This window comes from Micromonospora cynarisoli (assembly GCF_030518815.1).
Lineage (GTDB): Bacteria > Actinomycetota > Actinomycetes > Mycobacteriales > Micromonosporaceae > Micromonospora > Micromonospora wenchangensis.
The window spans coordinates 7,380,642-7,436,720 of record NZ_CP130426.1 but is presented as its reverse complement, the minus strand read 5'-3'; the positions used below and the strand labels follow the sequence as shown (position 1 = coordinate 7,436,720).

Sequence of the window (56,079 nt, the reverse complement as noted above, 5' to 3'; positions counted from 1 at the left end):
TACGGCCTGCTGCTCTCGTTGCAAAGCCAGGACGTCGGCCCGGGACTGAGGCTGACCTCGATCGGCCGCTGCTTCCGCAACGAGGACCACTACGACGGTCTGCGCCGCCTCTGGGGCTTCCATATGCGCGAGATCGTCTACTTCGGCACCGCCGAGGGAGCCCGCGAACACCTGGCCCGCTCGAAGGAGCTGCTGGAGACTCTGGCCGGCCGACTCGGCATCGAACTGTCGTACCAGCCCGCGAGCGACCCGTTCTACGACAGGAGCGGCTCGCGGGCCAAACTGATGGCCCTCGACCCCGTCAAGTATGAGTTCGTCGCCTCCGACGGCACCGCCATCGCGTCGGTGAACAGGCACCGCAACTTCTTCGGCGAACGGCTCGGTATCACCAGCGCCGGCGCTGTCGCACACAGCAGCTGCACTGCTTTCGGTGTCGAACGCTGGATACACGCGATGTTGCAGGCGCACGGCACGCCACAGAAGGCGCTACGGCAGGTCCATGATGTTCGTGGCTGACCTTCCCGATGTTCCGGCTGCGAGGGTGACGGCGGCGGCGGAGCGGGGGGCGCGAGCCCTCGGAGTCGAATTTCCACTCATCCAGGCAGGCATGGGCGGCATCGCCGGACCGGCGCTCGCGGCAGCGGTCAGCGACAGCGGCGCGCTCGGCACCGTCGCCCTCTACAAGAGCAACCCGGAGCAGAGCGCCGCGCTCGTGGTCGACACTGCCGCGCGCACGAGACACACCTTCGCGGTGAACGTGATCCCCGAGGTCGCCGGACGGCTGCTCACCGATCAGGTGGGCGCGCTGCTCGCCAATGCGGACCGGCCACTTCTTCTGAACAGCTACGGCCTGCTCCCCGAGCCGGAGGCGGCACGGGTGCTGGCCGCCGGACACCGCCTGCTGATCCAGGTGGGCACCGCCGCCGACGCCTCGGTCGCGGCCGGACTGGGCGCACACGGCGTGGTGCTCCAGGGCATCGAGGCCGGCGGCCACCACCTCGGGACACTGGGCACACGCGAACTGCTCGCCCAGTACGACCAGGAGCCCGCGGCGTTCGTCGCCGGCGCGATAACCACCGGCACCGACCTGCTCGGTGCCCTCCGGGCCGGTGCGTCCGGCGCGCTGTGCGGCACCGCGTTCGTGGTCACTGCCGAGTCGGCCGCGCACCCCTCCTACAAGGCGGCACTCCTGCAGGCCGGCCCCGAGGACACCGTCGTTACCGACCGCTTCTCGATCGGCTGGCCGGGACGTGCGCACCGGGTGCTGCGCAGCCCCGTCACCGACGCGCCGCAGCCGCTGCCCGCGACGCTGATCGCCTGGACCAGCGTGATGGGTGAACGCCGACCAGTCCCGCGAGGTTCCGCCGCCGCACCCACGGAGGAGGCCGAGGGCCACGTCGAGCAGCTGGCCCGGTACGCGGGCCTCGGGTGCGCCGCACTCCGGACGGTACAGCCGGCCGCAGCCTACGTCGCCGGTTTCCGCGCGGAGTTCACCGCGGCCCTCGCCGCCCTACGCGGAGACGGGACGGCCGCGGCTGTCCCGGTCCCGACCGGGAGGTCGCGATGACCGGATCGCCGCTGCACGCGGCGCTGGAGCAGCCCACCGGCGCACGCCGCGAGTCCTTTCCCGGCCGTGCCGGGACGTCGACCGGGTCCCCATCCCGTGCGTGCGACAACCCGCCGCACCGCACGGCCCACGCGGGCTGGCCAACCATCGCAGCGAACCGGAACAGAGCGCACTGACCACCGTCCGCGGCGGCGCTGCGCCCCGAAGCGGCGTGCCGACGGCCAGCCCTGCGGAGAAGGTCCAGCGGCGTCGACCAGTGGCCACTGACCATCACCCCGGCCGGGGAAGTGAGCCGCCGCCGCTGGTGACCGAACTCCGGCTCCTCGGATCCGTCATCCCACCGTTCGACAAACAACATGGAGCAGTCGTGAAGCGGATCGCCGAATGGATCCAGACCAAGAACCCCGAACTCGACCGCGAGCCCAGCCCGACGGAGGACCTGATCGAGGCCCGGCTCATCGACTCCCTGGACTTCCTGGAGTTCATCTACCTGCTCGAAGACCTCTCCGGAAGGCCCATCGACCTGCAAGAGGTGAGCGTCGACGATTTCCGCACCCTGGAACGTATCGAGCACCGCTTCCTGCGTCCCGATGCCGGACCCACGTCGTGACTGTCGCCCCGGCGGACCCGGTCGTCAGGTTCGGCAGTTGCGACGCGGAGCACCGGTGGCGGCCGACCGGGTTGGCGCGGCTGCCAGCCCTCCGCGATCCACACGCCGAGCGATTGCTGCGGGGCATGGATGAGCTACAGGCCGTCCTCTGCCGCCCCGATGACGTGCTACTCACTCACTACCAGCCGCCCGCGGCCTTCGGCGAGGTGATGCGCGCCGCAGGTTTCGGTGCACGGCACCTGCCGGTTCCCGGCGATCTGGCGCTCCCCGTCGAGGAGCGCCTGGCTGTCGTCGGCCTGCCGGGATTCACCGGCGCGAGACCCGAACCGTATGCGGTGCTGCCGGGGACGGCCGCTGCGGTCAGAAGCCTCGGACTGGACGCGGCGCTGCCCGACCTGGACGCCGTCCGGCGGGTCAACTCCAAGACCTGGTCGACGCGGCTGGGGTTACCAGGCTCCGGACGGGTTGTCACCTCGCTACAGGAACTGCGCGAGGCGGCGGTCTTGCCGTGCGTGGTCAAAGACCCCTACGGAGTGTCCGGGCAGGGCAATGTCATCCTCGACTCACCCGCGAGACTCGCGTTGGTCGAACGCAGCCTGCGTCGGCGACCTGCGGACATGATCGAGTTGGTGGTCCAGCCGCTGTACGAACGGTCCGACGACTTCGCCGCGCATCTGACGATCGACCCGGAAGGGGAACTGGTGTGGCACGGCGTCCGCCAGATCCTCAACGTCGGTCACTCCTACCGGGGTTCGTCGTCTCCGACGCCGCAGTTGATGCAGCGGCTCGACCGTGCGGAGTACCGCGCATGCGTGGAGGCGGTGGCCCGGGCCGCAGCGGCGGAGGGCTACCGCGGGCCGTTGTCCGTCGACTCGATGACGACCGCGTCGGGGGAGCTGGTCCCGGTGCTGGAGGTCAACGCCCGCCTCTCGCCCGGGATGATCGCCCAGCAGTTGGGCGTGCGGTTGCGTCTGGCGTTCGTCCGGATCGGCGGCGACGACTACTTCGAGCGACTGGTCCACCTGCTGGACGATGCGGGACGGCTCGCGACCAGTGGCCGTGACGGCATCCTTCCGCTGGCGGCCAGCACACTGGTTCCTCCTCGCGGTTGGCTCTTCTACGCTGTCTTCGGCGAGGCAGACGCGGAACTCGGGAAGATCACCGAGAGACTGTCCGGGCATTGAACGACACCTGTAGGCAGCACCTCGTTGTGGAGCGCAGAGAGCAGACGGGCATGGCTGAAACACGCTACGACAGCCAGGCAGCCGCCGACTATCAGGCGGCTCGGGAGGTCCCACGGGAGGGCCTGGAGGCATGGCGTTCCGCAGTGTCCGCAGCGGCGGGTCTCGCACCTGGCATGACGGTGCTCGACGTGGGTGCGGGGACCGGAGCGTTCGCGAGCACATTCCACGCCTGGTTTGGAGTCCGGGTGCTGGCCGTCGAGCCGGCCGCAGCGATGCGGGCGCTGATTCCTGCGTCTGAGGAGATCCGGGCGCTCGACGGAAGGGCGGAGTCGCTGCCGGTCCCGGACGGCTGCGCGGACGCGGCATGGCTCGGCTCCGTGATCCACCATCTGGACGATCTGGAGGCATCGGCCCGCGAACTACGCCGGGCACTCAAACCAGGCGCTCCGGTGCTCATTCGCAACTCCTTCCCCGGCCGCTGCGACCGGGACCTGCGGGTGCGGTTCTTCCCCGAGACAGCGGAGCTGGTCGACACCTACCCCACCGTCGACCGGGTCTGCGCGGCCTTCGCCACGGCAGGCTTCGCCCAGGTCTCGCTCCGCCCGCTGCCGCAACGCAGCGCACCCACCCTGACCGCCTACGCCGACGGGCTCCGCCGCGCTGCGGACTCCAAGCTCCGCGCCCTCCCCGACGACGTCTACGCCCGCGGCCTCGCCCGACTCCGTGCCGCCGCCGAGGCTGACCCCACCGAACCTGCCACCAGTTGGATGGACCTCCTCGTCCTGGCCTGACCTCGTCGCCGGCCGGGAGACCCACGCCGCCGGCTCGGTACTGCTGCAGGACGCGGCGACCTACGGCTGTGACGGGGTGCCTCCCGCGCCGTTCCTGTCGTGGACCCCCGACCGGCGACATCGGGCGGTGGGCGGAGAGTTCTGTGCGGGTCCAGAGACGTACGACGATCCTGTTCGACGGGACCACGGCCGGGTCGGCAGCGCGCCGGTCAGGATGCGCAATCGATGGCGGTGGGGGTCGCCCCGCAGCCCGGGTGGCCTGACCGACACCATGGACGGTCATCGACTCGCCGTGTCCCGGCTCCTGCCGCCAACCGGGCTGCCCCGCGCGATCGCGTACCAGATCGTCATGGTGGCCGTCGGCAGTGGCACGTTCCTCAGCGGCGGCGTCGTGTTCTTCACCGAGGTGCCCCGGCCTCACCTGGTGCAGATCGGGACCGGCCCCTCGATCGCCGGGGTGGTCACCTCGCTGCCGCTGGACATGGTGGCCGACCGGCCCGGCGGGCAGTGGTCCTGGGCGGTCGGCTCGCTGTGCGCCACGGTGACGCCTGCCGCCAACACCCGCCTGTGACGCCCTTCGCCCCAACGCCCTGGTCGGCGCTCACACCGGTCAGCTCTGCGGGGGCGGTCCCGGGAACCAGCCGGCCCGACCAAGCGCACCCGGCAGGCTGGTCTTGCCGAGCTGAGCACCGATCCATGCCGCCGTCTCGGTGACACCGCGGGGGTCGAGACCGGTCGAGTGCCCGGAGCGGTCCAGCGCGTAGAGCAGGTCCTCGGTCGCGACGTTGCCGGTCGCAGCGGGGGCGAACGGGCAGCCGCCGATGCCTCCGACGCTCGCGTCGAGCACGGTGACACCGGCCTCGACCGCCGCGAGGGCGTTGGCGATGCCGGTGTTGCGGGTGTCGTGGAAGTGGGCGCGCAGCGGCACGCCCGGAGCCGCCGTGATCGCCGCCGCGACCAGTTCCCGAACCTGCACGGGTACCCCCACCCCGATCGTGTCGGCCAACGCGATCTCGTCGGGTCCGCTGGCGGCGAGCCGACGGACGAGGTCACCGATGGCTGCCGGGGCGACATCTCCCTCGAAGGGGCAGCCGAACGCGGCGGCCACCGTCACGCTGGCCCGTAGGCCGGCCGTGTGGGCGGCCTCGGCGATGTCGGACCAGGCCCGGACCATCGCGTCGACGGAGGTGCCCTGGTTGCGTCGGCTGAAGGTCTCCGTCGCCACGACGACGCAGTTGACCTCGTCGACCCCGGTTGCCAGCGCCCGGTCCAGCCCACGCCGGTTGAGCACCAGGCCGATGTACGACACGTCGCTGCGCCGGGGCACCCCGGCCATGACGGCTTCCGCGTCGGCCATCTGGGGTACCCGGTCCGGCCGGACGAACGACACCGCCTCGACACGTCGGGCGCCGGCGTCGACGCACCGCCGGATCAACTCGATCTTGCTCGACGTCGGCAGGATCTCGGACTCGTTCTGCAGGCCGTCCCGAGGGGACACCTCCACCACGTTCACCATCATGTGTATACAATCTCAGGCCGTCGGGGTAGGCGGCAAGGAGAACTGCCGCACACCGCTCACATCACGGAGGCACGAGTGACGAATGCCGCAGAGGATGCCTACGAGGCATTGCGGGGGGCGATTCTCAGTGGCGCGATCCGCCCTCGGGAACGGCTCGGCGAGGTGGAGTTGTCCCGGCAGTTCGGGGTGAGCAGGACCCCGATCCGTGAGGCCCTGCGCCGGCTCACCGCAGAGGGTCTCGTCGTCTTCCAGCCCAATCGGGGGGCCCGGGTCGCCGAGTGGTCGCTCAGCGACCTCCAGGAGACCTACGAGATCCGGGCCCGGCTGGAGAGCTACGGCGCCGCCCTCGCCGCCCAGCGCATCGACCCCGAGCACCTGCCACGGCTGAGCCTGCTCTGTGACCAGATGGAACAGCGGGCGCAACGGATGAGCCCGCAGGACCTGGACGAGATCGCCACCCTCAACTCCGAACTGCACGCCATCGTCATCGGCGCCGCCGCCAGCCAGCGGCTTACCTCGTTGCTGTCAGCGGTCGTGGAGGTGCCGCTGATCGTCCGGGCCTTCCGCCTCTACACCCCGGACGCGCTGGCCCGCAGCATGGCGCACCACCGCGACCTCGTCGCGGCGTTGAAGGCCCGCGACGCCGAGTGGGCGTCGAGCACGATGCGGGCCCACGTCCTGGCTGCGCGCCGGGTCCTGCTGGACGCCATGGTGAACAGTCCCGATCTCTGAGCGGGGCGACCGGCCCGCGCCGGGGAGCAACCGTCAGCTCCCCGGCGCGCCCGGCTTGATGCAGGCCACCTCGCGGCCGACGTCGATCGGGGTCAGCCTGACCTCAGTCTGTACACAACGGTCCTCACCTACCGGACACCGTCCGTACAGCACGCAGCCCTGCACGAGCTGGGTCGGGCTCAGCGGGTCACCGACCAGTCGGGCCGGCGGCAGCTCCTGGTCGGGGTCGACGGGCAGCGCCGCGGCCAGCAGCGCCCGGGTGTACGGGTGCTGGGGGTCGGCGAACACCCGCTCGGAGGGGCCGGTCTCCACGACCCGTCCCCGGTACATCACGGCGATCCGGTCGCTGACGTACCGGACCGTGTGGATGTCGTGGGAGATGAACAGGTAACCCATGCCCAGCTCCGCCTGCAGGTCGGCGAGGAGTTGCAGGATCTGGGCGCGCACCGAGAGGTCGAGCGAGGAGGTGGGCTCGTCCAGCACGATCAGGGACGGTTCGGTCACGATGGCCCGCGCGATGCCCACCCGCTGCTGCTGTCCACCGCTGAGTTCGCCGGGGTACCGCCGGGCCATGTCCGGCGAGAGGCCGACCTGTTCGATCACCCGGGCGACCCGGTCACGACGCTCCTGCACCGGGGTCCTGGGCCGGTGGATGGCGAGGGGCTCACCGACGATGTCGCCCACCCGCATGCGGGGGTTCAGCGACTCGAACGGCTCCTGGAAGATGATCTGGAGCCTCGCGCGCATCTTCCGCAGTTCGGCGGCGGGCAGCGCCAGCACGTCGGTGCCCTCGAAGTGGACCTGCCCCCGGGTCGGTTCGATCAGCCGCAGTGCCAGCCGGCCCAGCGTCGACTTGCCGGATCCGCTCTCCCCGATGATCGCGAGGGTCTCCCCGGCGTCCACCGTCAACGACACCTCGTCGAGCGCGTAGACCGTGGTGGCGCCGCCCAGATGGAACTCCTTGCTGACCTTCGCCAACTCCAGCAGGCTCACCGTACGGCCTCCTTCTCCTGCGGCAGGTGGCAGCGGTACGTGTGACCGGACGCCGTCGTGACCGGCTCGGGGACCACCCGGGTGCACGGCTCGAAGGCGTGCGGGCAGCGTGCCTGGAAGGGGCACCCGGCCGGGTAGTCGACCAGGTCCGGCAGCCGCCCGGTGAGGTGCACCAAGGGCTGGCCCGGTCGGGGAATGGCCCGGATCAGCGCCCGGGTGTACGGGTGGCCGGGCGTGCCCAGCACCTCCCGGACGGTGCCGTGCTCGATCACCTGGCCGGCGTACATCACCACCACCCGGTCGCAGTACTGGGCGACCACGCCGAGATCGTGGGTGACCAACAGCATGGAACGCTCGTGTTCCTTCACCATCGCGCGGATCAGGTCCAGGATCTGCCGCTGCACGGTCAGGTCGAGGCCGGTGGTCGGCTCGTCGGCGATGACGAAGGTCGGGTTGAGCAACATGGCCATCGCGATGACGACCCGCTGGGCCATGCCGCCGCTGAGCTGGTGGGCGTATCCGTCGAGCACCCGGTCCGGGCCGGCGATGCCGACGTCGGCCAGCGCGGCGCGGGCCCGGTCGTGGGCCTCGCCCTCGGACCTGACGCCGTGCGCCGCCATGATCTTGGCGAACTGCCGCCGGATCCGCATCACCGGGTTGAGGGCGCTGAACGGGTTCTGCGCGATGAAGCCGATCTCCTTGCCCCGCAGCCGGCGTAACTCGGCGCCGCTGAGTGCGAGCAGGTCGACGCCGTTGAAGCGGGCGGTGCCGTCGACCACCCGCCCCGGCGGGCGCACCAGTCCGAGGATCGACCGGATGGTCACCGACTTGCCGCACCCGCTCTCGCCCACCACACCGACGATCTCCGCCCGGTCGACGTGGAAGTCGACGCCGTTGACCGCGTGCACCAGGCCGGCCGGGGTGTCGAACCGGGTGGTCAGCCCGCTCACCTCCAGCAGGTGGCGACCCCCGGGGTGGTCGGGGTCCGGCGCGGCGGGCCGGGTACGCGACCGGCGCAGTGCGTGCAGGGCGCTCATCGTTGCCTCGCCCGGCCGAACGAGTCCTGCAACTCGTCGCTGATGGCGTTGAAGCACAGCACGGTCAGGAAGATGGCCAGTCCCGGGAACACCGAGACCCACCACTGGCCGGTGGTCATGTTCTGCGCTCCTGTCTGGATCATGGCACCCCAACTGGCGTCGGCGGCGTTGATGCCGATGCCCAGGAAGGAGAGCGAGGCGATCACCACGATCGAGTGCGCCACCGCCAGGGACGCCTGGGCGAGGATGATGCCGGTCATGTTCGGCAGGACGTGCCGGAACATGACCCGGGGCCCGCTCGCGCCGATGGCGTGCGCCGCCTCGATGTAGCGGCTCTCCCGGATGGTGAGGCCCTCGCTGCGGACCAGTCGGACGAACCGGGGGACGTTGATAATGGCGATGGCGACCACGACGTTCTCGATGTTGTTGCCCATCAGCGCGACCAGGGCGATGGCCAGGATCAGCAGCGGGAAGGCCTGGAACACGTCGAGCGCGCGGACGACGCGCTCACCCCAGGGGCCCCGGTGCAGGGCGGCCAGGCCGAGCAGGACGCCGATCACCAGGGAGATCAGCATGCCGGCGAGGGCCAGCGGGATGTCCACGCCCGCCGAGGCGACGAGCCGGCTGAACACGTCGAGGCCGAACTTGTCGGTGCCCATCCAGTGCTCGCCGTCGGGTGCCGCGAGGGTCTCGGGCACCGGCACGGCCGGGTCGTGGGGCAGCGGCGCGACGTAGGCGGCCGCCAGCATGGCGGTCAGGATGCCGGAGGGTATCCACAGCCGTAGTCGCCGGCCGCTCCTGCGCCGTCGCGCCGTCGCCGGTGCGACGACCGTGGTGGGGTCTGCGGTCAGGGTCTCAGTCATAACGCACCCTCGGATCGAGCGCCGCGACCAGGATGTCCAGTGCGGTGAAGGCCAGCAGGGTCCCGAGGCCGGCGGCCAGGATGAAGCCCTGCACGGCCGGCATGTCGAGCTGGAGGATGGAGTCGATCGCCCACTCCCCGAAGCCGCCCCACGAGAAGATGGTCTCGATGATGGCCGCGCCGCCGAGCAGCGCGGCGAGCAGGATGCCGCCGTAGGTCAGGATCGGGGTCCGCGCCTGGCGGAAGGCGTAGGCGAGGACGGTCCGCTCGGACAGGCCGCAGGCCCGCGCGAACTCGACCTGTTTGGACTCCAGCGCCGGCACCAGTGAGGCGTACGTGCTGCGGGCGAAGTACGCCGAGTAGTAGATCCCGAGTGTGAGCACCGGCAGCATCGAGTGCGCCAGCGCCGACCGGAAGATCGCCATGTCGCCGGCGAGCAGCGAGTCGAGCAGCAGGGCCCCGGTCACGGTCGGCGGTGGTTCGTCCATCAGGCCGAGCCGGCCCACCGGTGCCGGTGCCCACCCGGCCAGGTAGAAGCAGAGGTAGATGAGCAGCAGGGCCAGGAAGAAGTCGGGGATCGACTGGAACGTGGTGATGACGAACCGGGAGGTCCGGTCGGCCATGGTGCCCTTGTAGTAGGCGCCCAGCGTGCCGAGCCCCACGCCGAGGAGCGCGGCGACGGTCAGGGAGAGCAGGACCAGTTCGAGCGTGGCCGGGGCGAACCGCAGGATCTCCGAGAGGATCGGCCGGTCGGTGTAGTACGACGAACCGAGGTCGCCCCGGAGCAGGCCGCCGAGGTAGTCGACGAACCGCTCCCACATCGGCCGGTCCAGGCCGAGCCGCCGCTCGATCTCGGCCAGTTCCTCCGGTGAGGCGGCCGGCCCGGCGATGACCCCGACCGGATTGCCCGGCAGCGCGTTGACCAGTAGGAACGCCAGCGCGATGACGGAGAGCAGCCCCAGCGGCAGGAACAGCACCCGCCGTCGCGCGTAGCCGAGGACCCGCATCACACACCTCCGGGCGAGCCGAGCAGCAGCGTCGCCTCGTCGAGGTCGACGATGTCGGCGTACTTCGCGCCGAGGTCGAACAACGCGGCCTGGTGCGGGCGTGGGTCCCGGTCCAGGCACGCGTCGGCGACGACGAGCGGGACGAACCCGTGCTGCAACGCGTCCACCACGCTGGCCCGTACGCAGCCGCTGGTCGAGCAGCCGCCGATGAGCAGGGCGTCGACCCCGAGCACCCGCAGGGTGCTGGCCAGGCTGGTGCCGAAGAACGCGCTGGCGTACTGCTTGGTCACGACCGTCTCGCCGGTGGCCGGGGCCAGTCGGGGCGGCGCGGCGGCGAATGCGCCGCCGCGCTCGAAGACCCTCAGTGCGGGCACCTTCCGCACGAACAGGCCGCCGTCCTGACTGCCGGGGGCGAGTTCGACGCGGGTGTGGATCACGGGTACGCCGGTGCGCCGGGCGGTGTCCAGGAGGGTGGCGCAGGCCCGCAGGGCCGGCGGGTCCTGGTCGCCGGCGAACAGCGGCGACGCCGGGTCGAGGTAGGCCTGCACGAAGTCGACCAGGAGTAGTGCCCGGCGTAATCCGCGGCCGAGGTCCGCGCCGAAGCCGGCCCTGCGGTAGTCCACCTGAAGGTCATTCACCGTGTCCGCCCCTAGATCACGCCGCTGGTGCGCAGCTCGTCGATCTCCGCCGTCGTCAGGCCGACGACGGCGGCCAGGATCTCGTCGGTGTGCTCGCCGAGCTGCGGCCCGGTCCACTTGACCCGCCCCGGGGTGGTCGACAGCCGCGGTACGACGTTCTGCATGGGGAACTCGCCGAACTCGGGGTGCGCGACCCGGATGATCGCCTCGCGGGCGGCGAAGTGTTCGTCGCGTAGCATCTCCGGGGCCCGGTAGACCCGGCCCACCGGCACGTCGTGCGTCACCATCACCGCCATCAGCTGCTCGGTGTCGTGCTGCTCAGACCATTTCGCGATGATGCCGTCCAGCTCGGCCTGGTGGTGGCCCCGGGCGGCGTGGGTGGCGAAGCGCGGGTCGGTGCCCAGCTCCGTCATCTCCATGGCCGTCGCCAGCCGCCGGAACACGGTGTCCTGGTTGGCGGCGATGAGCACCAGCCCGTCGTCGCGGGTCGGATAGACGTTGGAGGGGGCGATGTTGGGCAGGATGGCACCGGTGCGCTCACGTACGTGACCGGCCAGGGCGTACTCGGGAAGCAGCGACTCCATCATCGCCAGCACCGCCTCGTAGATGGCGGAGTCGACGACCTGACCGTGGCCGGTCCGGTCACGCACCCGCAGCGCCAGCAGCGCGCCCAGCGCGGCGAAGGTGCCGGCCAGCGAGTCGCCGAGGCTGATGCCGACCCGGCTCGGTGGGGTGCGGGGGTCGCCGACGACGTACCGCAGGCCACCCATCGCCTCTCCGACCGAGCCGTAGCCGGGTCGCGCGGAGTAGGGGCCGTCCTGCCCGAAGCCGGAGACCTGGACCATGACCAGGCCGGGATTGTCCGCCGAGAGCTGCTCGTAGCCGAGTCCCCAGCGCTGCATCGTGCCGGGGCGGAAGTTCTCGACCACCACGTCGCACCGGGCGATCAACCGCCGGGCGACGGCCTGCCCCTCGGGTGTCCGCAGGTCGACGGTGACCGACTTCTTGTTGCGCGCCACGATCGGCCACCAGAGCGACTTGCCGTGCGGCTTCTCCTGACCCCAGTCGCGCATCGGGTCGCCCTGGCGCGGTGGCTCGCACTTGATCACTTCGGCACCGAAGTCGGCTAGCAGCTGGCCGCAGAAGGGGCCGGCGAGCAGGGAGCCGAACTCGACCACGCGCACGCCGTGAAGCGGTCCGTCGGGGTGCAAATCGCTGGACATGAACACCTCTCATAGCAACCGCCGAGTGGTTGTTGTATACAACAACTCAATCCCACTCGCTGTCAACAACGGTTTTTCCTAGTCGTGAACACAAGGGGGTACACAGTCGGACATTCGTGCATACAGAACAGTCGGGATCAGCCTGCGGCGATCACGACCTCCCGCCCAGTCGCCGGCCGAGCAGTCGCCCGAACGCCAGCGCCGGGGTCACCGCCATCCCGCCACAGAACGCGGCCCCGCTGGTGGCCCCCATCCCGAGGGCCTCCCCGACGGCGAACAACCCGGGCACCACACCGCCACCGGCCCGCCGGACCCGCAGGCCGGTGTCGACGTCCAACCCGCCGAAGCTGCACAGCAGCGCGGCCACCGACCGCACCGCGTAGAAGGGCGGTCGGCCGATCCGGTGGTCGAGGGCCCGCCGCCCCCACGGATCCTCGCCCCGGTCGACCGCCAGGTTGTACTCCCGCACCGTGCGCGTCAGCCCCTCCGGGCCGATCCCCGCCCGGCGGGCGAGACCCACGAGGTCGTCGGCGACCCAGGCGGTGTCCCCCGAGGCCGCCTCGGCCCGAAACCGCTCGGCGTCCCACGCGGGCACCAACGGCGCGCCCGCCACCACGCCGGCCTCGTCGCCGACGATCCAGAACTCGGCCCCGCGCTGCTCCTGCACGGCCCGCTCGTGGCGCGTGACGTCGTCGAGGTCCTCGGCGACGAACCGTTCCCCGGCCGCGTTCACCCATATCTCCCGGGGTGGACGCTCCGCCGGCGCGAGGCTCGCCAGCTCCGACCAGAAGTCCACCCGACCCGGCTGCGAGCGGCGTTCGAGCAGGCCGAGGCGGGGAGTGTGCAGGTCACCGAAGCGAACCTGGGCCCCCAGCGGCACCGCCATGTCGATCGCGGCACCCGTCGAGGTCGGGACCGCGTTGGTCACCAGGCGTGGTCCGCCCGGCGTCAGCGCGGCGAACAGGCCGGGATTGGCCCCGTAGCCGCCCGAGGCGAGGACCGTGACGCCCGCGCGCAGTTCCCGGGGCCCCTCGGGGGTGCGCACGACGGCACCGGTGACCGCCCCGCCCTCGCTGGTCAGGCATTCGGCGCGGCAACGCAGCCGCAGCCGGATCGTCCCCCGGGCGACCTGCTCGTCGAGCATGGGCCGCAGCGTCTCGCGGATCGACCGCCCGTGCCCGACCCCCCAGTACGTCCGGGGCCGGGAGTACGGCGAGTGCCCGTGGTAGACCACCGGCGTGCCGGGGGCGAACGGGAAGCCGTTGTCGTCCAACCAGTCGACGACCCCGGCGGCCTCGTCGACGGCGAGCCGGATGAGGGCAAGGTCGCCCTGCTGGTGTCCGATGCGCAGCACGTCGGCGTAGTGCCGGTCCGGGTCGTCGTCGATGCCCGCCCGCCGCTGCCGGCGGGTACCCGCAGCGCTCAGGTGCCCCGCCGACACCCGCAGCGTGCCGCCGATGTCGGCGTCCGCCTCGATCAGTTCGACCCGCAGCCCGGCCCGGGCGGCCTCGACCGCGCAGGGCAGGCCGGCGGTGCCGGCCCCGATGACCAGCACGTCGGCGTCCTCAGCCACGATGCCCCTCCGGGATCCCCGACGGCCGCCGGGGCGCTGGCCCCGGGCCGGTGACGAAGGACGACACCACCGAGGCGAACTCCTCCGGCACCCGCCACGGCAGCTGACCGGTGGTGTCGGTGAGCCGGACGGCCTTCGCGTCGGGACGGATCGTCAGCGCGAGCGCGTCGCAGTGGGCGAGCATGTCCCGTCCGGCGGTCAGCAGCAGCACCGGGCAGGGCAGGGTCCGCAACGGCTCCACCGGGTCGTACCCGAAGGCGGCCCGGTACGACCAGTTGTACCGGTCGAAGACCGACGCGATGTTCGCCACGGCGAGGTTGACCAGTTCCGGGGGACGTTCCCACAGCTGCGCGTACCGCGTCCAGAGGTGCCTCAGGTGACCACCGTCCGGATCGATCGGCCTGTCCGGTGCCCAGGAGGCACCCAGCTCCTCCCGTTCGGCCCGGTCGAGGACGAGTCCGGACAGGACCGCGTGGGTGACCCGACCGGGTGCCGCGAGGTGGGCGACCGCCAGAGCCAGGGAGGCGCCGGTGTGCTGACCGACGACGGCGAACGTCTCGATGCCCAACGAGTCGATCGCCCGCAGCAGCAGACGGGCGTAGCCGGGGATGTCCAGGGGGTGCGGGGGCGGGTCGGAGAGCCCGTAGCCGGGGGTGTCGAAGGCGTGGGCGCGCAGCGACCGACCGAGGGCGGGCATGGCCGGGGCGAAGACGTTGGAGGCCTGCGGCGACTCGTGGAACAGCACCACCGCGGGCCCCTGGACGCCGCTGGCCCGGTAGTGGATCTGCGCACCCTCAGGGCCGACGTATCCGCGCATGTCACGTCCCTCCTGGCTGGTCGGTCGGTGCGCCGGGTGACGGTCCGGGCCCGCCGGTCGACGGTGGCGCTGGCCGCTTGCGGGTGGCCCGCCGCTTCGGGACCGTGCTGCTCCCACCGGGATCGCCGGTGCCCACCGGGCCGGTCGGCTCGGGTGCAGCGGTTTCAGCCGGCGGGTCCGGCAGCTCGGCCGCGCTGGTGGCTGACGGTCGGTGCTCACCCGGGGCGGTGTGCCGGAAGAGATCCGTCGGTACGGCGGGTCGGCCGATGACGGTCGAGGTGAGCGACCCGCCGGTTGCCGTGACGGCCTGCCGGGCGCTCTCGGCCGCCGCCGTCACCGAGGCGATGTCACCGATGAACGACACCGTGACAAGACCGCCACCGATTCGACGCACGCCGATCACTGTCACTTCGGCAGCCTTCGTCATCGCGTCGACAGCGACGATCGCGACGGCCAGTCCCTGCGTCTCGACGACGCCGAGGGCACCCGCATCCCAGAGGTCCACGTCAGTCCTTTACGTAGTTGACCCATGTGTCGGTCTCCAGCCGGTCGACGATCGCGACGATGGTGGAGTCCACGGGCGCCTGGGTGGGTTGCCGATCGGCCAGCCGCGCGGCTCCACCGGTGGCGATGAGGACGACCTCTCCCCGACCGGCACCGACCGTGTCGACCGCGACGAACGGCTCCGCAGCGGGCGTCTCCCCCAGGGGCACGACGACGAGCAGCTTGGCTCCGGTCAGCGCGTCGGCCTTGACGGTGCTGACGACCGATCCGATCACCCGGGCGATGCGCACTCCGGATCACCTCGTTTCACTAGCGTCGTTTGGACCAGGGCTTGGTGTCGAAGGCCTGCCGGACGGCGTCCCGCGCCGAGTCGACCTCCGAGTGCAGGCCCGAGACCCACAGCCGGCCGAACTGACCGACCCCCCGGACATCCACGATCTTGATGTCCGCCGATTTCTCCACCTCGTTGCCGACGGCCGAGATGTAGGCCGCCGGCTCGCACTCGACGACGAGCATCGACTCACCGGCCACCAGCAGCGAACCCTTGCGGGAACGGTTCACCAGCTGCGCCTGGTAGGCGTCGATGTTGGAGATCATCTTGGCCGACACCAGTTCCGCCGGTCGCGCGTCCGCCTCGGTCATCGTGAGCAGGTCGAGGATGGTCCGGCCGGCCTGGTGGACCGCGTCCTGCGACACCGAGTGCAGTTCCGTCATCCCGTACTGCCGCTCGACGACCTGGGAACCGGGACGGACACCGGCGGCCTTGACGGCGGCGTCCACCAGCGCGTAGACGTCACTGCCCGGGGAGATCTCCAGATAGAGCTGGGACATCCCCTCGACGACGGGGTCCCCCGACATCACGCTACCGAGCAGGGCCGCCATCTGCGGTTGCAGCCGGTCCACGAACGCGTACGTCCGCAGTTCAACATTGCTGTGCGGCATGTCAGCGCCTGCCCACCAGCAGCGCCAGGGTGCCACTGCGTTGCCGCTCGCCGCTCTGCAACACCCGGCCGGTCGGGGCGGTGACCTCCTCGACGCACTCGCGCTTGCAGGACAGCTCCGAGCAGTCGCCGGTGAATCCCGCGTCCCGGGCGGCCTGGACGAGATCCATGTCCCGCATCGGGCCCCAGAAGGGCTCGTTGTTGTTCCAGGTGTCCCAGTCGATGAGGAACTGCACCAGCGGGTCCAGCCCCGCGTAGCCCGGGAAGTCGGCATGGATCATGATGCCGCCGGGGGCCAGCAGCCGGTGACACTCCTTCAGGACCGCGCGGACCGCGTCCGGTGGCATCTCGTGCAGCAGGATGTGTGAGACGACCAGGTCGAAGTGGCCCGAGGGGAACGTCGTCGCCTCGGCGTTCTGCTGCGAGAAGTGCACCTTCCTGCCGAGGGACTCCGCACGACCGTGGGCGTACCGGAGCAGGGCCGCGCCGACGTCGATGCCGTGCACCTCGGCGTCCGGGTAGGCCTCGACGTACGGCAGTGTCGAGTTGCCCACCCCGCATCCGACCTCCAGGATGCGGCGGGGACGGAAGTCCCGGTGCTCCTTCTTGAGGTAGTTGTTGACCACGGATTGGCCGTAGTCGTCGTTGAGCGCACCCATCTGGCCCATGGCGTACACGTAGACGCCCCGGTCGTAGAGGGCCCCGACGGTGAGGTCGTCCGGCGCGTACTCGCCCCGGTAGCCACCGGGCATGGCGTGGATGTCGATGCCCCAGAAGTACCAGGGCAGCGTGAAGGCGGGGTCGAGTTCGAGCGAGCCGAGCTTGCGCCCTGCGGCATCCGCCCGCGTCTTCAGGTCGTCGAGCTGGCGGGCGATGCTGTCCGACACCACGTTCCAGAGCAGATCCTGGCTCGCCCGGCGGACGGAGCTCCAGAGCTGGTAGTACGGCTCCGGTTCCATCGCCCGGCGCACCGTCTCCCGGTCCCGGGGCGCAACTCCCATCTCGCGCTGGTACCGGGGTGCCACGCGGTGCACGTACAGCTCCCGCACCCCGGGCGTCACGTCGGTGGAGATGTGCGACTTCAACGCCCGGACGAAGTTCTCCCGGGCGAGTTCGTCGTGGTTCTCCTGCGGCAACAGGCCGTGCCGCTGCTGTTGCTTCACTGTTCCTCCCCCACCTGCGTGAAGGCCCGTCGGATGACCTCCCGGTACGACTCCGGGGTCTCCTCCCGCACGATCTCCTCACGCCATTCGTAGAAGACCCGCAGCACGCGGGCGACGAAGGCCGCCGCCTCGGTGTCACGGACCTGCGCGTCCTGCGCGGAGACGGTGAAGTCGTCCACCGCGCCACGGTCCAGCACGCGCCGGTCGGCGAGCAGCTGTTCCAGCGTCATGACCCGCTCCCGGAGCACCCACACCTCGGACGAGAGGGTCACCAGCGTCGAGACGACGGCCTCCATGCCCGGCTCCGCGAAGAACTGGGGGCGTGCCCCCTTGGCCTTCTTGGGCAGCCGCTGCCCGGGCAGCGGCTGCGCCTGCTCCGGGCTGCCCACCCCGGGCCCACCGAACGCGCCGAGCGCCCGCAGGGTCTCGTTGGCGACCGTCGACGCGTCCGCGTCCGGATTCGCCGACTGGACGGCGGCGGCGATGGTACGGATGGTCCGCTCCGCCTCCTGCGCACCCTCGCAGCCGCACGAGCAGCCGTCGGCGTCGTCGCATCCGCCCGTCGTCGCGCCCGGGTCGGCCACCGCCCTGTCGTCGTCGCGGGCCGATTCGGTCGGCGTCGTCGGCGCGTCCTGCCCGACGCGACGGATGTCGATGCCCAGGCCCCGGGCGATGTCCGCCGCGTGCGGCGAGATCAGGTCACGCGGGCCCAGCAGGATCTCGCGCGGCTCCTGCGATCGGGCGACGTCCTCTATATCGACAGCAGTCCATACCCGACTCATGTGTCAACTCCTTCGGTGAGCACGCGGCGGCCCCGATCAGGCCTTCGTTCCACCCCGGGTCGCCCCGGTCGGCAGGATCGCCTCGACCTCGCCGTGCGGACGCGGGATGACGTGCACGGAGACGACCTCACCGAGCCGGGAGGCGCTGGCCGCCCCGGCGTCCGTGGCGGCCTTCACCGCACCGACGTCACCCCGGACGACCACGGTGACCAGGCCACCGCCGACGTACTCGGTACCCACCAGGACCACGGTGGCAGCCTTGACCATCGCGTCGGCGGCCTCGATCGCCGCGACCAGACCACGGGTTTCGATCATGCCGAGCGCGGACATCTGCAGGTCAGCCATGACAGTTCTCCTTCGAGAGTTCGTCGACGGGCGGGTGCCCGTCGTGTCCCCAGGGCCGTACCGGCCCCGAAGCGGTGGTGGATCACCGCCCGGTCAACTGCCGGGCGATGTGATGCACGAACACCTCCAGCGGCGAGTGCGCCGCCGGCTCCGGCCGGGCGGTCGACCCGGCGGGTCGCCCGCCGCCCGGCCCCGCCTGCGCGGCGGTCGGTCGGACACGGGTGGGCACGGCAGGCGGGCCGGCGGTCGGCTCCTGCGACCGTGGCCCCCGCGACGGATCACGCGGGGCCGCCAGCCCGGTCTCGGTCAGGCAGCTGGCGGCCAGTTCCTCCAGCGTGCCGCCCCGGTTGAAGCGGGGCAGTTCCCCCCGACCGGCCGCCAACCGTGCCCGCAGCGCGCGGGTGCCGTCGAGGTCGACGGCGCCGCCGGTGAGGACCACCCCGTACCGTCGGGCGCCCTCGGCGGTGACCAGGCCCCGCTCGACGTCGTGTCGAACCAGTTCGGGGTCCCGTTCGAGCGGATCTCCCCAGCCGCCACCACCCCAGGTCACGAAGTGCAGGAGGTCACCGGGGCGCACGGCGAGCCGATCGCACTTGGCCGGCACGACCTGCCGCGAGTCGTCAGGCCGCTCCAGGATCTTGGTCCCCCGTCCGCCCGGTTCACCGCCGAGCACCCCCCAGGGCTTGGTGAACCAACGGTCGTCGTGGATCGACACCTCGCCCGGTTCGAGGAACCGGTAGCCGACCCGGATGCCGTTGCCGCCCCGGTGCAGGCCCGCACCCCCGGAGTCCGGAACCGACTCGTAGGCTTCGATCCGCAGCGGGTAGTACGCCTCCAGGTACTCGTTCGGCACGTTGGTGAACGAGGGCCACATCGAGTGTCCGTCGAAGCCGTCGCCCACGGGCCGGGCGGGAACGCCCCCGAAGCCGATCTGGTAGAGCTGGAACCAGGTGCCGGAGCGGTCCAGCCCGGAGTACATCAGGTGCGGGCTGGAGGAGAAGCCGGCGGCGGCGAGGAACTCCGGCTGACACTGCCCGAGCAGTCCGGCCAGGACGTCGAAGAGCCGGCCCAGCGCGTGGGTACGGCACGAGATGGCCGCCGGCCGCCGGGGCTTGAGCAGGCTCCCCTCCGGGATCCGGACGTCGACCAGGGGATAGAACCCGTCGTTGAACAGGATCATCGGGTCGACTGCCATGATCGTGTAGACCCCGAAGAACATCCGCAGGACGTTCTCGTTGAGCAGGAAGTTGATCGATCCCTCGGCCTGCTCGCTGGTCCCGGTGAAGTCGAGCACCACCCGGTCGCCGTCACGCCACAGGGTGCAGCGGATCCGGAACGGCCCCTGACCGCGCCCGTCGTCGTCGACGAAGTCCTCGAAGGTGACCGGCTGCTCCGGGACGACCTGGCGGAAGAGCTTCGCCATCGCCTGCCGGTTGCGCTCCAGCAGCAGGTCGAGCGTCGACAGGTAGGTGTCCGCGCCGAACCTGTCGCACAGCTCGCGGACCCGGGTCTCGGCGGTCCGGCAGGAGGCCAGCACCGCGTTCAGGTCCGCCCGGTTCCAGCTGGGCAGGCGTACCTGGTTCAGGATCGTGTCGAGGAGTTGCTGGTCGAGCGTGCCGCCCCGCAGCAGCTTCACCGGCGGGACGATCACCCCCTCCTCGTGGATCGACACCGCGTCGGTGGGGAGGCTGCCGGGCACCTTGCCCCCGACGTCGCTCATGTGGCCGAACATCGCCGCCCAGCCGACCAGCGACCCCTCGAAGTAGATCGGCAGCAGCACCAGCCAGTCGTTGGCGTGGCTGATGGCGCCCTCGCAGGCGTAGGGGTCGGAGGTGAAGAAGACGTCGCCCTCCTCGACGGTGCCGTCGTATCCGGACAGGAAGCCGTCGATGAACGAGCCGAACTGACCGGCGACCATCCGACCGTGCCGGTCGGCGATCAGCGGGAAGGCGTCGTGCTGCTCCCGGATGCCGGGCGACATCGCGGTCCGCAGGACCACGGCGTCCATCTCGAACCGGGCGTTGCGCAGCGCATTCTCGACGATGTCGAGCACCGCGGTCTCGACCCCGACCGGACCCTGCGGACGTGGGGTCTCGACGATGACCGCGCTCATCGCGCCACTCCCTCCTCGGCGGGCAGGATGAGCAGGTTGCCCAGCCTGTCGACACGCGCGACGCAGCCCGGCAGGACCAGGCTGGTCGAATCCATCTCGACGACGATCGCCGGCCCGGGCAGTTCGTTGCCGGCCCGCAACGCCGTCCGGTCGTAGAGCGACGCCTCCTGCCAACCACCGTCGACGTACACCTGCTGCCGGCCGATCACCGCCCGGGACGCGTCACGGTCGCCCTGCTCGATCTCGACGGGCTTGATCCGTTCGGCGTCCGAGACCCCCACCGCCCGGATGTTGACGATCTCGTGCTGCTCGTCGAGGGCGAAGCCGAACAGCCGCCGGTGCGCCTCGTCGAAGCCGTGGCGCAGCTTGGGAAGCAGCGCCTCCCGTCGGGACGAGCCGACGTCGACGGAGACCTCGAAGCCCTGACCGTGGTACCGGACGTCCGCCTCGTACCGGATGGTGCGGGCCTGCGCGGGCACCTCGGCCCGGTCGAACTCCGCGCCGATCCGGTCCGCCAGCTCGGCGAACTCGCGCCCGAGGTGCTCCTCGTCAAGGTCGTCGAGCGGGCGTACCAGAGACTTGTTCGCCTCTGCCCGGACCCCGGTCGAGGCGTCTCCGTAGGCGCAGAGCACCCCCGGCGACTGGGGGATCACCACCGGCCAGGATCCGAGGAGCTTCGCCAGGGCGTTGACGTGCAGTGGGCCGGCACCGCCGAAGCCGAACAACGCGAAGCGCCGCGGATCGTAACCGCGCTGGACCGAGACCAGCCTCAGCGCACCGAGCATGTTCTCGTTGACGATGTCGACGATCGCGGCGGCGGCGGCCTCCACGGACACCCCGAGCCGGGACGCGACGGAGCCTACCGCTGCGCGGGCCTTGTCGACGTCGAGCGGCATCGCACCGCCCAGCAACGCGTGCGGGAGGTAGCCGAGCACCACGTTCGCGTCGGTGACCGTGGGCAGCACGCCGCCCCGACCGTAGGTCGCCGGGCCGGGCAGGGCACCGGCGCTGGCCGGTCCGACCCGCAGCGCGCCGGTCAGCTCGGGCACGTGCGCGATCGAACCGCCACCGGCGCCGACCGTCTGCACGTCGATGGACGGGGCCCGGACGGCCAGGTCGGCCACCGTCGTCTCGCGTCGGATGACCGGGGTGCCGTTCTCGATCAGGGCGACGTCGGTGGAGGTGCCGCCCATGTCCAGGGTGAGCAGGTCCGGGTGGCCGGCCGCCGGCCCGAGGGCCACCGCCGCCGCCACCCCACCGGCGGGACCGCTCATCAGCAGGCTGACCGGGATGTCCTCGGCCCGTTCGAAGGTCATCAGACCGCCGTCGGAGCGGAGCACCCGGCGCTCACCGACCAGCCCCTCGGCGGTCAGTTTGACGCTCAGGTTGCGCAGGTAGGAGCCGACACCGGGGCGGACGTAGGCGTTGGCCACGGTGGTCAGCGTCCGCTCGTACTCGCCCAGCTCGGGCAGGACCCCGGCGGAGGTGGAGACCGGCAGGCCGGGTGCCTCGGCCAGGGCGATCTCGGCCGCCCGCAGTTCGTGGGCGGGGTTGGCGTAGGAGTTGACGAAGCCGATGGCGAGGGCGTCCACCCCCCGCTCGACGAGGTGGCGGACCGCATCGCGCACGGCCGCTTCGTCCAACGGTTCGATCTCCTCACCCCGGGCGTCCAGGCGGCCCCCGACCTCGCGGACGTCCTCCAGCGCGACCAGTTCGGCCGGCCGGTCCCAGACGATCCAGCCGCCGAGTCCGCCCGGCACGAAGGATCTCGCGATGTGCAGGACCTGTCGGTAGCCGACGGTCACCACCAGGCCCACCCGGGCCCCACGCCGTTCCAGCACCGCGTTGGTGGCGACTGTCGTTCCGTGCAGGAACTGGCGGACGTCCGCCGCACGGGCCGCGGCGTCCGCGAGCACCCGGGTCACGCCTTCGAGCACCCCGACGGACTGGTCCTGGGGCGTCGAGGGCACCTTCGTCCGGCGGGTCCTCCCGGTCGCCTCTTCGATCAGAAGAACGTCCGTGAACGTGCCACCGACATCAACGCCTAGTCGGTACATCAGTGAACATCCTGCTTTCTCGAGTGCCGGTTTCGTCGGATATTCCAGCTTCTCGGTGGGCGTCCGGCTGGTCGCCCGGATGGGCGGGTGTCCCCGTCACCGCGGTGGCGGGGACACCCGCCCGGGCTAGCCGATGGAGATGTCGTAGTAGTTGACGTGACCCTGGGAGTAGCTCACGAACCCGGTCACGCTCTTCTTGAACACGTAGTACTTCTGGGCGTCGACCAGTGGGACGGCCGGCATGTCGCCCACCATGAAGTCGTTGACCTGCTTGACCAACGCCTCCCGCTCGGCTCCCGGCTGGGTTTCGAGGATCTTGCGGGAGAGACCGTCGAGCGTCGGTGAGCTGTAGTTCTGCAGGTTGGTCAGACCACCGGTGGAGTAGAAGACCTGCAGGTAGTAGGCGGGGTCGGGGATCAGCGGCGTGCTGGTGGCCAGCCAGGTCTGCAGCTTGCCCTCGCGTTTGGCGGTGTCGAAGTCCGCACCGGACGCCACGTTGTTCAGCTTCACGTCGATGCCGACCCTGGCCAGTTGCGACCGCAGCAGCACGGCCACCTGCTCGCTGTGCGCGCCGACGTTGGCCGCGTTGTAGGCCAGTTCCATCGGGAACCCGTTGGGCAGGCCGGCCTCGGCCAACAGCTGCTTGGCCCGGTCGACGTCGGTGGTCAGGGGCTGACCCGCCGCCGGCGCGCCGAAGTCGTCGTGCATGAAGTCGGTCGAGGCCGCCGAGAAGCCCTGGTACGCGGAGTCGACGATCGCCTTGCGGTCGATGGCGTACGACAGGGCCTGGCGGACCCGCTTGTCGTCGAAGGGCTTGGCCTTGAGGTTCGGCACCAGCACGTCGATGTTCGGGTAGAGCACCCGTTCGAGTCGTACGTCGCCGTTGCTCTTCAACGACGAGAGCTGGTCGAAGGTCATCGCCGTGGCGACGTCGACCTGGCCGCTCTGGGCCAACTGGAGCCGGTTCGACGTGTCGGCGACCGCCCGCACCACCACGTCCTTGACCTTGGGCACACCCCGGAAGTAGTTCTGGTTGGCGGTGAGCCGGACCTCCTTGCCCGGGTCGAAGGACCGCACCTGGTAGGCGCCGAAGGTGGCGGTGTTCTCCCCCAGCCATTTGTAGGCGAACGGGTCGTCGGCGGTGGCGTGCTTCTTGGCCTCCACCGAGTCGTAGATCGTCATGAAGAACGTGCTCAGGATCGTGACGCTCACCGCGTTCGGCTTGGCCACGTTGATCGTGAACGTCTTGTCGTCGGTGACGGTGATCGGGTTGGCGATGTCCCAGCCACCGACCCCCATCAGGATCTTGGCGATCGGCACACCGGTGCTCTTGACCATGCGGTCGACCGACCACTTCACGTCCTCGGCGGTCAGGGTGTTGCCGAACTGGCTCTTGGCCTCACGGAGCGTGAAGGACATCTGCTTGCCGTCCTCGCTCAGCTTCCAGGACTCGGCGAGCTCGGGTTCTATCTGGTCAGGTGTCTGGAGTGTCGTCGCGCCGGCCTCGGGCTTCTTGAAGCGCACGAGCGTTCCGGCGGTGTTCGGTAGCAGGTCGATCGAAATGAATCCCTGGTAGCGCTCGGAGTCGAGACTCGACAGGACCCCGGGTGCGGCGATGGTCAGGGTCCGGGCGTTGCCGGCGTCAGACCTCTGCGCGTCGTTGCCGCCGCAGGCCGCGGAGGCAAGGCTCGCCACGGCGAGCACTGCCACGGCCCGCACCCGCACGGAACACGTCCCCATGCCGATACCTCCAATTGTGTGCAAGCTTGCTTTGTCCACCGCAACGAACCTGGTAAAGCGGATAACACGAGGGATGCTTGTATACAACTTGGTGTGTGTCAAGACTCTTCCCAGGTAGATCCCACCGACCTACGCCGCACGACGGGACACGAACCGACCGGCGTCCTGACGACCGACGAACCGGCCGCGACGGGCGACGAGTTCACCCCGGAGGTAGACCGCGTCGATCCGTCCGGGCACGTGCCACCGCTCGAACGGCGTGTAGTCGCAGTCCTGCGTCATCGTCTGCGCGAGCACCACCGAGGCCGCCTGCGGATCGATCACGACGAGGTCGGCGTCCGCACCCGGCCGGATCACGCCCTTGGTCGGGTACAGACCGAACCGGCGGGCCGGACCGGTCGACACCACGTCGACGAACCGCTCCAGGCTCAGCCGGCCGGACCGCACCCCGTGCCCGTACAGCAGCGGCACGCGGTGCTCGATCCCGGGCGCACCGTTGGGGATCCGCCTGAAGTCGTGCACACCCAGGGTCTTCTGTCCGGCCATGCAGAACGGGCAGTGATCCGAGCTGACCACCGCGAGGGTGCCCTCCCGCAGCCCGCGCCAGAGTTCCTCACGGTGTTCGCGACCGCGCAGCGGCGGACTGACCACGTACTTCGCCGCCTCGAAGCCGGGCCCGTGGTACAGACCCTCGTCGAGCAGCAGGTAGTGCGTACAGGTCTCACCCGAGATCGGGCGCCCCGCCGACTGGGCCTCGGCGACGGCGGTGACCGCACCTGCGGTGGACAGGTGCACGAAATACAGCGGGGCGTCCGCCATGTTCGCGAGCATGATGGCACGCCGAACCGCCTCCACCTCGGTCTCGGGCGGCCGGGACAGCAGGTGACCCAACGGTCCGGTCTTTCCCGCCCGGATGAGCCGCTCGGCCAGGACATCGATGACGTGACCGTTCTCGGCGTGCACGCAGAGCGTCGCGCCCAGCCGGCTCGCCTCGGTGAGGACCGTGAAGAGCTGCCGTCGTCGAGCATGGCCAGGCCCTTGTACGCCATGAACACCTTGAAGCTGGTCACGCCGTCGGCGACCACCAGCGCCATGTCGGCCGCGAAATCCGGGTACGGCGACGTCACCGCCAGGTGGAAGCTGAAGTCGACGGCGGAGCGTCCGCCGGCGCGGCCCGCCCACCGGGCCAGCACCTCGGGCAGACGCTCCCCCGGCCGCTGGAACGCGTAGTCGACGTAGGTCGTGGTGCCACCCACCGCGGCGGCCCGACTCGCCGAGGCGTGGTCGTCCGAGGTGACGGCACCCATGAACGGCGTATCCATATGTGTATGCACATCGACGCCGCCGGGAATGATGATCTTCCCCCGCGCATCGAACGTCTCGACGTCCACCGATGGCGGAATCCTGCCGACCCTCTCGATGCGCCCCGACTCAATGAGCACGTCAGTGATGCGAGCGCCGTCCTCGACGACCACCGTCGCACCAACAAGACCGAACCTTCGCGGCATCTCTCCCCGATCTGAGCAGATGAGGAAACGCAGCTAGCAGGGCAACTCGGATGCTGGATCGTATACAAACCGTCAAGCCAGGCACAAGGAGAACATCCGCAGCGCGCAGGACCGGCGCCACCGCCCAGCCCGCCCGGCGGAACTGGTCCGACTGCGACGGCCACTGCGACGCGAGCCAGCGGCAACGCTTGCCATCGAAACCACAGTTGCATACAACAAGACACCTATGGTTGCTCAGCACGATCACCGACCCGGCACAAAACCGCATCTACCTCATGATATGCCAGGCAAGCCTGGACGCGGTCAACAAGATTACATACAATCCGACCCCAACGTGAAGGAGGCTACCGTGGCGCACACCGGCAAGCGTCGAGTCATCATCGAAGGGGTGCCCCAACGGGTGTGGCGGGAGGACGGACTGCCCTTCGGCCTCCTCACCCGGCACATCAACGGCGACCCGCAGACCGGCGCGCAGACCCTCGTCGTCGACGTGCCGCCCGGCTGGAGCATGCCGGAGCACTGGAACGCCGCCGACCTCGAACTCCTGGTCCGTGCCGGCGACCTGACCGTCGCCGGCCGGCAGTGCGGGCGCGGGCACTACCTGTTCCTGCCGTCCGGCACCGGCCTCGGTCCGATCTCGTCGGTGGGCGGCGCGAGCCTGATCTTCTGGAGCGACTCCCGGTTCGAGGTCCGCACGGGCGAGCCGCCCGCACCGACGAAACCGCTGAGCGAGATCGTCGACGTGTTCGACCCGGCGAACTGGTCGCCGGTGCAGGAGGCGTTCGCGGGCGTCACCGACACCAGCAGCCACGGCGACCTGGAGGTGCCCACCCAGTGCATCCGGCTGCGCAAGGTCGAGGACACCGGCAAGGACACCATCCTGTTCGTCCTGCCGCGCCGGTTCGCCAAGACCGCGCTGGAGTTCCACCACAGCACCGAGGAGATCTTCTTCCTCGACGGCTGGTGCGCCACCGACCCGGAGCACGTCTACCACGCCGGCGAGTACCTCTGCTGGGAGCCGGGAGTCATCCACGGCGTGGTCTCCGGCTGGGAGGCCATCTGCCTGTCCAAGCACCACGGCCCGCTCACCAGTCCCCAGATCCCGTTGGGTGCGACAAGCGTGGACGCCGAGCGGTGACGGCCCTGCCCGCCGGAGGCCGCCGGACAGCGGCCACCGACGCCGCTGCGGGCGCGCCGCGTCCGGGGTTCGTCATCCACCGCGACGACCTGGAGTACGAGTTGATCTCCAGCCTCAACCACAACGCGGAGGATGAGGGGTCGGTGCACCGCCTCGTCGACCGGCACCGGACAGGCGACCCCCGATGCGAGTTCCTCACCGGTGTCTACCGGATGGAGCCGGGCATGACGCACCCGCTGCACCTGCACGCCGCCTCGGCCGAGTTCTACTACGTCCTGTCCGGTACGGCACTGTTCACGCTCGCCGGCGAGCGGTTCGAGGCGGGGCCGGGCACCGCCATGTACATCCCCGCCGGTGTCAGCCACGCGATCAGGACCGGCGGCACGCACGGCATGGAACTGCTGTATTCCTTCAGCACCCCCGACCTACGAGGCATCGGCACCCGGTGGCTCTAGGCAGCACGCACGGCCGGCGGTCCGCCCACGTACACCCCGGTGGCAGCTGACGGTTCACCCGACCACGACACCCACCAGACAGCAGGACGAATCAGGCGACGTTGAGAGCGCCAGGCAACGAAGGAGAGTGCGGTGCGCAGCATCGAGCACTGGATCGGCGGGGCGTCCGTCGCCGGTAGCGAGTACACGACGGTGTACCAACCCGCGACCGGCGAGCCCCAGGCACAGGTCGCCGTCGGCGACCGCTCCGAGGTCGACCGCGCCGTCGCGGCGGCGGTGACGGCCCACCGGTCGTGGGGCGAGATGTCGCTGTCCCGGCGGACCAAGGTGCTGTTCCGGATGCGGGACCTGGTGGAACGGCACGAGAGCGACCTGGCCCGGCTGATCACCGCGGAGCACGGTAAGACGGTCGAGGACGCGCGCGGCGAGGTGATCCGGGGTCGCGAGGTGGTCGAGTACGCCTGCGGCATCCCGGAACTGCTCAAGGGTGCCTACTCCGACCAGGTCTCCACCGGCGTGGACTCGTACTCCCTGCGGGCGCCGCTCGGGGTGTGCGCGGGAATCACACCGTTCAACTTCCCCGTCATGGTGCCGATGTGGATGCACCCGATCTCCATCGCCTGCGGCAACACGTTCGTGCTCAAGCCGAGTGAGCGGGACCCGTCCGCGTCGAACCTCGTCGCCCAGCTGTACGCCGACGCCGGCCTGCCGGACGGGGTGTTCAACGTGGTGCACGGCGGCAAGGCCGCCGTGGACGCGCTGCTCGACCACCCGGACATCGCCGCCGTGTCCTTCGTCGGCTCCACCCCGATCGCACGGTACGTGCACGAACGCGCCGCCTCCTCCGGCAAGCGGGTCCAGGCGCTGGGCGGGGCGAAGAACCACGCCGTGGTGCTGCCCGACGCCGACCTGTCCGACGCCGCACGCCAGATCACCTCGGCGGCGTACGGCTCGGCCGGGCAACGGTGCATGGCGATCTCCGCCGTGGTAGCGGTCGGATCGGCCGGTGACGAGCTGATCGAGCTGCTCGACAAGGAGGTCGCCGCGATCGTGGTGGGTCCCGGCGACCAGGACGCCTCCCAGATGGGTCCGCTGGTCACCCGCGAGGCGCGTGAGCGGGTCATCACCGCCGTCGACGAGGCGGAACGGGCCGGGGCGACCCTGGTCGTCGACGGCCGGGGGCTGCGGGTCGACGGCCACGAAGGCGGATACTTCGTCGGACCGTGCCTGCTGGACCGGGTCACCCCCGGGATGTCCGCATATCAACAGGAGGTCTTCGGCCCGGTGCTGGTCGTGCTGCGGGCGGACACCCTGGACGAGGCCATCGAGATCATCAACTCCAACCCGTACGGCAACGGCACCGCGCTGTTCACCGCAAACGGGGCATCGGCCCGCCGGTTCGTCAGGGGCGTCACGGTGGGCATGATCGGTGTGAACGTCCCGCTGCCGGTCCCCATGGCCTACCACTCCTTCGGCGGATGGAAGGCGTCGCTCTTCGGCGACACCCACATCCACGGCCCGGAGGGGGTGGCGTTCAACACCCGGGGCAAGGTCGTCACCAGTCGGTGGCCGGCCCGGGCCGAGACGTCCCCCTCGGACCTCCGCTTCCCCACCGCCACCTGACATCCCTTCCCCTCACACCCACATCGCACAGCGCAATCGACGCCTGACCGGGAGGCCAGAGTCATCCTTCGCGGGTCGCCTGCGACACCAGCGTGCGGTCGGAGGGATCACGGTGGCGCGGTGGCAGGAGTCGGGTGGCGTCGACGGCGGCGAGCGGCTCGTTCGTGCCGGCGCTACGGGCGTGGCCAGCGGGAGCCGGTCGTCGTCGGGCTCGGTCACCGGTGGCAGTGGTGTGGGTAACCGCGGACGCCGTCAGTGGGGCACGCCGGTCGGAAACTCCTCGACGCCCAGCACGCGGAGCAGCTCAAGCCGCTCCCTGGCCTCGGCGTCGGCCGGGGTCAGCACCAGCAACTGCTGGCCGAGGTCGGGGGTGACCAGGGTTTCGCAGTCCATCGTGATGCGGCCCACGCGCGGGTGCACGAAGGTCTTGCGGTCGGCGCGGCGTACCGCCACCTCGTGCTCGGCCCACAGCCGCCGGAAGTCGTCGCTCGCCGCCCGCAACCGGTCGATCAGGCCGGTCACGATCGGGTCGCCGGCCCGCCGGCCGGCCACCGCGCGCAGGTCGGCGACCTGCTGGCGGGCGTGCCGCTGCCATTCCCCGGGGCCGTGGAGGTCACGGACGGCCGGGTCGGTGAAGTAGCGGTAGGCGACGTAGCGGCGGTCGCCGGTCAGCCCGGTGTGGTCGCCGCTGAGCAGGATCGACATGCGGTTCTGCGCCAGGACCTCGCCGAGGTCGGACAGGACCATGGCGGGGGTGTCGCCCACCAGGTCGAGTAGGCGGACCAGGCCGGCCCGGGCCAGGCGGGCGGTGCCCTCGGCGGGCGGCGGCTGGTGGCCGGCCAGGTGGAACAGGTGGTTCCGTTCGTCGTCGGTCAGACGCAGGGCCCGGGCCAGGGCGCCGAGCAGTTGCGTCGAGGGCTGGCTGCTACGGCCCTGCTCAAGGCGGACGACGTAGTCGACGGACATGCCGGCGAGCATGGCGACCTCCTCGCGGCGCAGGCCGGCGGTGCGGCGACGGGGGCCCTCGGCGATGCCGACCTCGGCGGGGCGGACGGCCTCGCGCCGACGCCGCAGGAAGTCGGCGAGTTGCTCACGCTGCATGCCTCCATGCTGCCCGGGGACCGGGCACCGAGCCAGGGAGCGGCGCTCCCACGACAAGCGCTCCGCTCCCGGCGGGCCGGAAAGCGGCGCAGGGTGGGGCCGGGGTCGACCGACGAGGGAGAGTTCGATGCGGGCACGCACGCTGGGTAACACGGGTCCCACGGTTTCCGCGGTGGGGCTGGGGGCGATGAGCATGTCGGGCGCGTACGGGCCGGCCGATCGTGGGGAGAGCGTCGCCACCGTGCGGGCCGCGCTGGACGCGGGGGTCACGCTGGTCGACACCGGCGACTTCTACGGCATGGGGCACAACGAGCTGCTGCTGTCGGAGGCGTTGCGGGGACGCGACCGGGACAGCTACCTGCTGAGTGTGAAGTTCGGGCAGCAGGTGGGGCCGGGCATGCGGTTCGCCGGTCAGGACTCCCGCCCGGACTCGGTGCGCAACTTCCTGAGCTACTCGCTGACCCGGCTCGGCGTCGACCACGTGGACATCTACCGGCCGGCCCGGCTCGACCGGTCGGTGCCGGTCGAGGACACGATCGGCGCGATCAAGGAGATGATCGACGCCGGTTACGTGCGGTACGTGGGGCTGTCCGAGGTCGACGCGGAGACCGTCCGCCGGGCGCACGCCGTACACCCGGTTGCCGATCTTCAGATCGAGTACTCGCTGCTGTCCCGGGCGGTCGAGGCCGACGTGCTGCCCACGCTGCGGGAGCTGGGCATCGGGCTGACCGCGTACGGGGTGCTGGGCCGTGGCCTGCTCTCCGGCAACTGGGTGCCGGGGCGGGCGGACGATCCGCGTAACCACGCTCCCCGCTTCTCCGCCGGGAACGTGTCACACAACCTCGCCCTGGTGGAGGCGTTGCGCCGGGTCGCCGACGCGAAGGGGTGCACGGTGGCGCAGTTGGCGGTCGCGTGGGTGGCGGCGCAGGACCCGTCCATCGTTCCGCTCGTCGGTGCGCGTACCCGGCAGCGGCTGGCCGAGGCGTTGCCGGCGCTGGACGTGGAACTGTCGGCCGGTGATCTCGAAGAGATCGAGGCGGCCGTGCCGAAGGGCGCCGCGCGCGGTGACCGGTACCCGGCGGCGTTCATGGCGAGCCTCGGCGTCGGCAACTAGGCCGCCGTGACCGGGCTGGAGGCACCGGCCGGGGTCGCCGGTCGACGGTCCCGACACCCTGAGATACGATACGGCACGTGGCGTATCGGAATGGAGAGTCTTCGGCGGCGCGCGGCCGACCGCGCGATGCCGACCTCGAGCGTCGGATCACCGCGGCCGTCCTCGAAATCCTCGCCGAGGACGGGTACGAGGACGTGACCTTCGAGGCGGTGGCCCGACGCTGCCAGACGTCGAAGGCCAGCCTGTACCGGCGATGGGGAGCCAAGCGGGACATGGTCATCGCCGCGGTGAAGGCAGGGCCCGCCCGGCACTCGACGTCCCCGCTACCGCGGGGGACAACCCTGCGCGAGGACCTCCTGGCCCTGGCCCGACGGCTGGAAGGCACGATGGCCGCCGCCGACATCGGCACGGCGCTGATGCTGCTCCAGGCCGGGCTCAAAGACCCCGAACTGTGCGACGCCATCGAGAGTTCCGCCGGCCCCACGGGGGCCAGGCTGCCGCAGGCGGTCATCGACGCCGCGGTCACCCGCGGCGAACTGCCCGCCGGTGCGAGCCCGTTCGCCTTCGACGAGGTCGTCGGATCGGTGCTGCTGCTCCGGCATGCGAACGGCCTCGCGGTCGACGACGCCTACCTGTCCGCACTCGTGGACACCGTGATCATCCCCGCGCTCGTCGCCTCCGCCACCAGCGGCACCGCGCTGCCCGCCGGCCTCTTCTCCGGCCACCCCGACACCCGCACCACCGACCCGATCCAGGAGGACTCGTGACCACACCATTCGTGATCGACAACTTCACCTACCGCACGCTCCCCGGCGACGCCTGCGTCGACCTCAACGTCGCCGTCGGCGGCCAGGGGCCGGCCGTCGTGCTGCTCCACGGCTTCCCGCAGACCCACTACATGTGGCGTCACGTCGCCGCGAAGCTCGCGACCGACCACACCGTCATCGTCCCCGACCTGCGCGGTTACGGAGCCAGCGGCAAGCCCGTCGCCGCCGACCCGGGCACCTACTCCAAACGCACGATGGGCAACGACGTGATCGCCATCGCCCGTCAGCTCGGCTTCGACCAGTTCGGGCTCGTCGGCCACGACCGCGGCGCCCTCGTCGCCGTCCGCACCGGGCTCGACCACCCCGAGGCGGTGCGCTACCTCGGCATCCTCGACGTCCTGCCGACCCTGGACACGTGGGCCGTCCTACAGGGCGTCAACGCCAAGGTCGCCTGGCACCTCTACCTCATGGCCCAGCCGGTCGGCCTGCCCGAGAAGATGATCGCCGCCGTCGGTCCCGAGTTCTTCGGCTCCTTCCTCGACGCCTGGGACCCCGCCGGCACCACCTTCACTTCCGACGAGCGCGACCACTACGTCGACAGCTCCGTCGCCGCGATCGACTCGATCGTGGCCGACTACCGCGCGACGGCCAGCATCGACCTCGACATGGACATCGCCGACCGTGAACGCGGCGCACACCTCACGATGCCCGTCGGTGTCATCTCCCAGGACTGGGGCTCCCAACTCGGCTTCGACGCCTCCGCGCTCTGGCGCGCGTGGGCCCCGGACCTCACCTACCAGGCCACCGACAGCGGACACTTCATGGCCGAGGAGAACCCCGACGAGATCGTCACGTTCATCACCGCGCTGGCCAGGCGCGCTCCTGACCCCGGGCACCGGAACGAGGAATGAGACCTGTCCCCGGGTCGAGTTGCCCGCCTGGCCGTACGAGAACCGACGCCCACGCCGCACACCACTGCGACGGCGGGGCGTGCCGCGGTGTCGACGCGGGCACGGACACCGGTGGCGGTGGTGTCTCAGTCGAGGTCGGCGAGGTCCAGCACGAAGCGGTAGCGGACGTCACCGCGTGCGAGCCGGTCGAAGGCCTGGTGGATCTGGGCGGAGGGCAGCAGTTCGATGTCGGCGGTGATGCCGCGCTCGGCGGCGAAGGCCAACAGGTCGGCCGTGTGCCTGGTGCCACCGGTGCCCGACGAGCTGAGCTTCTTGCGGCCGAAGCTCAGTTCCATGAGGTTCACCGAAGTCGTCATGGGGAAGCCGAGCACGCTGAGGGTGCCTTCGAGGGTCAGCAGCCGCAGCAACGGCGACAGGTCGTGCGGGCCGGAGATGGTGTCCAGGATGAGGTCGAAGCGGCTGACGGCCCGCGCGAGCTGGGCGTCGTCGGTCGTGACGAGCAGCTCGGTGGCACCGAGTTTACGGGCGTCGTCGGCCTTGTCGAGGGTACGGCTCAGTACGGTGACCTCGGCGCCGAGCGCGGCGGCGAGCTTGACACCCAGGTGGCCGAGGCCTCCGAGGCCGGCGACCGCCACCCGGCTGCCGGCACCGATTCCCACCTCGTGCAGCGGCTCCCACATGGTGATGCCGGCGCACATCAGCGGAGCGGCGCCGGCCGGGTCGAGGCCGGCGGGCAGCGGGTAGGCGAACTTCTCCCGCAGCACGTACTCGCGGCTGTACGCGCCCTTGGTGATGGTGCCGTCGAGCCGGTCGGGGCTGCCGTAGGTGCTGGTGGGTCGTTCGAGGCAGAAGTTCTCCTGGCCGACCTGGCACATGGAGCAGGCCCCGCAGGAGTCGACGAGGGTGCCGACGGCGACCTGGTCGCCGGGAGCGAAGCGGGTCACCTCAGCTCCGACGGCGGTGACCGTGCCGGTGAACTCGTGGCCGGGCACCACACCGGCGGCGTTCTTGTAGTGCGGCATCATGCCGCTGAGCAGGTGCAGGTCGCTGTGGCAGACGCCGCAGTAGTCGACGCGGACCGCGATGTCGTCGCTGCGCAGGTCCCGCCGCTCGAACGTCGCCCGTTGCAGGGCGACAGTGCCGTCCACGCTCTGCCAGCCGATGGTCGTCCTCATGGACATCCCCCTTTTAAACAAACTGTTCGGTCTGTTTCTAACGTAGCCAGCCGCCGCAGGGAAAGCAACCGACTCGTCGGTTTGCTAGACTGGCCCCATGTCCCCGGGCCCCGTAACTGCCAAAGGCGCAGCTACCAGTCGCCGCATCCTGGACGCCGCCGCCGACGAGTTCGCCGAACGGGGCATCGCCGGTGCCCGGATAGACCGCATCACCGCCACGGCACGCACCAACAAGGCCCAGGTGTACGGCTACTTCGGCAACAAGGACGGCCTGTTCGACGCCGTCATCGCCGACCGCGCGGACCAACTGTTGAGCGTGGTGGCGTTCGACGCCGACGACCTGCCCGCATCGGCGGTGGCGATGTACGACGCGAACCTGCGCGACCCTCAGCTGGTCCGGCTGCTCACCTGGCTACGCCTGGAACGGCAGCCCACCGGCAGCCTGGGCCGGGCCGCCGACCACCAGCCGAAGCTGACGGCGATCGCCCGGGCCCAGGCCGCCGGCCGGGTGCGCGCGGGCGACCCCTTCGACCTGTTCACCCTGGTCCTGAGCATGGCATTCTCCTGGTCGGCGGCCAGCATCGCCTACGCCGCGACCACCGACGAACCCGACGAAACCCACGAGCGGCGGCGCACCCTCCTGGCGGCGTGCGTCCGGGACGCGATCTCACCGGGCACAGCGCCACCGGACTGACCGATCCGCCGGCAGGCGTCGACGCCGCACCCCCGCAGCCGCGCCCCGCCCGCCGACAGGCTGCCGCTCGTTGATCAGCGGCCCGTCCAGCAACTGAGTTCCATGCCGTCCTCGACCGGGAAGTCGATGCTGACGTAGCCGTTGGCCGGGTCGCGGACGTAGGCCAGGTAATCGCTCATCGACTCGAACGTGGAGTCGTCGCCGACGACCAGGGCGCCCGGGGCGAGCCGGTCCTCGATCAGGCGCAGGACGGGCAGGCACATCTCCTTCCAGCCGTCGAGCAGCGCCAGACCGATCGGGCCGCCGACCGCGCCGAGAGTGGTCAGCGCGTCGCCCTCGAGCACGGTCACCAGGTCACTGAACCCGGCCTCCTCGATGGTGGCGCGGGCCGCCCTCACCTTGGTCGCACTGAGCTCGGTCGTCGTGACGTGCCCGGTCCCGTTGTCGCGCACGGCCGCGGCGAGGTAGAGCGTCGAGATCCCGTACGAGGTGCCGAACTCGACCACCGTCTGCGGTCGGGCCGCGCGGACCAGGGCGTAGAGCAGGTCGCCGCCGCGGGCCGAGATCGGCATGTAGATGTCTTCGAGCAGATCGGAACGTTCCTGGGGGGTGGCCGTGGGGGCGGGCCGACCCGGCGAGCGCTCATCGTCGCGCTCGGCCTCGGTGAACAGCCGGGCGATCAGGTCGCGGACCGCAGGGTCGTGCAGTGTCGTCGTCATGAGCGGTAGACTAGACGCAACGTTGCGTCTATGGAAGTGGCGGGTCTTGTAGCGTCTCCGAAGACGTGGATCTCACGGGAAAGACATCTCACGGGGAAGGAGCGCCCGATGCATCGCGGCAACCGGCACGGCCGCAGCGAGGCGGCCCGCGAGGCCGTGCTCCGGGCGGCGGACGACCTCGTCGCCGAGATCGGCTACGCCAGGGTCACCATCGAGGGCATCGCCGCCCGGGCCGGCGTCGCCAAGCAGACGATCTACCGGTGGTGGCGTTCCAAGACCGACATCCTGGTCGACGCGTTCACCGCCGACAGCGTCCAGGAGCTGACGCTGCCCGACACCGGTGCCTTCCGCACCGACCTGCGCGCCCACCTCGACGAACTGGTCCGCTTCCTGGAGGTGTCCGACTCGGGGGCGGTGTTCCGGGCCCTGGCCGGCCAGGCCCAACACGATCCCGACCTGGCCGCCCGGCTACGCGCAGAGGTCCTGCCACAGCTGCGCGCCCGCGACCGCATGCCGTTCGACCGGGCAGCGGCACGCGGCGAACTACCCGCCGACACCGACGTCGACCTCCTCGTCGACCAGGTGGTCGGGCCGATCCACTTCCGGGTACTGGTGACCGGCGAACCGGTGACACCCGCACTGCTGGACGCGCTGGTCACCAGGGCGGCCCAGCAACCACCGCGCGCGGCAGCCACCTAGAAGCGGCCCGCCGCACCGGCTGTCGGGGACCGGGCTCTCATCAGCGCCACGATCGCTCGGCTACGAGCCGCGTACGGCCTCCACCCCACGGCGGTTGCCAGACCCCGGGCACTGACCATGATTCGAATCGCCTGCCTCCAGGCACGCCAAGGCGACGTTGCCAGTGCGCTCCAGTCGGCACGAGCCGGTTCAGCCGACGCGGACGGCGTGCACTCCAGCCGGCTACAGGACGACCTTCGCGTCCTCCACAGGGCTTTCGAATCCGTCGCTGTAGAGCCCGCTCTCCAAGACGAGCTGGCAGCGATGCGCGCCCACTCGGCCGACGTGCCGAGTAGCAGATCTAGAAGCCTGTCCAGCCAGCCGGAGCCGACCCGTCGCGCAATGTGATCAGCCGATGCGTCAACTGTCGCTGTCGCTGCGCATCAGTGTCCGCCGACTGCGCCAACCACAACGTCATCCGCAACATGCGGATCTGCCGAAGTGCCGGCCACGCAGAGCCCAGGCGGACGTCATACCCGTAGGTCTCCGCAGACGTCGCGTACCCGTGCTCGGTGAACCATCCGCACTCGTAGTAGAGAGCGCTGAGGGTCGGATCCCACTCCGGTGGTCCGACACGCACGGCCTCCGGGTCCACGAATGCCCACCGACCACCGGAAGTCATGAGAAGGTTCTCCATGTGCGCGTCGCCGTGCAGCACCGTCTCCCCGAGCGCAAACGTCGTCTGCTCCCACTGTGCCGCGAGATGTTCGCGCTGCTCCCGCAGAAACGTCCGGTCCCTCACACCCAGAGCGGCAGCCCTGTCCAACTGCTCACCGAGCTTGGCAAACGGCGACAGGCGGGGGGCAGCAGCCCTGACGGCCGGGAGACGCCGTGTAGTTGGCGTAGACAGTCAGCAAGTGTCACCAGGTCAGCTGCGCGACCGTCCATCACGTCGGTCGTGCTCGAAGACCGGCGGTGTCAGACGATGGGCCCGGCCCGCAGTTACGGCGTCACCACGATCTTGCCCGCCGCCGTTCCCTGCTCCAGGTACCGGTGGGCCTCGACGATGTCGGCCAACGTGAACACCCGGTCCACCGCCGGTCGCAGCACGCCGGTGCGGATACCGGCGGTCAGGAACGCGGCGACGCGCCGGGCGGTCACCGGGTCGACCATGTCCGCGATGCTCATGTAGCGGTGGATGGTCAGGGACGGATTCGCCGGGAACGACGCCGGCCGTGGGTCCAGCCAACCCACCGTGGCCAGGGTCCCGCCGAGCTTCGCGGCCAGCGACAGTTCGGCCAGGCCCGGGCCCATGACGGCGTCCAGGATGATGTCGACGCCCACTCCCGCGGTGTGCTGCCGGGTGGCCTGCGCGACGTCGTCCCGGTCGGTGGCGATCACCGCGGCGGCCCCGGCGGCCACCAGGCTGTCCACCTTGGCGCTGTGTCGGGTGACTGCGATCGGGACCGCGCCGATCTGGTTGGCGATCTGGATCGCGGCCCGCCCGACACCGCCCGACGCCGCGGTGATCAGGATCTGGTCCCCGGGTCGCATCCCGGCCCTCTCCACCAGCGCACCGTAGGCGGTGAAGTACGACACCCAGAGCGCCGCCGCGTCGACGGGCTCCAGCCCGGCGGGCCGTAGCACCACCCGGTCGGCCGGCAGCGTGGTGTACTCGGCGTACGCGCCTGTGGTCTCGAAGTCGGGGATCGCCCCCAGGATGACGGGGTCGCCGACGGCCAGTCCGGTCACTGCGGACCCGACCGCGTCGACCACACCGGTTCCCTCGACGCCCAGCCGCGCGTGCGGCAGCCGCACGGGCCGCGGGGACTGCCCGGCCCGGACCATCTGGTCGAGCGGGTTGACGGCGAAGGCTTCGATCCGTACGCGCACCTCGTCGGCTGCGGGCGCGACGACCGGCTCGTCGACGATGCGCAGCACGTCCGGACCGCCGGTCTCGTCGAACACGACCACTCGTGGCATGAAAGGCTCCCTGTGCTCCTGATGGGCTTCACCGGAAACGCTACGGAGCCGATAGGAACCTGCTGGTACCTTTCGACCTTGTGCACAACTCCCCCGGTCAGGTCTTTCTCGCCGACTGCCCCACCCGCCTGGCGGTGGAGATCATCACCGAGAAGTGGGCGGTGATCGTGCTGTTCGCGCTCAGCCGGCAACCCCGACGCCCCGGTGAACTCGCCCACCTCATCGGCGGCATCTCCCACAAGGTCCTCACCCAGACCCTGCGCCGTCTACAGGGATACGGCCTGGTCGAACGCCGCGCCTACGCCGAAGCGCCCCCACGCGTCGAGTACAGCCTCACCCCACTCGGGCAGACCCTGGTCGAGCCGATCAGGGTCCTGACCGACTGGGCCCGCGACCACGGCGAAGCCATCGTCGACTTCCAGGAACAGAACGCGCACTGACGCACCCGTCCCGCCGAGGAGATCGAGACGACTCCGGCCGGCCGGTGCGCCGCAGCGAGAGCCACGTCGACGAGGGCAACTGATCGCCACCGGGCGTCGTCGCGCCGTCGGTGACCGGTTGCCAGCGGATCTCCCCGGCGCTAGGTTGACCATCTATCGACAGACGTCTACATAATTGTCGGGGGTCACATGTCCACGTCGGTCACCCGCCGCACCGTGCTGGCCGGCGGCGCCGGCGCCGCCATCGGCCTCGCGCTGCCCGGCGCCGCCCACGCCGACGGCCACCACTCCACAGGCGTCAGCTTCACCCTCAACGCCACGACGCTCGACGGTGGCGAACAGGTCACCTCGGTCACCCTCGACACCGGCCGGCTCGGGCCGATCGACCCCGCCGGGCTCGACACCGGCACGTTCACCGTGCACGCCAGGGCCACCAGCCCGATCCCGATCGCTCCCGGCGACCTGATCTTCAGCGAGTACGACCTGGACCGCACGGTGACCGCAGCCCGGCTCGACCGGCAGGGAAACATCGTGCTCGACCTGAGCCACGGCGAAGGCCAACTCGGCGGCGGCACCCTCGGCTACATCCTGAGCAGGGGTCGCAACGTCCGGCTGGACCTCGTCTACACCATCACGCAGAACACCCCGCTCGCCCGGCGTCACGGCCCACCCGTCACCGTCACCAGCTTCGTCCAGGGCCGGCTGTCGAACCCCGAGGTGGACGCGTTCAGCCACCACGTCTCGGGCTCGGGCATGAAGTACCGGCTGTACTCCCCGAAGCGTTCACCGCGCCGTGGCCGGCGACCGCTGATCCTCTGGCTGCACGGTGCCGGCGAGGGCGCCTCACTGCCCGACGGCTACTACGACAACGAAACCACGCTGCGCGCCAACCGCGGCGCGTTGGGCTTCGCCACCCCGCAGGCGCAACGGATCTTCTCCGACGCGTACGTCGTCGCCCCGCAGAGCACCTCCTACTGGATGCAGGACGGTCCCCGGTTCGCCCCGCTGATCGCCGACATCGTCGAGGACCTCGTCCGCCGCGAGCGCGTCGACCCCGACCGGATCTACGTGGTCGGCTGTAGCAACGGCGGATACATGTCCCTGAAGATGACAGTCGCCTATCCCGACCTGTTCGCCGCGTCGGTGCCGATCTGCGGCGTCGTCGAGCCACTCGGCGGGGAGGGCCCCCCGCTGATCACCGACGCGGAGCTGGCGGCGATCCACACCCCGACCTGGCTGGTCACCTCGCTCGACGACGACACCGTGCCACCGGAGACCAACACGATCCACGCCCACGACCTCATCCCGGGATCCCTGGTCACCCTCTACGACCAGGTCGTCTGGAACGGCTACCGGTTCCCCGGTCACTTCTCCTGGATCTACGTGGCCCGCAACGACCCGAGCCTCGACGACACCCACCTCTGGCAGTGGATGGCCCGCCGTCACCGCTGATCGGCCGCATCCGCACCCGCAGCCAGCGGTACGGCTCGCCCCGACGGGCACGTACACGGCCTGATGGCAGGTCCTATTCCTCTCGGGCGGGACGGAGCACCCGGCGCACGGCGTCACGCAGCCACTGGTGGGCACCGTCGACGCTGTGCCGTGGGTGCCAGGCCATGCCGATCGTCAGCGGTGGCAGCGGCAGTGGAATGTCCAGCAGGCGCAGTCCCAGCGCATGCGCCGCGTCGCTGAGCCGTGACGATGGCTCACCCGGCAGCGCGGTCGGCACCAGGCAGACCACGTCCTCGGTTGCGGCCAGCATCATCGCGGCCAGGTGTCCGGGCAGGACGGCGCTGACCCGCCGGCTGAGCCCCTGCGCGGCCAGGGCCGTGTCCAGCGGGCCGGTGAAGCGTCCGCGGCGGCTGACCGCCACGTGCTCGGCCGCAGCGAGTCTGGCGGCCGTCAGAGTTCCCTCGGCGAGTGGGTGCCCGGCCCTGACCCCGGCCGCCATCCGCAGGGTGACGAGTTCTTCGACGTGGGTCTCCGGGTCGACGTGGTCGATGGCGCCGACTTCCAGGTCGATCCGTCCGTCACGCAGCGCGGGGCCCGCCTCCCACTCCTCGGCCAGCACCCGCAGCGAGACGCCCGGCGCCCGCCGTCGGGCCAGCCGGAGCAGACCGGGCGCGACCGCGTCACCGACCAGGTCCGCGGCCTGGATGGTGAAGGTCCGCCGCAGTGCCGCGGGATCGATTCCGCCGCTCGGGGCGAGCAACGCCTCCAGCCGGCGTACCACCGCGGCGGCCTCGTCCCGCAGCGCCTCGGCGCGCGCAGTGGGCACCATCCGCTGTCCGGCCCGCACCAGTAGTGGATCGCGGAGCACCCGGCGCAACCGGGCCAGGGTACGGCTCATCGCCGCAGGGGAGGTCTGCAGCCGCGCGGCGGCGCGGGTGACGCTCTGCTCGGTCAGTAGGGCGTCGAGAGCGACGGCGAGGTTGGCATCAAGGTTCGGGGCTGGGCTGCTCACCGCATTTATTCCACTTCAGGCAATGATTGGATGCTGAAGTTCCCATTGTGGCAATGCGGTGCCCGTCCGCACGATGGGTGAGTCCTGCCGATCCGACAATCGAGGTTTCATGATCGTCATTACCGGACCCACCGGGAACATCGGGCGGCACCTGCTGTCGCTGCTGATCGAGGCCGCACCCGCAGGCCGTGAGGAGTTGCGTGTCGTCGTCCGGGACCCGGCCCGGCTGCCCGAGGACGTCCGTGGCCGGGTCGAGGTGGTCGTCGGCTCGCACGGCGACGCCGCGACCGTCGAGCGTGCCGTCGCCGGGGCGGACGCCGTGTTCTGGCTGGTGCCACCGGACGCCTCCGGCACGCCCGACGATGCCTACAGCGGCTTCACCCGCCCGGCCGCGCGTGCTTTCGCCGCGCACGGCGTCGGCCATGTCGTCGGCGTCTCGGCGCTCGGCCGTGGCACCCCGCAGGCCGCCCGGGCCGGGCTGGTCACCGCCTCCCTGGCCATGGACGACCTGATCGCCGGCTCCGGCGTCGCCTACCGCGCCCTGGCCTGCCCGTCCTTCTTCGAGAACCTGCTGGAGGAGGTGGACGCGATCCGCGACGACGGCGTCTTCACCGACACCGCCGTCGCGGACCGTCCGGCCCCCATGGTGGCCGTCGCCGACATCGCCGCCGCCGCGGCCGGGCTGCTGCTGGACCGCTCCTGGACCGGTGTGGGCGACGTCCCGGTGCTCGGCCCGCAGGACCTCTCGCCCGACGACCTGGCCCGCATCATGACCGAGGAACTGGGTCGTCCGGTCCGCTACCGGCGTCAGTCGCTCGACGAACTGCGCTCCACCATGCTCGGCTACGGCCTCAACGCGGCGTTCGTCGAGGCCATGGTCGACATGAAACGCGCCAAGGACGAGGGCCTGGACTCGGGCGTCGACCGCTCACCGCAGGCGGGGCCGGCCACCACGTTCGCGCAGTGGTGCGCCCGAACGCTGCGGCCCGCCGTCCTCACCACCCAGGGGACCGTCGATGCCCGCTGACCGAACCGAGCCGCCGGTCACCGCTTTCATGCTTGTCAAAACCACCCCCGAGTGGCTGGCGATGACCGTGGCCGAACGCGTCCAGGCCTTCACCACCCACGTTCTCCCCGTCATCCAGGCCCGCACCCACGGTGTCCGCTCCCGCTTCTACGACACGGAGTTCTACTCGGCGCGGGTCACCGACATCTGGGTCTGGGAGGCGGACGACCACGACGCCTACCGCCTGCTGATCGACGCCTTGCGCGAGACCCCCTTCTGGGACCGCTACTTCGAGGTCGTCGACCTGCTCGTGGGCATCGAGAACGGCTACGCCCGCACCTACGGCCTGAAGCCGCTGGCCACCCTCGCCACCTGAGGCTCCACCGGACCGGCCGGTGCCGCCGTCGCCCGACGGCGGCACCGGCTCGGCGGAAGGCGATCCCCCGGAACCCTCCCGTTCCGTTCAGCGGGCGGCGGCCAGCCGGGCCAGCTGCCCGTCCTCCAACGGCACGTGCACCGCGTCGACGGCCTCGTCGAGCTGCGCGAGGCTGCTCACGCCGACGATGGGCCGGATGCCCTGCCGCAGCAGCCAGGCGAGCACCACCTGGTTGCGTGTCGCCCCCGTCTCGACGGTGATCTCGTCGAGCACGCCGAGGACCCGGCTCGTCCCCGGATGGTCGTACGCCTCGGGGAGGGGCTTGTCGGGGCGCACGTAGCCGCCGTTGATCAACGGGGTGTAGGCCCACACGTCCAGGCCCTCGGTGTGCGCGTAGTCGAGGTCGTCGGCGGCGAGCAGCTTGTGGCCCTGATCGGGCAACACGGCACCGGGTCGCGGTTGCGCCAACGAGTGGCGCAGTTGCACCGCCGACCACTGCGCCGCCCCCTGGTCCCGGGCCAGGGCGCGGGCCTGCTCGACGCGCCACGAGGCGTGGTTGGCCGCCCCGACACGGCGCACGGTCCCCCCGCTGACGAGCGCACCGAAGGCGGCCACGGTCTCGGCGAGCGGCACGCTGCGGTCCTCGCCGTGCGCCCACAGCAGGTCGACCGCGTCGACACCGAGCCGGGACAGGCTGCCGGCGACGCCCGCCGCGACCGCCCCGGCCGACAGTCCCTCGGCGGACTCGGGCCAGCGGTGCGCCACCAGCGGGTCGTAGCGGACCTTCGTCGCGATCCGCACCCGGGCCCGCCCGCCCGGACGCGCCCGCAGCCAGGCCCCGATCACCCGCTCGCTCGCCCCGCCGACACCGGCCGGGTCGGACCAGAACGCGTAACAGTTGGCGGTGTCGAGCCACTCCCCGCCCACCTCCACGAACCTGTCCAGCAGCGCGAACGCGCGTTCCTGGTCCACCGTCGTGCCGTAGTTCATCGTCCCCAGCACCAGTCGGGCCATCGCCCTGTCCCCTGCCACGGCGTCGACCCTGCCACCTGGAGCGCGCTCCAGGTCAAGCCGCCCGCGACGGACAGGGCGGCACGCCCGGGTACGACGGCGGCTACCGGTGGCGGCCGGACAGCGGGATCTCGAAGTGCACGGTCTGGCAGGTGGCGTCGGGGCCGTCACGCGCGTCGTGGACCGGCGTCGCCAGGCTCCGCCAGAACGGTTCGGCACCGGCGACCCGGGCGTCGGTGTGCAGGTAGAGCGCACGGTAGCGGGGTTGCCGGGTGACGAAGTCGACGGCGAGGCCGACCAGTGCCCGGGCGAGACCGCACCGTCGGTGTCCGGGCCGCACGTAGACCCGGAACAGCTGCGCGGTGGTGTCGTCGGGGTAGCGCTCGGCGAGGAAACGCGGATGGGGTGGGCTCGTGGGCGCGGCGGCGCGTACCGCGGTCGTGCCCACGACCTCGTCGCCCGTGGTCGCGACGAACAGGGCGTGCCGGTCGGGTGTGAGGTAGGTGCCGTCGAGGTCGATGACGTCGGCGTGCCATTCGGGCCGGTAGCCGAAGCCGAAGTCGCGGTAGAAGGTGTCCAGCATGACGCTGCGCGCCCCGTCGACGTGCCGGGGCCCGGCGATCTGGACCTCGTACGGGCCGACGCGGTGTCGGTGGTGCGGCATGGTTCCTCCGGTCACGGATGGGTGGGTGTGGTGTCGTCCGCCGGGTGGGTGTGCAGCAGGGCGCGGGTCAGCGGGTGCCGCGCGTGGTGGAGCAGGTCGTCGGCGGGGCCGTCGTCGACGACGTATCCGTCGTCGAGAACGACGAGGTGATCGGCGAGGTGCGCCACCACGTCCCGGTCGTGGCTGATCACCACGACGGTCAGCCGCAGGCGGTGCCGCAGTTCGTCGAGGAGGGTGAGGATGCCGTGCTGGGTGAGCCGGTCGAGGCCGGCGGTCGTCTCGTCGCAGATGAGCACCCGGGGCCGGCTGGCCAGGGCCCGGGCGAGCGCGGCGCGGTGCAGTTCGCCGCCGGAGAGCCGGTCGGGGCGTCGGGTGACCGTGGGTTCGGTGAGGCCCACCCGGGCGAGCAGGTCCAGGGCGGTGCGGCGGGCCTGTTCCGGTGGGGCGGCGCGGAGGCGGCGCGCGGGGGCGGCGGTCTGGTCGAGGACGCTCCGGTGGGGGTCGAAGCTGGCGCGGGCGTCCTGGAACACGTACTGGACGGCGGCGAGTTCGTCGGGGCGGCGGCGGTCGAGGTGCCCGGCGAGGGGTTGCCCGTCGAGGGTCACCAGGCCGGTGCGGGTGGGGTGCAGGCCGGCGAGGCAGCGGGCGAGGGTGGTCTTGCCGCTGCCGGAGCGGCCGACCACGGCCAGGCACCGCCCGGCGGGGACGGTCAGGGTGACGTCGTGGAGCACGTCGCGTCGTCGGCCGCCGTCGCGGTGGGCGGCGCTCAGACCGGCGACGTGCAGCAGCGGCCGGTCCTGCCGGGTCGCCGTCGACGGCCGGTGCGGTGGCGCGGCGAGCAGGTCCCGGGCGTGCCGGTGTCGGGGGGTGGTGAGGACGTCGGCGGCGGGGCCGTGTTCGACGGCGGCTCCCCGGTGCAGCACGAGGATCCGGTCGGCGACGGCGCGCACGAGGTGCAGGTCGTGGCTGAGCAGGAGCACGGCGATGCCGTCGCGGGCGAGGGAGGTGAGTTCCCGGGCGACGTCGGCGCGGGTGAGGGCGTCCTGCCCGGTGGTGGGTTCGTCGGCGATGAGCAGGACGGCGTGGGCGAGCAGGGCGTGGGCGATGACGAGGCGTTGCTGCTGACCGCCGGAGAGCTGGTGCGGGAAGCGGCGCAGGAACCGGCGGTCGGCGGGCAGGCCGACCCGGTCGAGGACGGCGGTCACGGCGCGTCGGCGGGCGCTGCGCCCGGTGCCGGGCGTGTGGTGCCGGGCGATCTCGTCGAGCACGGCACCGATGCGCCGTACCGGGTGCAGGGCGGCACCTGGTTGCTGGGGGACGTAGCCGACGCTGCCGGGCGGTGGCGGGGTGCGGGTGGTGACGGGCACGCCGGCCAGGGTGACGGTGCCGGTGTGGGCGACCTCGCCGAGCAGGGCCCGGCCGGTGGTGGTCTTGCCGCTGCCGGAGACGCCGATGACGGCGAGGATCCCCCCGGCGGGCAGGTCGAAGCAGACGCCGTCGACCAGGCGGGTGTCGCCGCGGGTGACGGTCAGATCCCGTACCTCAAGGAGGGTGCCGGGTGTCGGCGGGCGGGCGGCGGTCCTGGGGGGTGCGGGCCGGGGCGGGGGGTCGGTGCGGCGGGCGACCAGCATCCGGTCGGTGGCCAGGTTGAGGCCGACGGCCAGGCAGATGAGCAGGGCGGCCGGCATCGCGACGGCCCAGGGTTGCAGGAACAGTCCGGCGCGGTTGCGGTCCACCATGACCGCCCAGTCGGCGGCGTCGGGTGCCACGCCGACGCCCAGGAAGCTGGCGGTGGCCACCAGGTACGTCGCGCCGACGAACCGGACGCCGGCGTCGGCGAGCAGGACCCGGCGGAGGCCGGTGCCGACGTAGCCGGGGCCGCGTCGCCACCAGGTTTCGCGGTACAGGCGCATCGCCTCCATGGCCGGCCCGTGGGCCAGGGGCAGCGCGGTGGCCCGGGTGATCCGGGTGATCTCCGGCAGCCCGATCAGCGCGACGATCCCGACCAGGGTGAGCGGTCCGGGCGGTGCGGTGGCGGCCAGCAGGATCAGCAGCAGCAGTGACGGCACGGCCAGCGCCAGGTCCAGTGGGCGCATGAGCAGTTCGTCGACCCACCGACGGCGGGTGGACGCGGCCAGCAGCCCGAGCGGCACCCCGACGAGGTACGCCAGCAGCGTCGCGGCGACGGCGACGGCGATCACGGACCGGCCGCCGAGCAGGACCTGCTGGCCGACGTCGCGGCCGACGAAGTCGGTGCCCAGCGGCCCGTCGTCGGTGAACGGGAACGTGCGGCCGGTCGGCCCGCCGGCCAGCGGCGGGCCGCCCACGGCCAGGCCGAGTGGCACGGTGAGCAGCGCCGCCGCGGTCAGGGTGCGCAGCCGCCTCATCGGCCCACCGGGGTACGCGGGGCGAGGCGGAACGCCACCAGGTCGGCGGCCAGGTTCACCAGCACCGTGGTGACGGCGACGAGGACGCACAGCGCCTGCACGGTGGGCACGTCGCGGGTGGACACGGCGTCGACCAGGGCGGTGCCGAGTCCGGGGATGACGAACACCGCCTCGACGACGACGACCCCGCCGAGCAGCCAGTCGGTGGTGCGGGCGAGTTGCTGCACGACCGGTGCCAGGGCGTCGGGCAGGGCGTGGCGCAGCCAGAGCCGGCCGCCGGTGATGCCGAGGCGTCGGGCGTGGCGGAGGTGTTCGGACCGTAGGGCGTCGAGCAGGCCGGCGCGGGTGAGTCGGCTGATGGTGCAGACCGGTCGGGCGAGCAGCACGAGCAGGGGCAGCACGAGCACCGACGGCTGGGCGAGCAGGTCGGCACCGAACGCGGTGGGTGGCAGCCAGCCGAGGTGGACGCCGAACACGGCGATGAGCAGGATCGCCAGGGCGAACTCCGGCACCGCGTACAGGGCGACCGACACCGCGGACACCGTCCGGTCCAGCGGTCCCCCCTCCCGGCGGGCCGCCAGCATGCCCAGGGCGACGGCGAGCGGTACGAGCACGAGCAGGGTCACCGCCGCCAGCAGCAGGGTGACGCCCGCGCTGTCGGCGAGCCGGTCGACGATCGGCCGTCCCGAGACCAGTGACACGCCGAGGTCGCCGTGGAGCAGGTCGGTCAGCCAGTCGAGGTAGCGCTGCCAGGCCGGCCGGTCGAGGTCCAGCTGTTGCCGGATGGCCGCGATCCGGGCCGGGTCGGGCTGGTCGCCGGCGATCACCACGGCGGCGTCACCGGGCAGCGCCTCGGTGAGCACGAACACGACGGTGGTGATCCCGGCGACCTGCCCGAGGCCGAGCAGCAGCCGCCCGGCGGCGTAGCGGGGCAGACTCACCCCAGCCAGACCTTGTCGAAGCGGGCCCAGTCGAGGGTGTTGGCCGGCGCCTGGGCGGACACGCCACCGACGCGGGGTGCGGTGGCGACGAGGAAGTCGGCGAAACCCCAGATCAGGAAGCCGCCCTCGGCGTGCAGGACGCGTTGCATGTCGCCGTACGCCTGTCGGCGGGTGGCCTCGTCGGTGCTGGAGACGGCGCGGGTGTAGAGGGCGTCGAAGTCGGGGCGGGTCCACCGGGTCGCGTTGGTGGTGGAGCTGGTCAGCAGCCGCTGGGAGATGTGCGTCTCGATGGGCATGGCGCCGGAGCGGTACGAGGCCAGCACACCGGTGTCGAGGATGTCCTTCCAGTAGGTGTCCTTGTTGCCCAGCGCGGTGTCGATGACCAGGCCGGCCTGTCTGGCCTGGTCGGTGAGGACGCTGGCGGCCTCGACGAAGCCGCTGGCCACCGAGGCGGTGTCGAGGCGTATCCGCAGCCCCCGGGCGTCGGCCTTGTCGATCAGGAAGCGGGCCCGGTCGAGGTCGTGGGTGCGTTGGGTGATGTCGTCGGCGTAGTGCTGGTAGCCCTTGCCGAACAGGTCGTTGCCGATCTGCCCGGACCCGGCGAGGACGGTGTCGACGAGCTGTTGGCGGTCGGTGAGCAGGAACATGGCCTCGCGGAGGTCCCGGTTGTCGAACGGCGGCCGGTCGACCTTCATGGCGAAGGACTGCATGGTGCTGTTCGGCATCCGGGTGACGGTCAGCCGGGTGCTGCCGGCGTGGGTGCGGGCGGTGGTGGGGGTGATGTCGTGGGCGTACTCCACCTGCCCGGCGAGCAGGGCGTTGACCCGGGCCGACTCCTCGTTGCTGATCAAGTATTCCAGCTCGTCGAGGTGGGCTGCGCCCTCCCAGTAGCCGTCGTAGCGTTTGAGCAGCAGTGACCGGCCGGGCTGCCAGGAGTCGAAGGTGAACGGCCCGGACCCGACGGGCCGGGTGAAGCTGTCGGTGCCCTCGGGGACGATGTACGCGCCGAACGCGGCCAGGGCGTTGGGAAACTCGGCGAAGGGGCGGGTGAGGGCCAGCTCCACGGTCCGGTCGTCGATGGCGCGGCTGCGGGGCAGGTCGAGCAGGCCGAGGCTGGCCCTGGCCCGGTACGCCTTCGTCGGGTCGGTGATCCTGGCGTAGCTGTGCAGCACGTCGGCGGCGCGGACCGGCCGCCCGTCGTGGAACGTCGCCTCGCGCAGGGTGATCCGCCAGCGGGTGAGGTCGCCGTCGGGTTCCCAGCGTTCGGCCAGGCGGGGCCGGATGGCGACGTCGGGGCCGTAGTCGGCGAGCTTGTCGAACATCGCCTTGGCTCGGGACGCCTCGTTGAACAGGTTGGCCAGGTGCGGGTCCAACGTCTCGTTGACGCCGCCGCCGGCGAACGCCGCCCGCAGCCGGCCGCCGCGCCGGGGTCGCCCGGCGGCGGGGGTGCTCGGGTCGTCGCCCCCGCCGCAGCCGGCCAGGAGGGCGGCGGAGACGGCGGCGACACCGCCGAGCAGGCCGCGACGGGTCACCGTCGGCGCGCCCGCAGACAAACTATCCATCATGAATATCCTTTCCGATAAGGTGGTGGGTCTCGCCGCGGCGCTGCGGCGGTCGCAGTCAGGCCGGGTCGACGCGTCGACGCGCGACCAGGTGCAGGCGGTCACCGGACAGCGCGGACGACAACGCGGCGCTCGGCTGCCAGGGCGGGTCGGTGCGGGGACCGGGGGCGTCGAACAGGGCCACCACGTCGAACCCGGTGGTGTCGAGCAGGTACCGCAGCTCGGCGGGGAACAGCAGCCGCCAGGCCGAGGTCTGCACCAGCGGTTGCGGGCAGGCCGGCCAGGTCCAGACCCGTTCGCGGCGCAGCAGCTGCCCACCGTGGTCGATCCACAGCCGCGTCCCGGAGGTGTACGGAATGCCGCGCCAGGTCACGGTGCGGGTACGGATGCCGTCGAGGAGTTCGGTGTTGCCGAGGAAGAACGCCCCGTTGCGCATCTCGGCCAGCAGCAGCCCACCGGGGCGCAGGTGCCGGTGGCAGCAGCGCAGGAACGCGGTCAGGTCGGCGTTGGTGTGGCAGTACAGCAGCGCGCTGTCCAGGCAGGTGACGACGTCGACGGGGCCGGCCAGCTCGAAGTCCCGCAGGTCGGCGTGGACGAACCGGACGCCGGGGTGGCGACGCCGCGCGTAAGTCAGCATCGGCACCGACGTGTCCAACCCGACGGCGGCGTAGCCGAGGGTGGCGAGGTATCCCACGTCGCGGCCGGTGCCGCAGCCGACGTCGAGCAGCCGGGGCGCGGCGTCGGTGCGGTCGGCGAACCGGCGTACGACGTCGTCGACGAACCGGGCGGCATGGTGACCCGGGTCGGGGAACTGCTGTTCGTACAGTTCCGGGTTGTCGGTGAGGAGGTTCCCGTCGCTCATGACACCCCTGCCGGGGTCGGCGTGGGCGCGGACGTGCGGGGGCGATCGAGGCGCAGCAGCCACACCGCGCCCGCCGAGGCCACCCCGACGGCGGATGTGAGCAGCCACGCCACCGGCGGCACCCCGGTTGCGGTGCCCACCGCCGCGCCGACGGCGGCGGTGCAGCCGGCGGCGAGGACCCCGGACACCAGGTAGAACAGGCCGAAGTAGGTGCCGGTCAGCCGGGGGCCGGCGAAGGCGGGGATCAACTCCAGCACGAACGGCTGGGCAATCATCACCCCCAGGGTGAGCAGGACGGCCGCGGCCAGCACCGGCGCCAGCCGCAGCACCGGCGACGACGACTCCACCCGCAGCAGCGGCAGCAGGAACCCGGCCCCCATGACCGCCATCCCGACGGTGATGCTCGCGCCTCGGCGCCAGCGGCCCTGCAGCCAGCCGGTCAGCGGCAGTTGCAGGGTGAGCGTCACGACGGTGGAGACGACGAACAGCACGGCGACCGCCACCGGCTGCCCGGTGACGTGCTCCGCCTGCACCGGCAGGATCAGGTACAGCTGGGTCTGCAACGCGAACATGCCGGCCAGCGCGACGCTGAAGGCCAGGAACCGGCGGTCGGCGAGGCCGGCACGCCAGTCCTGCCAGAGCGTCGCCCCGGCGGAGGTGGCAGGTGTGGCGGGCAGCCAGACCGCCTGCGCCACGGTGAGCGCGGCGAACAGCCCGGCGGCGGTCAGCGCGGCGGCCCGGAAGTCGACCAGGAGCAGCACCGAGCCGAGCAGCGGCCCGAGCAGCGCGCCGGCACTGGCGAAGACGGTGAACAGGGCGAACGCCTCGGCCCGCCGGTCGGTGGCGGCCTGCGCCACGTAGCTGCGTACGGCCGGGTTGAACAGCGCCCCGGCCAGTCCGGACAGGATCGACGCGGCCAGCAGCACCGGTAGTGCCGTGCCGAGGGCGAACAACCCGAAGCCGACGGCGCGCAGGGCACAGCCGGCGATGATGATACCCCGGGCGCCCAGCCGGTCGGCGGCGGAGCCACCCAGCAGGAACAGGCCCTGCTGGCTGAGGTTACGCACGCCGAGCACGATGCCGATCACGGCGGCGGAGAGCCCGACGTCGTCGGCCAGGTAGCCGGCGAGGTAGGGCAGCAGCAGGTAGAAACCGACGTTGACCCCGAACTGGTTGACCACCAGCAGCCGGATCGGCAGCGGGAAGCTGCGCAGGGTGGACCACGTGGTCATCGGGCCGCCCACACGCCGAGACCGGGTGCCCCGCTCACCCGCAGGACGCCGTCGTGGCCGCCGATGCCGGTCCACGGATCGTCGGCGAGCAGCAGGTGCCCGTCCAGGTCGATCCAGCGGGCGTCCCCGGTGAGGTGCACCGCCGGTGCGATGCCCAGCGAGCTGGCCACCAGGCAGCCCAGCATGAGGTCCAGGCCGTGCGCCCGGGCCGTGGCGGCGATCTGCCGTGCGGCGTGGATGCCGCCGCACCTGGCCAGCTTGACGTTGATGCCGGCCACCGTGCCGGCGAGGGCGTCGACGTGCGCCGCCGTGGCCGCGTCCTCGTCGGCGATGACCGGCACGTCGGTGCGCGCGCTGATCCAGCCGAGCAGTCGCGGGGTGCCGGGCGCGATGGGCTGCTCGACGGCGTCGATGCCGTACGGGCGCAGCGTGTCGAGCAGCCGCACGGTCTGCTCGGGGGTCCACGCGCCGTTGGGGTCGAGCAGGAGCCGTGCCTGCGGCAGCGCGGCCCGGACGGCGGCGACCCGGGCCGCGTCCGCAGGGTCCCCGCACTTGACCTTGACCGTCTCAAAGCCGCGTCGGGCCAGGTCCCGCGCGGTGGCCCCGGCGTGGCCGGGCGCGACGAGACCGATGGTGTGGGCCGTGGCCGCCGGGGTCGGGGCGGGCCGGCCGAGCCACCGGTGCACCGGCTGTCCGGCCCGCCGGCCCAGCAGGTCGTGGACGGCGGCGTCCAGGGCCGCCAGCACACCTGCGGGCAGCTGCGTGGCGAGCGCCGGCAACTCCGCGAGCAGCGCCTCGGGTCCGCCGTAGGCGCGCACCCGGTGCCGCAGCCCGGGCAGCAGCCCGAGGATGGCGGCCAGGTCCAGTCCGTAGTAGACGCTGGTCACCACCTCGCCGTGGCCGGTGACGCCGTCGTGGGACAGGTCGAGTTGGACGGCGTCCCGGCCCGGCATCGTCGCCCGGGAGATCCGCAGCGGTTCCCGCAGCCGCAGCGGGTAGCTGCACCAGTCGAGCCTCATGCCGGCACCGCCAGGCGGCGCAGCGGGTCGAGGACGGTGCGGCAGCGACTCCACCGGGTCACCTCGACCGCGTCCGGGTACGGGATCTCGATCGGATGGTCCGGAGCCGGGGCGAACAGCCCGTGGCGGGCGCAGTACGCGTCGTCGAAGATCGAGTCGAGGTAGCGGTGCGGGCCGTCCGGGAAGATCGTCACCACCCGGGCGCCGGGCTGCATCCGGCAGATCCACGCCGCGACCCGGGCGACGGCCCCGGTGCTCCAGCCGCCGGTGACGAACGCCGCCCGGGCCAACCGGCGGCAGGTGTCCGCCGCCTCCACCGGGCCGACCCAGTGCACCTCGTCGAAGGCCGCGTAGTCGACGTTGCGGGGGAAGATGCTGCTGCCCAGCCCGCGCATCAGCCGGGGCCGCGCGGGCTGCCCGAAGATCGTCGAGCCGACGGTGTCGACCCCCACCAGCCGCATCCCCGGCCAGTACCGGCGCAACGCCCGACCCAGACCGGCACTGTGCCCACCGGTGCCGACGCTGCACACCAGCACGTCCACGGCCTCGACCTGACCTGTCAACTCCTCGGCCAGGCTGCGGTAACCGGCGGCGTTGTCCGGGTTGTGGTACTGGTCGGGCCAGTAGGCGTCGGGGATGCGGGCCAGCACCTCGCGCAACCGGTCCAGCCGGGCCTGCTGCCAACCACCGACCGGGTGCGGCTGCGCCACCACCTCCACCGTCGCACCGTGGGCCGCCAGCAGCGCCCGCATCGGCCGTTCGATCTCCCGGTCCACCACGAGGACGATCGGGTGGCCCAGGGCCTGCCCGGCGAACGCCAGACCGAGCCCCAGCGTGCCGCTGGTCGACTCCACCACGGTGCCGCCCGGCCTCAGCTCACCGCGCCGCCGGGCGGCCCGCAACATCGCCACGGCGGCCCGCGCCTTCATGCCCCCCGGGCTCAGGTACTCCACCTTGGCGTGGAAACCGCCGTGCGGGTGCGGCAGCGGGGTGTCGACGAACGCCACCGGGGAGCGTCCCAGCAGGCCCAGCAGGTGCGGTGCGCGGGCGGCCGGCGCGGAGGCGGTCAGCACGGCGACCCGGCCCCGGCACGGTAGCGGTAGACCGTCGTCGCCGCGCCGTCGAGCCAGAAGAACGGGTACGGCTCGGCGGACAGGCCACTCAACCCCGCGCCGAGGAAACACGGCAGGACGGCGCTGCCGGTCTGCGCGAAGGCCACCATCGGCTTGCCTGTCGTACGGGCGTGCCGCAGCAGCGGCGCGAACGTGTCGTTGCCCAGGGTCATCCCGGACACCAGCAGCGCGTCGCAGCGTTCCAGCAGCACGGTGGCGTCCGGCAGGCACGGCTCCCCCCACTCCGTGCTCCCGCCGGCCCGGTCGCACGGCAGGTAGCCGACACCCCGGCGACGCAACTGCGCCAGCAGGGAGTTCACCACCCCGACCACGAGGACCCGCTGCCCCGGCCCGACCGGCAGCAGGTCCACCACGGCGGCGGCCCGGGCGGTCGACTTGGCAAGCGACGTCCCGGCCGCGATGGTGACCGTGTCGCAGGCGGCCTGCGGGTGCGGGCGGACCGTGGCGAGGTAGGCGTCCAGGGCCGCGACGCGCACCGCCGACGCCGGATGGGTGAGCAGTTCGGCGACGCTGCGACCGACGCAGTCGTGGGCGACCTCGTCGGTCAGCTCGTCGGGTTCGGTCGCACACGAGCCGACGGCGGCGTCCACCCGCAGGCTCAGCACCTGGTTGCGGTAACCACGGGACCGCCCGGCATGCCGGGCGCCCTGCCGGGTGGTGAACGCGACGGTGACCTGCGCGGTGGCCGGGTCGGGGCCGAAGCGGCCGGCCCGGACCGCGTCGATCAGGTCCGGCACCGACGTGACCGGCCCACCGGTGTCCACCGGCGTCACGCGCGGACCCTGGCCAGTTCGTCGGCGTACCGGACGCCGAGCCCGGCAACCAGTTCGTCGGCCCGGGCCCGCGCGCCGGGGCCCGTGGTGTCCACCGTCATGACGTGACCGAGGTAGTCGTTGTTGCTCACCGCGTCGCCGGTGCGGTGCCCGGTGGGCTTCACCGCCCAGTCGACCACGTCGGGAGCGGCAGCCAGCGCGGTCACCCCGTCGATCCCGGCGACGGTGCCGGCGCGGGACGGAAGCAGGAACGCGATGGCGGCGCTGCGGACACCCGTGTCGGCCACCGTGACCTCCGGCTGCTCACCCACGGCCAGCCGGGCGTACACCATGGGCAGGTCCACCCCGGTCGTTCGCCGGACCAGTTCGGTGATCTGGTTGCCCGCCGGGCGGGGGTTGATCTCCACCACCCGTGGCCCGGCGGCCGTCAGGCGCAGCTCGGTGTGCGCCACCCCCCGGTCGAACCCGACCGCGGCGAGGGCGGCGACGGCCATGTCGCCCACCGCGCCGGCCGTCGCGGCGTCGAGCGCGGCGGGGAACATGTGGCCCGTCTCCACGAACCACGGCGCACCGGCGAGGCTCTTGTCCGTCACGCCGAGCACTGTCGTCTCCCCGTCGACGGTCACGGTCTCCACGCTGACCTCGGGCCCGACCAGCGCCTCCTCCAGCAGCACCAGCGGTGAGCGCCGCTGGCCCCGGGCGTTGACCGGGAACCCGCCGAGGGCGTCGAACGCCTCGCGTAGCTGGGTCCGGTCGGCCACCAGCCGGACGAACATCCCGGCGCACAGGTCGACCGGCTTGACGACCAGCGGGAAACCCAGCGCGTGGGCGGCAGCCTCGGTGCCCACCCAGTCCCCGGTGACCGCGAACGCCGGGCCGGGCAGGCCGGCCGCCTGCATGCGCTGCCGCGCCAGGTCCTTGCGGTAGGCGCACTCGACGGCTTCCGGCCGTGCGCCCGGCAGGCCCAGGTCCGCGGCGAGCCGGGCCACGGTGCCGAGGTAGTAGTCGCAGGACGTGACGACGCCGTCGAACCGCAGCACCTCGTGCAGCTGCCGCACGTGCGGCAGCAGCCGTTCCGGATCGTTGGTCTCGGCGGTGATCACGTGGTCGGCGTCGAGCAGCGGATGAGTTCCGGTGCCGCCGCCCTGGCGCAGGTAGTGGTGCAGGTTCCTGGTCAGGAACGTGAACCGATGTCCCGCCTCCCGGATCGCCCGGGGCAGCAGGGTGCTCATCGCACCGACCCAACTCTCGACCAGCAACACATGACCCACCGCGCACTCCCGACGCTCGACGACTCCAACGAGCAGACGATAACGGTTTCCATTATCAATAGCTAGCGACACGCGCCCGGAACGTTCGCCCGATTTGCGTAACTTGCACTATTTGCCCTCGTTCACTCGTTGACGGCTGCGCCACATCACGCAGACCCGTCATCCATCTGAACGGGGGAAAATTGGTGAGGACCGTCCTGCGAAGAACCACGAGCGCCGCCACGGCGCTGCTGGTCACCAGCCTGGCAACCCTGACCCTGGGGACGCCGGCACTGGCGGCACCTGGCGACGCGAGCGCCCGCGGTGTCGTCGTCGACCTGTCCGCCGAGGTGGCCGGGACAGCCGTGATCAGCGCCGACGCGACCATCGGCACCGCCACCGCGCCGGCCGCCGGAGGCACCGACACCGAGACGCTGCTGGCGATCGCGGTGCCGGGGGCGCTCGGCGTGACCGCCAGCGGCACCGTCGAGGAGGTCACCGCCACCCGGGCGGCCGACGGCTCGTCGGCGTCCTCCAGCGTCAACGGGCTCAACCTGACAGTGCTCGGCATCGACGTGCTGGACGCCGCGGAGGTCACCGCCACCGCGGTCTGTCCGCAGGTCGGCGCGACCAGCGCGGACACCACGCTCGTCGGACTGGAACTGTTCGGCTCGGCGGTGACGCTGACGGCGAACACCCCCGCCGTCGTGGGCAGCGCGGCGGTGGTGGTGCCGGAGCTGCTGGACGCGAGCCTGAACGCCTCGTTGACCCGCGTCGAGACGACCACCGCCACCGGTGCCACCGCGATCACGGTGCGGGCCGTGCTGACCCTGTCGGGCAGCATCCTCGGTGTCCCGACCACCATCCCCGTCGGAACCGTCATCGTCGCCGAGGC

58 protein-coding genes (2 of these 58 running past the window's edge) are annotated in these 56,079 nt (G+C 71.6%); 22 read left to right on the top strand and 36 right to left on the bottom strand.

Features of this window, described 5'->3' with window-relative positions; all coding sequences use genetic code 11:
• The 6 genes from Q2K16_RS32630 to Q2K16_RS32605 all read left to right on the top strand — a co-directional run.
• Positions 1–516: the 3' portion of an aminoacyl--tRNA ligase-related protein gene (locus Q2K16_RS32630; RefSeq protein ID WP_302742553.1), read on the top strand. 342 nt of this gene lie to the left of the window's left edge; only the last 516 of its 858 coding nucleotides appear in the window; its start codon lies beyond the left edge, outside the window; it ends in the stop codon at positions 514–516.
• Positions 500–1,567 carry an NAD(P)H-dependent flavin oxidoreductase gene (locus Q2K16_RS32625; protein WP_368052532.1) on the top strand — a complete coding sequence of 356 codons (1,068 nt, stop codon included), beginning with the start codon at positions 500–502 and terminating at the stop codon, positions 1,565–1,567. Before Q2K16_RS32630 ends, Q2K16_RS32625 begins: the two co-directional genes overlap by 17 nt.
• Before the next feature lie 100 nt (positions 1,568–1,667).
• Positions 1,668–2,177, top strand: coding sequence for an acyl carrier protein (locus Q2K16_RS32620; protein ID WP_302742552.1), 510 nt, complete (start codon positions 1,668–1,670; stop codon positions 2,175–2,177).
• 125 nt (positions 2,178–2,302) lie between these two features.
• A complete protein-coding gene (locus tag Q2K16_RS32615) occupies positions 2,303–3,361 on the top strand; it encodes an ATP-grasp domain-containing protein (protein ID WP_302742550.1) in 1,059 nt (352 codons plus the stop codon).
• 50 nt (positions 3,362–3,411) lie between these two features.
• A complete protein-coding gene (locus tag Q2K16_RS32610) occupies positions 3,412–4,152 on the top strand; it encodes a class I SAM-dependent methyltransferase (RefSeq protein WP_302742548.1) in 741 nt (246 codons plus the stop codon).
• Positions 4,153–4,423: 271 nt separating this feature from the next.
• A complete protein-coding gene (locus Q2K16_RS32605) occupies positions 4,424–4,723 on the top strand; it encodes a hypothetical protein (protein ID WP_302742547.1) in 300 nt (99 codons plus the stop codon).
• Positions 4,724–4,762: 39 nt separating this feature from the next.
• Here the strand turns inward: Q2K16_RS32605 and Q2K16_RS32600 are convergent, their stop codons facing one another.
• Positions 4,763–5,671 carry a hydroxymethylglutaryl-CoA lyase gene (locus Q2K16_RS32600; protein ID WP_302742545.1) on the bottom strand — a complete coding sequence of 303 codons (909 nt, stop codon included), beginning with the start codon at positions 5,669–5,671 and terminating at the stop codon, positions 4,763–4,765.
• A 75-nt stretch (positions 5,672–5,746) separates the two neighbouring features.
• On the opposite strand from Q2K16_RS32600, the gene Q2K16_RS32595 reads away from it, so the two are divergent.
• Positions 5,747–6,403, top strand: coding sequence for a GntR family transcriptional regulator (locus tag Q2K16_RS32595; protein WP_145919069.1), 657 nt, complete (start codon positions 5,747–5,749; stop codon positions 6,401–6,403).
• Between the two features lie 33 nt (positions 6,404–6,436).
• Here Q2K16_RS32595 and Q2K16_RS32590 read toward each other — a convergent pair whose 3' ends face one another.
• The 18 genes from Q2K16_RS32590 to Q2K16_RS32505 form a co-directional block, all read right to left on the bottom strand.
• The gene (locus tag Q2K16_RS32590; RefSeq protein WP_302742544.1) at positions 6,437–7,396 is read right to left on the bottom strand and encodes an ABC transporter ATP-binding protein; all 960 of its coding nucleotides are present in this window, start codon (positions 7,394–7,396) and stop codon (positions 6,437–6,439) included.
• Entirely contained in the window at positions 7,393–8,433 is a 1,041-nt protein-coding gene (locus tag Q2K16_RS32585) for an ABC transporter ATP-binding protein (protein WP_302742543.1), read from the bottom strand. The genes Q2K16_RS32590 and Q2K16_RS32585 overlap by 4 nt, the downstream gene beginning before the upstream one ends.
• Positions 8,430–9,296 carry an ABC transporter permease gene (locus tag Q2K16_RS32580; RefSeq protein ID WP_302742542.1) on the bottom strand — a complete coding sequence of 289 codons (867 nt, stop codon included), beginning with the start codon at positions 9,294–9,296 and terminating at the stop codon, positions 8,430–8,432. The genes Q2K16_RS32585 and Q2K16_RS32580 overlap by 4 nt, the downstream gene beginning before the upstream one ends.
• A complete protein-coding gene (locus Q2K16_RS32575; RefSeq protein ID WP_302742540.1) occupies positions 9,289–10,302 on the bottom strand; it encodes an ABC transporter permease in 1,014 nt (337 codons plus the stop codon). Before Q2K16_RS32575 ends, Q2K16_RS32580 begins: the two co-directional genes overlap by 8 nt.
• Complete coding sequence (locus Q2K16_RS32570; RefSeq protein ID WP_302742538.1) at positions 10,302–10,940, bottom strand: isochorismatase family protein; 639 nt, start codon at positions 10,938–10,940, stop codon at positions 10,302–10,304. Before Q2K16_RS32570 ends, Q2K16_RS32575 begins: the two co-directional genes overlap by 1 nt.
• An 11-nt stretch (positions 10,941–10,951) precedes the next feature.
• On the bottom strand, positions 10,952–12,124 hold the full coding sequence (locus tag Q2K16_RS32565) for a CaiB/BaiF CoA transferase family protein (RefSeq protein ID WP_302742537.1): 1,173 nt from the start codon (positions 12,122–12,124) through the stop codon (positions 10,952–10,954).
• 190 nt (positions 12,125–12,314) lie between these two features.
• Entirely contained in the window at positions 12,315–13,736 is a 1,422-nt protein-coding gene (locus Q2K16_RS32560) for an FAD-dependent oxidoreductase (RefSeq protein ID WP_302742535.1), read from the bottom strand.
• Entirely contained in the window at positions 13,729–14,553 is an 825-nt protein-coding gene (locus tag Q2K16_RS32555; RefSeq protein ID WP_302742533.1) for an alpha/beta fold hydrolase, read from the bottom strand. The genes Q2K16_RS32560 and Q2K16_RS32555 overlap by 8 nt, the downstream gene beginning before the upstream one ends.
• Before the next feature lies 1 nt (position 14,554).
• Positions 14,555–15,058: a BMC domain-containing protein gene (locus Q2K16_RS33325; RefSeq protein WP_302742531.1), complete on the bottom strand. Its 504-nt coding sequence runs from the start codon at positions 15,056–15,058 to the stop codon at positions 14,555–14,557.
• A 1-nt stretch (position 15,059) separates the two neighbouring features.
• Positions 15,060–15,347, bottom strand: a complete 288-nt coding sequence (locus tag Q2K16_RS32545; protein ID WP_145919059.1) for a EutN/CcmL family microcompartment protein — start codon at positions 15,345–15,347, stop codon at positions 15,060–15,062.
• Between the two features lie 19 nt (positions 15,348–15,366).
• Positions 15,367–15,999: a hypothetical protein gene (locus Q2K16_RS32540; protein WP_302742527.1), complete on the bottom strand. Its 633-nt coding sequence runs from the start codon at positions 15,997–15,999 to the stop codon at positions 15,367–15,369.
• 1 nt (position 16,000) lies between these two features.
• The gene (locus Q2K16_RS32535) at positions 16,001–17,161 is read right to left on the bottom strand and encodes a class I SAM-dependent methyltransferase (RefSeq protein WP_302742525.1); all 1,161 of its coding nucleotides are present in this window, start codon (positions 17,159–17,161) and stop codon (positions 16,001–16,003) included.
• Positions 17,158–17,943, bottom strand: a complete 786-nt coding sequence (locus Q2K16_RS32530; protein ID WP_302742524.1) for a hypothetical protein — start codon at positions 17,941–17,943, stop codon at positions 17,158–17,160. Before Q2K16_RS32530 ends, Q2K16_RS32535 begins: the two co-directional genes overlap by 4 nt.
• Positions 17,944–17,979: 36 nt before the next feature.
• Positions 17,980–18,279 carry an ethanolamine utilization microcompartment protein EutM gene (eutM, locus tag Q2K16_RS32525; protein ID WP_117230296.1) on the bottom strand — a complete coding sequence of 100 codons (300 nt, stop codon included), beginning with the start codon at positions 18,277–18,279 and terminating at the stop codon, positions 17,980–17,982.
• Between the two features lie 91 nt (positions 18,280–18,370).
• Entirely contained in the window at positions 18,371–20,401 is a 2,031-nt protein-coding gene (locus Q2K16_RS32520; RefSeq protein ID WP_302742522.1) for a hydantoinase B/oxoprolinase family protein, read from the bottom strand.
• Positions 20,398–22,458 (bottom strand): hydantoinase/oxoprolinase family protein, encoded by a 2,061-nt coding sequence (locus Q2K16_RS32515; protein WP_302742521.1) that lies wholly within the window; start codon positions 22,456–22,458, stop codon positions 20,398–20,400. The genes Q2K16_RS32520 and Q2K16_RS32515 overlap by 4 nt, the downstream gene beginning before the upstream one ends.
• Positions 22,459–22,584: 126 nt before the next feature.
• On the bottom strand, positions 22,585–24,198 hold the full coding sequence (locus tag Q2K16_RS32510; RefSeq protein ID WP_302742520.1) for an ABC transporter substrate-binding protein: 1,614 nt from the start codon (positions 24,196–24,198) through the stop codon (positions 22,585–22,587).
• Positions 24,199–24,327: 129 nt separating this feature from the next.
• The gene (locus Q2K16_RS32505) at positions 24,328–25,179 is read right to left on the bottom strand and encodes an amidohydrolase family protein (RefSeq protein WP_302746694.1); all 852 of its coding nucleotides are present in this window, start codon (positions 25,177–25,179) and stop codon (positions 24,328–24,330) included.
• A 45-nt stretch (positions 25,180–25,224) separates the two neighbouring features.
• On the opposite strand from Q2K16_RS32505, the gene Q2K16_RS32500 reads away from it, so the two are divergent.
• The 5 genes from Q2K16_RS32500 to Q2K16_RS32480 all read left to right on the top strand — a co-directional run bounded on the left by Q2K16_RS32500 (position 25,225) and on the right by Q2K16_RS32480 (position 28,922).
• A complete protein-coding gene (locus tag Q2K16_RS32500) occupies positions 25,225–25,428 on the top strand; it encodes a hypothetical protein (protein WP_302746703.1) in 204 nt (67 codons plus the stop codon).
• Between the two features lie 98 nt (positions 25,429–25,526).
• Complete coding sequence (locus Q2K16_RS32495) at positions 25,527–25,721, top strand: hypothetical protein (protein ID WP_302742519.1); 195 nt, start codon at positions 25,527–25,529, stop codon at positions 25,719–25,721.
• 334 nt (positions 25,722–26,055) lie between these two features.
• Positions 26,056–26,844, top strand: coding sequence for a hypothetical protein (locus Q2K16_RS32490; protein WP_302742518.1), 789 nt, complete (start codon positions 26,056–26,058; stop codon positions 26,842–26,844).
• Positions 26,841–27,299: a dimethylsulfonioproprionate lyase family protein gene (locus Q2K16_RS32485; RefSeq protein ID WP_302742517.1), complete on the top strand. Its 459-nt coding sequence runs from the start codon at positions 26,841–26,843 to the stop codon at positions 27,297–27,299. Before Q2K16_RS32490 ends, Q2K16_RS32485 begins: the two co-directional genes overlap by 4 nt.
• A 132-nt stretch (positions 27,300–27,431) precedes the next feature.
• A complete protein-coding gene (locus Q2K16_RS32480; protein ID WP_302742516.1) occupies positions 27,432–28,922 on the top strand; it encodes a CoA-acylating methylmalonate-semialdehyde dehydrogenase in 1,491 nt (496 codons plus the stop codon).
• A gap of 252 nt (positions 28,923–29,174) precedes the next feature.
• Here the strand turns inward: Q2K16_RS32480 and Q2K16_RS32475 are convergent, their stop codons facing one another.
• Entirely contained in the window at positions 29,175–30,023 is an 849-nt protein-coding gene (locus Q2K16_RS32475; RefSeq protein ID WP_302742515.1) for a helix-turn-helix transcriptional regulator, read from the bottom strand.
• Positions 30,024–30,150: 127 nt separating this feature from the next.
• On the opposite strand from Q2K16_RS32475, the gene Q2K16_RS32470 reads away from it, so the two are divergent.
• The 3 genes from Q2K16_RS32470 to Q2K16_RS32460 all read left to right on the top strand — a co-directional run bounded on the left by Q2K16_RS32470 (position 30,151) and on the right by Q2K16_RS32460 (position 32,815).
• The gene (locus Q2K16_RS32470; protein WP_302742514.1) at positions 30,151–31,137 is read left to right on the top strand and encodes an aldo/keto reductase; all 987 of its coding nucleotides are present in this window, start codon (positions 30,151–30,153) and stop codon (positions 31,135–31,137) included.
• 77 nt (positions 31,138–31,214) lie between these two features.
• On the top strand, positions 31,215–31,904 hold the full coding sequence (locus Q2K16_RS32465) for a TetR/AcrR family transcriptional regulator (RefSeq protein ID WP_302742512.1): 690 nt from the start codon (positions 31,215–31,217) through the stop codon (positions 31,902–31,904).
• Positions 31,901–32,815: an alpha/beta fold hydrolase gene (locus Q2K16_RS32460; RefSeq protein ID WP_302742511.1), complete on the top strand. Its 915-nt coding sequence runs from the start codon at positions 31,901–31,903 to the stop codon at positions 32,813–32,815. The genes Q2K16_RS32465 and Q2K16_RS32460 overlap by 4 nt, the downstream gene beginning before the upstream one ends.
• Positions 32,816–32,940: 125 nt before the next feature.
• Here the strand turns inward: Q2K16_RS32460 and Q2K16_RS32455 are convergent, their stop codons facing one another.
• Positions 32,941–33,990 carry an NAD(P)-dependent alcohol dehydrogenase gene (locus tag Q2K16_RS32455; RefSeq protein ID WP_302742510.1) on the bottom strand — a complete coding sequence of 350 codons (1,050 nt, stop codon included), beginning with the start codon at positions 33,988–33,990 and terminating at the stop codon, positions 32,941–32,943.
• Between the two features lie 97 nt (positions 33,991–34,087).
• Here Q2K16_RS32455 and Q2K16_RS32450 point away from each other — a divergent pair, with 97 nt between their 5' ends.
• On the top strand, positions 34,088–34,684 hold the full coding sequence (locus Q2K16_RS32450; protein ID WP_302742508.1) for a TetR/AcrR family transcriptional regulator: 597 nt from the start codon (positions 34,088–34,090) through the stop codon (positions 34,682–34,684).
• Between the two features lie 74 nt (positions 34,685–34,758).
• On the opposite strand, the gene Q2K16_RS32445 is transcribed toward Q2K16_RS32450, so the two are convergent.
• Positions 34,759–35,403 (bottom strand): O-methyltransferase, encoded by a 645-nt coding sequence (locus tag Q2K16_RS32445; protein ID WP_302742506.1) that lies wholly within the window; start codon positions 35,401–35,403, stop codon positions 34,759–34,761.
• Positions 35,404–35,511: 108 nt separating this feature from the next.
• Here Q2K16_RS32445 and Q2K16_RS32440 point away from each other — a divergent pair, with 108 nt between their 5' ends.
• Positions 35,512–36,102 carry a TetR/AcrR family transcriptional regulator gene (locus Q2K16_RS32440; protein WP_302742505.1) on the top strand — a complete coding sequence of 197 codons (591 nt, stop codon included), beginning with the start codon at positions 35,512–35,514 and terminating at the stop codon, positions 36,100–36,102.
• A gap of 340 nt (positions 36,103–36,442) precedes the next feature.
• Here Q2K16_RS32440 and Q2K16_RS32435 read toward each other — a convergent pair whose 3' ends face one another.
• Positions 36,443–36,883 carry a phosphotransferase family protein gene (locus Q2K16_RS32435; RefSeq protein ID WP_368052531.1) on the bottom strand — a complete coding sequence of 147 codons (441 nt, stop codon included), beginning with the start codon at positions 36,881–36,883 and terminating at the stop codon, positions 36,443–36,445.
• Positions 36,884–37,083: 200 nt separating this feature from the next.
• A complete protein-coding gene (locus Q2K16_RS32430; RefSeq protein ID WP_302742501.1) occupies positions 37,084–38,064 on the bottom strand; it encodes a zinc-dependent alcohol dehydrogenase family protein in 981 nt (326 codons plus the stop codon).
• 80 nt (positions 38,065–38,144) lie between these two features.
• On the opposite strand from Q2K16_RS32430, the gene Q2K16_RS32425 reads away from it, so the two are divergent.
• Together Q2K16_RS32425 and Q2K16_RS32420 are read left to right on the top strand one after the other, a co-directional pair.
• Entirely contained in the window at positions 38,145–38,504 is a 360-nt protein-coding gene (locus tag Q2K16_RS32425; RefSeq protein WP_302742499.1) for a winged helix-turn-helix transcriptional regulator, read from the top strand.
• A 189-nt stretch (positions 38,505–38,693) separates the two neighbouring features.
• A complete protein-coding gene (locus Q2K16_RS32420) occupies positions 38,694–39,956 on the top strand; it encodes a prolyl oligopeptidase family serine peptidase (protein ID WP_302742498.1) in 1,263 nt (420 codons plus the stop codon).
• A gap of 73 nt (positions 39,957–40,029) precedes the next feature.
• Here Q2K16_RS32420 and Q2K16_RS32415 read toward each other — a convergent pair whose 3' ends face one another.
• On the bottom strand, positions 40,030–40,968 hold the full coding sequence (locus Q2K16_RS32415; protein WP_302742495.1) for a LysR family transcriptional regulator: 939 nt from the start codon (positions 40,966–40,968) through the stop codon (positions 40,030–40,032).
• 109 nt (positions 40,969–41,077) lie between these two features.
• On the opposite strand from Q2K16_RS32415, the gene Q2K16_RS32410 reads away from it, so the two are divergent.
• Positions 41,078–41,995 (top strand): NAD(P)H-binding protein, encoded by a 918-nt coding sequence (locus tag Q2K16_RS32410; RefSeq protein WP_302742493.1) that lies wholly within the window; start codon positions 41,078–41,080, stop codon positions 41,993–41,995.
• A complete protein-coding gene (locus Q2K16_RS32405) occupies positions 41,985–42,350 on the top strand; it encodes a darcynin family protein (protein WP_302742491.1) in 366 nt (121 codons plus the stop codon). The genes Q2K16_RS32410 and Q2K16_RS32405 overlap by 11 nt, the downstream gene beginning before the upstream one ends.
• 87 nt (positions 42,351–42,437) lie before the next feature.
• Here Q2K16_RS32405 and Q2K16_RS32400 read toward each other — a convergent pair whose 3' ends face one another.
• From Q2K16_RS32400 to Q2K16_RS32350, 11 genes are all read right to left on the bottom strand, one after another.
• Entirely contained in the window at positions 42,438–43,382 is a 945-nt protein-coding gene (locus Q2K16_RS32400; RefSeq protein ID WP_302742489.1) for an aldo/keto reductase, read from the bottom strand.
• Positions 43,383–43,464: 82 nt separating this feature from the next.
• On the bottom strand, positions 43,465–44,025 hold the full coding sequence (locus tag Q2K16_RS32395) for a GNAT family N-acetyltransferase (protein ID WP_302742487.1): 561 nt from the start codon (positions 44,023–44,025) through the stop codon (positions 43,465–43,467).
• Positions 44,026–44,036: 11 nt separating this feature from the next.
• Positions 44,037–46,412: an ABC transporter ATP-binding protein/permease gene (locus Q2K16_RS32390; protein WP_302742486.1), complete on the bottom strand. Its 2,376-nt coding sequence runs from the start codon at positions 46,410–46,412 to the stop codon at positions 44,037–44,039.
• Positions 46,409–47,353, bottom strand: coding sequence for an ABC transporter permease (locus Q2K16_RS32385; RefSeq protein WP_302742484.1), 945 nt, complete (start codon positions 47,351–47,353; stop codon positions 46,409–46,411). The genes Q2K16_RS32390 and Q2K16_RS32385 overlap by 4 nt, the downstream gene beginning before the upstream one ends.
• Entirely contained in the window at positions 47,350–48,918 is a 1,569-nt protein-coding gene (locus Q2K16_RS32380) for an ABC transporter substrate-binding protein (RefSeq protein ID WP_302742482.1), read from the bottom strand. Before Q2K16_RS32380 ends, Q2K16_RS32385 begins: the two co-directional genes overlap by 4 nt.
• A gap of 55 nt (positions 48,919–48,973) precedes the next feature.
• Entirely contained in the window at positions 48,974–49,777 is an 804-nt protein-coding gene (locus Q2K16_RS32375; RefSeq protein WP_302742480.1) for a class I SAM-dependent methyltransferase, read from the bottom strand.
• Positions 49,774–51,009, bottom strand: coding sequence for an MFS transporter (locus Q2K16_RS32370; RefSeq protein WP_302742478.1), 1,236 nt, complete (start codon positions 51,007–51,009; stop codon positions 49,774–49,776). Before Q2K16_RS32370 ends, Q2K16_RS32375 begins: the two co-directional genes overlap by 4 nt.
• Positions 51,006–52,028, bottom strand: coding sequence for an enolase C-terminal domain-like protein (locus Q2K16_RS32365; protein WP_302742477.1), 1,023 nt, complete (start codon positions 52,026–52,028; stop codon positions 51,006–51,008). The genes Q2K16_RS32370 and Q2K16_RS32365 overlap by 4 nt, the downstream gene beginning before the upstream one ends.
• Positions 52,025–53,101 carry a PLP-dependent cysteine synthase family protein gene (locus Q2K16_RS32360; RefSeq protein WP_302742475.1) on the bottom strand — a complete coding sequence of 359 codons (1,077 nt, stop codon included), beginning with the start codon at positions 53,099–53,101 and terminating at the stop codon, positions 52,025–52,027. Before Q2K16_RS32360 ends, Q2K16_RS32365 begins: the two co-directional genes overlap by 4 nt.
• On the bottom strand, positions 53,095–53,934 hold the full coding sequence (locus tag Q2K16_RS32355; RefSeq protein ID WP_302742472.1) for a Rossmann-like domain-containing protein: 840 nt from the start codon (positions 53,932–53,934) through the stop codon (positions 53,095–53,097). The genes Q2K16_RS32360 and Q2K16_RS32355 overlap by 7 nt, the downstream gene beginning before the upstream one ends.
• The gene (locus Q2K16_RS32350; RefSeq protein ID WP_302742471.1) at positions 53,931–55,205 is read right to left on the bottom strand and encodes an ATP-grasp domain-containing protein; all 1,275 of its coding nucleotides are present in this window, start codon (positions 55,203–55,205) and stop codon (positions 53,931–53,933) included. Before Q2K16_RS32350 ends, Q2K16_RS32355 begins: the two co-directional genes overlap by 4 nt.
• A gap of 185 nt (positions 55,206–55,390) precedes the next feature.
• Here Q2K16_RS32350 and Q2K16_RS32345 point away from each other — a divergent pair, with 185 nt between their 5' ends.
• A protein-coding gene (locus tag Q2K16_RS32345; protein WP_302742469.1) for a beta strand repeat-containing protein crosses the window boundary here: on the top strand, positions 55,391–56,079 show its 5' portion. Its footprint extends 1,951 nt past the window's final position; 689 of the gene's 2,640 nt are visible here — the first part of the coding sequence; it begins with the start codon at positions 55,391–55,393; its stop codon lies beyond the right edge, outside the window.

Coding starts and splice junctions, on each gene's coding strand:
- Q2K16_RS32625 (WP_368052532.1), top strand. CDS start 500: ATGATGTTCGTGGCTGACCTTCCCGATGTTCCGGCTGCGAGGGTGACG.
- Q2K16_RS32615 (WP_302742550.1), top strand. CDS start 2,303: ATGGATGAGCTACAGGCCGTCCTCTGCCGCCCCGATGACGTGCTACTC.
- Q2K16_RS32610 (WP_302742548.1), top strand. CDS start 3,412: ATGGCTGAAACACGCTACGACAGCCAGGCAGCCGCCGACTATCAGGCG.
- Q2K16_RS32605 (WP_302742547.1), top strand. CDS start 4,424: ATGGACGGTCATCGACTCGCCGTGTCCCGGCTCCTGCCGCCAACCGGG.
- Q2K16_RS32600 (WP_302742545.1), bottom strand. CDS start 5,671: ATGATGGTGAACGTGGTGGAGGTGTCCCCTCGGGACGGCCTGCAGAAC.
- Q2K16_RS32585 (WP_302742543.1), bottom strand. CDS start 8,433: ATGAGCGCCCTGCACGCACTGCGCCGGTCGCGTACCCGGCCCGCCGCG.
- Q2K16_RS32580 (WP_302742542.1), bottom strand. CDS start 9,296: ATGACTGAGACCCTGACCGCAGACCCCACCACGGTCGTCGCACCGGCG.
- Q2K16_RS32575 (WP_302742540.1), bottom strand. CDS start 10,302: ATGCGGGTCCTCGGCTACGCGCGACGGCGGGTGCTGTTCCTGCCGCTG.
- Q2K16_RS32555 (WP_302742533.1), bottom strand. CDS start 14,553: ATGCGCGGATACGTCGGCCCTGAGGGTGCGCAGATCCACTACCGGGCC.
- Q2K16_RS32540 (WP_302742527.1), bottom strand. CDS start 15,999: ATGCCGCACAGCAATGTTGAACTGCGGACGTACGCGTTCGTGGACCGG.
- Q2K16_RS32530 (WP_302742524.1), bottom strand. CDS start 17,943: ATGAGTCGGGTATGGACTGCTGTCGATATAGAGGACGTCGCCCGATCG.
- Q2K16_RS32520 (WP_302742522.1), bottom strand. CDS start 20,401: ATGAGCGCGGTCATCGTCGAGACCCCACGTCCGCAGGGTCCGGTCGGG.
- Q2K16_RS32515 (WP_302742521.1), bottom strand. CDS start 22,458: ATGTACCGACTAGGCGTTGATGTCGGTGGCACGTTCACGGACGTTCTT.
- Q2K16_RS32510 (WP_302742520.1), bottom strand. CDS start 24,198: ATGGGGACGTGTTCCGTGCGGGTGCGGGCCGTGGCAGTGCTCGCCGTG.
- Q2K16_RS32500 (WP_302746703.1), top strand. CDS start 25,225: ATGGCCAGGCCCTTGTACGCCATGAACACCTTGAAGCTGGTCACGCCG.
- Q2K16_RS32495 (WP_302742519.1), top strand. CDS start 25,527: ATGCACATCGACGCCGCCGGGAATGATGATCTTCCCCCGCGCATCGAA.
- Q2K16_RS32475 (WP_302742515.1), bottom strand. CDS start 30,023: ATGCAGCGTGAGCAACTCGCCGACTTCCTGCGGCGTCGGCGCGAGGCC.
- Q2K16_RS32470 (WP_302742514.1), top strand. CDS start 30,151: ATGCGGGCACGCACGCTGGGTAACACGGGTCCCACGGTTTCCGCGGTG.
- Q2K16_RS32455 (WP_302742510.1), bottom strand. CDS start 33,990: ATGAGGACGACCATCGGCTGGCAGAGCGTGGACGGCACTGTCGCCCTG.
- Q2K16_RS32450 (WP_302742508.1), top strand. CDS start 34,088: ATGTCCCCGGGCCCCGTAACTGCCAAAGGCGCAGCTACCAGTCGCCGC.
- Q2K16_RS32445 (WP_302742506.1), bottom strand. CDS start 35,403: ATGACGACGACACTGCACGACCCTGCGGTCCGCGACCTGATCGCCCGG.
- Q2K16_RS32440 (WP_302742505.1), top strand. CDS start 35,512: ATGCATCGCGGCAACCGGCACGGCCGCAGCGAGGCGGCCCGCGAGGCC.
- Q2K16_RS32430 (WP_302742501.1), bottom strand. CDS start 38,064: ATGCCACGAGTGGTCGTGTTCGACGAGACCGGCGGTCCGGACGTGCTG.
- Q2K16_RS32420 (WP_302742498.1), top strand. CDS start 38,694: ATGTCCACGTCGGTCACCCGCCGCACCGTGCTGGCCGGCGGCGCCGGC.
- Q2K16_RS32410 (WP_302742493.1), top strand. CDS start 41,078: ATGATCGTCATTACCGGACCCACCGGGAACATCGGGCGGCACCTGCTG.
- Q2K16_RS32405 (WP_302742491.1), top strand. CDS start 41,985: ATGCCCGCTGACCGAACCGAGCCGCCGGTCACCGCTTTCATGCTTGTC.
- Q2K16_RS32395 (WP_302742487.1), bottom strand. CDS start 44,025: ATGCCGCACCACCGACACCGCGTCGGCCCGTACGAGGTCCAGATCGCC.
- Q2K16_RS32390 (WP_302742486.1), bottom strand. CDS start 46,412: ATGAGGCGGCTGCGCACCCTGACCGCGGCGGCGCTGCTCACCGTGCCA.
- Q2K16_RS32380 (WP_302742482.1), bottom strand. CDS start 48,918: ATGATGGATAGTTTGTCTGCGGGCGCGCCGACGGTGACCCGTCGCGGC.
- Q2K16_RS32375 (WP_302742480.1), bottom strand. CDS start 49,777: ATGAGCGACGGGAACCTCCTCACCGACAACCCGGAACTGTACGAACAG.
- Q2K16_RS32370 (WP_302742478.1), bottom strand. CDS start 51,009: ATGACCACGTGGTCCACCCTGCGCAGCTTCCCGCTGCCGATCCGGCTG.
- Q2K16_RS32365 (WP_302742477.1), bottom strand. CDS start 52,028: ATGAGGCTCGACTGGTGCAGCTACCCGCTGCGGCTGCGGGAACCGCTG.